Below are 57,671 nucleotides of genomic sequence, written 5' to 3'. Positions count from 1 at the left end.
TATTGATTACCAATTTGCAACGTATAATAATGAAGCTGAACCTAAGCAAGAACGTTTAAACATTGTTGTCGGTGGTGGTGGCTTCACCGGAATTGAGTTTGTTGGGGAATTAGCAAACCGTATTCCGGAATTATGTGAAGAATATGATATTGACCGTAGTAAAGTTCGTCTAATGGTTGTAGAAGGAATGGACTCTATTATGCCTGGCTTTGATCCGGAATTAATTGAATATGCCATGAATTCTCTTGAAGCTCGAGGTGTTGAATTCAAACTAGGTGCCATGTTGAAAGAAGTTCGTGCAGATGGGATTACGATCGAGCAAAACGGTGAAAAAGAAGATATTCCAACCATGACAACTGTCTGGGCAGCTGGAGTTCGTGCAAATCACCTAGTAGAAGAATCTGCATTAGAAGACAACCGTGGTAAAGTAGAAGTAACACCTGAATTACGTGCACCTTCACATGAAGATGTCTTCGTAGTTGGAGATTGTGCATTAGTCTGGAACAAAGAAATTGAACGTCCATACCCACCAACTGCTCAAATTGCTATGCAACAAGCAGAGGTATGTGCACACAATTTAATCGCACTTGTAAAAGGTGGCGAGTTAGAACCATTTGAATTTATTAACCGAGGAACTGTGTGTTCACTTGGTGACAAAGATGCAATGGGATCTATCTTCGGTGGCAAGAAGATCTTCGGTTGGACTGCTTCTTTCATGAAGAAAGTAATCGATAACCGTGCACTATTCAAAATCGGCGGTATAGGATTAGTGTTGAAAAAAGGTAAATTTAACATCTTTTAATATCACAAACCAAAGCAGAGGATTGGGTCCTCTGCTTTTTAAATGCAAGCTGTAGATGCCTACACGGACATTTAGTGCGTTATTTAACGCAATAACGCCTATTTATCGGTGTTAGCGGACATTTAATCTCTTATTCGGTTCCTTGCGGTGAAAATTAGCTTTATTTTCAATGAATAGCGGAATAGATGTCCGCTGGCACTCTAAAAATGCCTTTTTTGTCACAAATAACGGAACAAATGTCCACCACAGTCCTAAATGCTTTATTTATTACAAATAAATGAACTTTATTGCACAAGTTCCCATGGCAGTATAAAATAAGAAGAGTTATTGATTTTGATTACGGTGCTTAACGTGCCCCGATGATCATAGTCTCACTTTATATGAACGAAGAGGAGTATACGAATGATTCAACTTTTTATCTCTGTTCTTTTATTTTTTGTTTTATTTTTTGGGATTAGCTTTATTCTTAACATGATTTTACGTCAGACATGGCTAATGGCCTTCGTTTTTCCGATCATTGTTATATTCATTGTTGATACTTTTCCTTTTTCTACATACTTCACTGACCCAGGTCATGCATTTCCAACACTGTGGAATGAGTTAATTACCTTAAGTGTACAAGATGCGATTATATTATCATCTGGTTTTATTGGCACAATAGTTGCTGGGATCGTGATTAAGTTTCTTAGAAAAAACGGTTATCAAATGTTCTAATAGAACCAAATGTATATTTCTTGTTGTTAGTGGAAAAGATTACACCTAAGAGAGGTGTGATCTTTTTATGTTTATATGGAAAATTTTCAAAAGTCTATTGATGATTATTCTGTTGTTTGGGGCATTAATGTCTAGTTTCACTATAGTATCTAATGTATCAGCACAAGAAATGTTTAATAGCTTAACAGAGGAAACAAATGATTCACTTGATATAGGTTATCAGCAAGATCGAGAAATTCTAAACAAAAAGAAATACGTCAAACATCGTACCAATCGCGTCACATACATTTCAAGTGAAGAAATAACAGAGCCATCTACCCTGGAAGAAACGTTGGATTTAAGTCAATATGAGAAACATAATGTCGTAGCCACTGGGTATACAGCAGGTGTGGAATCTACTGGGAAAACGCCAGATCATCCCGCTTATGGTGTGACATATTCTGGGGTTAAAGTTACTAGAGATTTGTATTCTACAATTGCTGCGGATTTAGATGTTTATCCGATTGGTACGATATTGTATATTCCTGATTACGGCTATGGTATTGTAGCGGATAAGGGTGGTGCAATCAAAGGAAATAAGATTGATTTATATTATCCGACAGTGAATGATGTGTATGAAAAATGGGGCAAAAAAGAGGTAGATGTATATGTGATTGAATATGGAACTGGAGAATTAAACGAAGAAGTATTGGCATCGTTAAATAATACAGAATCATTACAAGTATTTAGACATCAATATAAGGCAGAATAAAAAAATGTAGGGGCTTACTAAATAAAGATTAATAGTATCATGACAAAAAACAGCCATTGCGGCTGTTTTTTTGTTAGTTATAAGCCTTTTTTTAAAATAGCGGGTAAAGTAAGAAAGCTAAAAGGATTCCAGTTACTCCACCGAAGAACACTTCAATAGGTTGATGTCCGAGTAGTTCTTTTAATTCTTTTTGTTTCTCATATTCCCCTTTTTTAGACCATCCTTTTGCTTCGGAGACAAAATGGTGAAAGTCTTTAACAAGTGTGTTTATCAAAATGGCCTGTTCTCCTGCTTGTCTGCGAATGCCTGTCGCATCAAACATTATAATAATAGCCAGTACACAAGATACCGCAAAAAGGCCGGATGATACGCCGTGTTCAATACCAATTCCGGTGGTAACTGCTGTAACAGCAGCTGAATGACTACTCGGCATTCCACCTGTACTAAATGTTAGGCCAGGTTTGAATTCTTTTGTAGCGATAAAATGTAGGGGAACTTTAATGATTTGGGCAAAAGTAATGGCAATGATAGCTGCCCAAAGTGGAAAGTTTTCGAAAAGCTCCAATTAGAACATCCTCTCTGTCTCTTAGGTGGATATAATGATTTCATGAGTAGTATACGACTTATGATATGTATCTACTGACCAATTTCTTTACATTATAGCATAGCTTTAACGTCTTTAGTATGGATTACACATCAATTAACAAGCTTTTAATATAAGAAAAGCTTAGTGCGCCTATTTAGAAACAAAGTGACTTCAGAAGCAACTGAGTTAGACAGGTACACAGATTTTAGCTATTTTTACCTATTAAAAAAGATGAGAACGAACTGAAGCTCTCATCTTTTTGGATCTTATTTAATTGCAGCATCCAAAGATACTTCAATCATGTCGTTAAATGTTGTTTGACGCGCTTCTGCGGTAGTTTCTTCACCAGTAATAATATGATCGGAAACGGTCAGTACAGATAAGGCATTACGGTTGTGTTTAGCTGCCAAGGTATACAATGCAGTTGTTTCCATTTCAATAGCTAATACATTATATTGATCAAGTAATTCCAGTAATTCCTTCATATTATCACGATAAAAACTATCGCTCGTGAACACATTCCCAACTCTGAGGGAAAGTCCTTTTTCCACACCTGTGTCATATGCTTTTTTCAGTAAATCAAAATCAGCGGTTGGCGCGTAATCAATACCACCAAATACCATTCTGTTCATTTGCGAATCTGTGGAAGATGTACTTGCTAGTATAACATCTCTTACTTGTACATCTTTTTGAACGGCTCCGCATGTACCGACACGGATTAAATTTTGCACATCATAACTTTGAATTAATTCATTCACATAGATGGAAATAGACGGTACGCCCATTCCTGTACCTTGAACAGAGATGTCTTTTCCCTTATATGTACCCGTATAGCCGTACATCCCACGAACTTCATTATAACAAGTGACATTCTCTAAGAAATTTTCTGCTATATATTTAGCACGCAATGGATCTCCAGGAAGTAAGATTGTATCTGCAATATCACCTTTTTTTGCTCCAATATGTACACTCATGAATAAGCCCTCCTTCTAGGCAAGATGTTATACTTAGAAAATATCATAATAAAAATCGAAATACAAATGGGACCCTTCCGGTATAAAATGGTATCCCTTTCATGGATTAAGGAAATTTTTCTTTTTTAGTTTCTTAATTTGCTTTTATCGTATATAATAGTTTTAGTTAGTTATTTCACAAGTTTGGGCAATTAGTTGACTCTTGAAAGATGAACGAGTGATGAGGAGGAGTTATGGTTATGAAAGAACAATCATTTAGTATTCAAAGTGACACGGGTATTCACGCAAGACCAGCTACTTTATTAGTAAATAAAGCTGGGCAATATGAATCACATGTGGAATTACATTATAATGGTAAGACAGTAAATTTAAAATCCATCATGGGTGTTATGTCACTAGGTGTACCTAAAGGAGCAGAAATTCGTATTACAGTTGATGGTAATGATGAAGATCAGGCTCTAGAAGGAATTGCAGAAACTATTGAAGAACATTTAGGAAAATAAAGTAAAAAAAGCTAGTTAAATAACTAGCTTTTTTTATGTTATAATAAGATCTTAATTAGTAATTCTTTATAAAAGGGAAGTGATGTACGATGATGGAATTTCTTTATTTCCCAGAAGATAAATCGTTATATATTCCAGCTGTCATTAGTTTACTGGTATTTGTAATCGGTGCTTTTGTTGCGATGCATTTCATTAAGAAAGCATCTCGAAAAGAAGAAGAGAAATGGAAACAAAAATATGACGATTTAAAAGATTGATTAAGTTTACTTCTCGTTGTCCATAATAGTTAGTGGATAAGTAAAGAGGAGTAGATGATATGAAAAGGTATGTACTTTGTTTCTGTTTAGCTGTGCTCCTGTTCCTTGCAAGCTGTCAGGCAGAAGATCGCTCTCCGTTAGAAGTCCGGCTGTATAATGCGGATAATGATGCTGTGGGAACTGCTACGTTCAAAGAACAGGAAGATATGGTATCTGTACAAATTAAGGTGGAAGGCTTGGAACAAGGGCTACATGGCGTACATATTCACGAATATGCTAAATGTGAAGGCCCGGATTTTCAATCTGCCGGCAATCATTTTAATCCAGAAGGAAAGGAACATGGACTCATGCATCCGGATGGTGCTCACCTAGGTGATATGCCTAATCTAGAAGTAGAGGCAGACGGAACGGCAGATGTAGAACTGGAGCTTCCAAGCGCAACATTAATGGACGGAGATAAGTCCTTATTAAGAGAAGATGGTACATCCATTATCATTCATGAGGGACAGGATGATGGCGTTTCACAACCTGCAGGTGATGCAGGTGACCGCATTGTTTGTGGTGTGATCTCACTAGAAGAAGCGACCGATGATGAGCAACCGACTGATCCAACTGAATCTAATAAAGAAGAAGAGGAGTAAGCATTCAATCGCTTACTCTTCTTTGACATTTTCTAAGCATGATCCAATGCATTTTTAATTCTGGTAGTACCTTCTTTTACTATATCTAGAGGACATGCGATATTCATTCGCATAAAACCTGTACCTTCTTCGCCAAATGAGGCTCCGTCGTTTAAACCAACTTGAGCTTCTTTTTGTAAGAACTCTTTAAGCTCATCTTGTGAAAGCTCAAGTTTACTGAAATCAAGCCATATTAAATATGTACCCTCTGGACGGAATACATTCACTTTAGGGTGATTGGCAAAGGTGTTAGCTACATAATCAATATTGGTTTGTAATTGTTCGAGTAATTGCTCGAGCCATTCTCGACCATTATTATAGGCCGCATCTAAAGCAGTAATTCCCATTGTATTTAAGATATGCATTCCTTGTTTATGAAAGGTCTTTTCTAATGCATCTCTTTTTTGTTTATCAGCTACGATTGCATAAGAGACTTGCAGACCTGCCAAATTAAATGTTTTGGTTGGTGACATGCAAGTGATGATCTGCTCTTCCATTTCCTGATCGATATTAGCGATAGGTATATGTTTATTTGGTTGATAAACAAGGTCAGCGTGGATTTCGTCGGCAAAAATCATCACATCATATTTTTTACATAGTGCAACGATTTTTTCTAATTCTGCTTGCGTCCACACACGCCCAACCGGATTATGCGGATTGCAGAGAATAAAAACTGTTACCCCTTGTTGTAATTTCGTTTCAAAGTCTTCGAAATCAATTTCATATCTATCTTCCTGAACCATCAGTGGATTTGTCACTAATTCACGGTCATGATTTTTTACAATATCATAAAAAGGAGGATATACAGGTGTTTGAATTAACACTTTATCCCCTTTGTTTGTGAAGGTTTGAATAGCCATATATAAAGTGGCAATCACACCTGGGCTGTACAAGATCGAAGCACTTTTTACTTTCCAATCGTGTTTGTACTCGAGCCAATCGGTAATCGTATTTTGTAGCGCATTATCTGTATAGGTATAGCCGAATACACCGTGTTGTGCGCGCTCGGTTAATGCGTCTTTAACAGCAGGTGGAACTTCAAAGTCCATATCTGCTACCCACATTGGTAAGACATCTTCTGATCCATAAAGGGATTTGACCAGATCCCACTTAACCGCTCTTGTATTTCGTCTCTCAATTTTTTTATCAAAAGAAAATGTCATAATGTTTTTAGCACTCCCTTAATAACGTTTCTAGTTATTCCACTTCAATCATACCGTCCACCCAAAGAAAAGTCTAATACTCGATTTGTGAATTTGCCTGTCTAACCATTTTTGCAATATGGTGAGCACTTTCTTCCGGGAGAAGGTGACCGGTTTTGTCTAAAGTTGTTAATGTTGCGTTTGGGAGATATTTTATAAGCTCATATCCAATTTCGTATGGGATTATTTCATCGTTTTTTCCCCATATAATATTAGTAGGGCTCTCAATAGTTGTGAGTTCTTCTTCAGATAAATCCCCTTGGTGATCGTTTAAGATTTTGATAATACATGGATATATTTTTTTGTCTAGAAAAGGTTTTTTATAGTGTTCCAGCATTTCATCTGTGATGATATGATCCTGATAAATCGAATGTCTGAGCATTTCATAAACTCCTTTTCGTTTTAATAATCTTCTGGCAATAAAAGGAGAAAACGGATTATGACAGATTGCTTTAGCAAACAATGGGGAATGCCTCATAAAACTACAAGGTGCTAACAAATATAATCGGTCGATATGATCAGGATACTTGTAAGCAAATCGTAAAGAAATTTGTCCACCCATTGAATGACCGAGAAAAATCGCTTTATCAATGGATTGGTCTTTCATTATGTATTGGACCGCATCTGCCATATGGTCATAGGAAAATAAACATGCGTTGGACTTTTCGCTTTCTCCGAAGGGAGGGATGTCGATGGACATAATTTGAAAGTTTTCTTGTAACAATGGAATTAATTTTCGAAAGGAATATGTTGAAGCTAAGAAACCATGCAGCATGATAATAGTTGGCTTTAGCGAATGTTTATAAAAAGTGAAGCTGATAATGTGACCTTTATACGGGATAGTACTTCTCATATGATGTAACCTCACTTAAACATGATTAAGTAAACACAATCTTTCATATCCAATAACTACTGTGAATTGGTAAATCTTTGTTTGGGTTTATGTTTCTGCCATTATAATTTGAAGTAGGTGCTATTATTCCGCTCCGACAAAATACTGTGCTTGTATTATATGTACGAGAAACGATAACATTTGACATGTAATCCCTTATTCGGTTGCTTTCGGTATAAATTTAGCGGCGTTTTCGATGAATAGTGAATAGGTGTCCTTCGGGCTAAAAAACGCCACTTTTGTCACAAATAGTGGAACAAATGTCTGAGTATCAAAGCCCTCATTACAATACGTTATTTTGTATGTGTTTTTCCTTTTATATAAAAAATAAGCAAAGCGACGGATCGCTTTGCTATCCAGGGGGAATACGAGAAAGTCTTACATATATATAAATTGCCCATTTCTATATTTATTAAACCTTTTTTATGAAAAAAAATCATTTTTTCCCCAGTTTTTAGCTCAACTGATTAAGCTTTCTTTTGCTATTTTTATTCTAAGTATGCTAACATTACTTATTGTTTATAGAGTCATTAATTGGTAAGAAAATGCTTAGAGGAGTTGGAAGTATGTCAGATAACTATCAAATAGGAGACGTGGTGGAAGGAGTAATCACAGGTGTTCAACCTTATGGGGCATTCGTTTCTCTTGATGAGGACGTACAAGGTTTAGTTCATATATCTGAAGTCACAAATGGATTTGTCAAAGATATTACAGATCATGTCAAAGAAGGAGATAAGGTAACTGTTAAAATAATTGAAGTTGATGAAGCGGAGAATAAGTATGCATTATCAATCCGTGCACTTCAGCCGGATAGACAAGGGGATCGCAATGCAAATTCAATTGCTGAAAAAGAAGGAGAACACGGATTTAATACACTGAAGGACAAGCTAAAAGAATGGATCAAACAATCCGAATAAGTTTTTGCCCGCTTTTAGAAAAGAAGCGGGTATTTTACATTCAGTAGCTTGAATGTTCTAAGCCTATCAGAAATTTTTCCTAAATTCAGAACCTTTTATTAATTCTCTTGTTTCATTGCTTGATTTAGTAAGCAGGATTCGGTACATTTAAATAGTGAGAATAATTATTGGAGGTTACAAAAACATGACACATGTACGCTTTGATTACGAGAAAGCACTAGCCTTTTTCGGGGAACACGAATTAGAATATCTGAAAGAACCGGTAAAATTAGCACATGAAATGGTACATAACAAGACAGGTGCAGGGAATGACTTTCTGGGTTGGGTAGATCTTCCAACTGACTATGATAAAGAAGAATTTTCCCGTATTAAGAAAGCAGCTGAAAAAATCAAATCAGATTCTGATGTGCTATTAGTTGTAGGTATTGGAGGTTCTTACTTAGGTGCACGTGCAGCAATCGAAATGCTGAATCATTCTTTCTATAATGAATTAGCGAAAGAACAACGTAAGACTCCACAAGTTTTCTTTGTTGGTAATAGCATTAGCGCTCCTTATATCAATGATTTATTTGATGTGTTAAAGGATAAAGATGTATCTGTCAATGTTATTTCCAAAAGTGGAACAACGACAGAACCAGCAATCGCCTTCCGCATTTTCCGTAAGTTCCTTGAGGGGAAATACGGTGTAGAAGAAGCGAAAAAACGTATTTATGCTACAACGGATAAAGCAAAAGGTGCCCTAAAAACACTAGCGAATGAAGAAGGATACGAAAGCTTCGTTATTCCAGATGATGTTGGTGGACGTTACTCTGTTCTTACAGCAGTAGGGTTATTACCAATTGCGGTAAGTGGAGTAGATATTGATGAAATGATGCAAGGTGCGCAAAAAGCTCAAGAAGAATTAAGTGAAGCAGACCTAGCGAAAAACCCTGCTTATCAATATGCAGCCGTTCGTAATGTCCTTTACAATAAAGGGAAAACAATTGAAATGCTTATTAATTACGAGCCAGCACTTCAATACTTCTCTGAATGGTGGAAACAGCTTTATGGTGAAAGTGAAGGGAAAGATTTCAAAGGAATTTATCCATCTTCTGCTAACTTCTCGACAGACCTTCACTCCTTAGGTCAGTATGTACAAGAAGGTCGCCGTGACATTTTTGAAACAGTACTTCATGTAGAAGAACCAAAATCAAATATCACGATTGAAAAAGAAGATCAAGATTTAGATGGATTAAACTATTTGGCTGGTGAAACACTGGACTTTGTTAATGAAAAAGCATTTCAGGGTACACTACTGGCACATACGGATGGTGAAGTACCAAACTTACTTGTGCATCTACCTAAATTAGATGCGTACACATTTGGATATGTAGTTTATTTCTTCGAAAAAGCATGTGCAATTAGTGGATACTTACTAGGAGTGAATCCATTTGATCAGCCCGGTGTAGAAGCGTATAAGAAAAATATGTTTGCCTTACTGGGTAAGCCAGGTTTTGAAGAAGAAAAAGCAAAATTAGAAAAACGCCTTTAAGTAAAAAAGGTCTGACCTAAGATAAATAGGACAGGCCTTTTTAAATGCAAAAAACTTGAACTTTACTCGGTTAGATCTGAGCAACAAACATGCTTTACATATTTTGCTATGATGAGGGGCACCCTAATCGAAAAAGGGGTGAATGTGTTGTACGAATTAGATTCAAAAATTGAGAATAATGTGTATTCCTATCAGCAAGTAAAAGCAATCCTTGAAAAAGAAGGATATGCATTAGGTGGGGCCTGGGATTATGATCATGGCTATTTTGATTATAAATTAGCTAATGATGGCGGTTATCATTTTTTACGTATTCCCTTTCAATCTGAAAGAGGAGAGATCGAACAGGATGCGGCTGTAATTAGAATGGGGAAGCCGTATATATTAACACATCGTTACCAGGATGATGTGGACGCCTATGCAGAGAGTAGTGTGATACAAGCTGCTTTTAATCAATTTCAAGCTCCGACAGAAAAAGACGGCGATATTCCATCCAATTATATTGAAAAAGGGAAAGTCGTATTGCAAAACTTGGAAGTGTTACTCGCGCAAATTTCGGATTGAAAATGATCGACAATCTACTTAGCCCATTTCGAAAAAGAAGAAATGGGTTTTTTATTATCAGACAAGAAAGTATAAAATCAGTGCAATGACTGCGTTAAGCCAAGTAGTTATTTTGAAATGTTTGATGTATATTGGCAACGCTCCGACTAATTACTTCGCTTTCCGCGGGCACGGCCACAACTAACTTTGCAAAGAAGAACACTTTGCAAAGTGGATTTTCGGCTCGCGCTATTCCCGCAGGAGTCTTCGTAATTAGTCTCCGCTATGAGAAGGTGCAACCATTCTTGTCATAAGTAATAGGTTGACTTTTTTTTAATGGACCGCTATCTGTGAGTATAAAAGCAGCTATGTTACTTCATGCTAGCGTTGTAGAACCTGATAATAGCGAAGGCCGCCCACTTCAACTCCTGTTGGAATTGTTTGACCTGAAGATCCACTTTTTTGAGTGGGTTTTTGCTCAAAAAAAGTTAGCTGAAGGACAAACCCGACGGAAAGGGAAGTGGGCAGCCGGAGTGGTGGTTAAGCTGTTCAATTATTTGATAATGGATACTAGAGAAATGGTAAATCCTTAGCTTTTAGTCATAAGGGCTGAGCGTTTTTTGCTCAGTTTTTGGTATTATTCAACTTGTTTTCGGTTTTGTTCTAATGGCTTTAAAAATATGAGAGAATCCCCTTTTTTTGTACGTAAGGAAAAGGCAGGATGCAAGATCATTTCCTCTTCTCTAAATAGGCCAATCAACCATTTTCTATCTGTTAAAAAATGTTGGGCACAGAAATAAAAATCTTTATCAATCAAATCTTCGTCAACTAATTCTGAGCAAAATTGTTGTTCTTCCAAAGTTTTTGCTATAATTTCTGTAACTTGAGGATCGGTTTGGAAAAGTGATTGATAAAATAAGGAACTCATGAAATTATTTGAACGGACTATTACATCAGCACCTGCCCGAATTGCATTTTTCCGCTGCATTTCGGTTAAAATTTCGGAAATGATACGAATGGAAGCATTATTGCCACGTGCTGCGATAATACTTAAAATCGTTTGCCGGTCAGCTTGTTCTTCCGTTAAATTAGGATCTGAGGTAATAACAATATATTTTGCTTGTTCAATATTAGCTTTTTGTAATATTTTATCTGAAGTAGGCTCACCTTTGATATAATGTATGTGGTGATCCTGATAAGATAGCTTATTTAAAGAATGGTCAATCAACACCGCTTCTGTATCAAGATTATGAGCTTCAAACATGTCAATTAATTGTTTAGTCCGCTCATTCCAACCTATAATAATGGTGTGGTTTGTACCTTTATAAGCAGTTTTTCCTTCTGATAAATCTTGTTCGAATTTGATTGTCCCTGCAGACAAGGTAGCCATGTAAAAGGTAACGAAACCACCCCCAGCTAAGATTAGCAGGATGGCTATGATTTTACCGACTGTACTAAGTGGTACATAATCGCCATATCCAACTGTTGATCCTGTGACTATCGCCCACCAAATTCCGTCAAACAAGGAAGGGAAGTGATCAGGTTCGATTAAATGGATAAGCGATCCGAACATTATCATTAGAATCGATATACTTAATAATAGCCTTACAATAATGGGAAGATGGAAGTAAAATTGTACACATTTATGCCAAAACATGTGATCACCTTTTTTAAATATAGTCTAAACAAGTTTAAGTACCTTATTCTTACTTAGGAGGAATGTTTATAATGGAAAAAGAAAGAATAACCTTTTTACAAGAGTTATTACACACACCATCTCCGTCCAGTATGGAAATGGAGATTCAGAAAAAATGGATGAAATACGTGGAGCCTTTTGTTGATGAAATACGTACTGACCATGCTGGTAATGTTATTGCGGTAAGGAATGAAGATGTAGATTTTCATTTGCTTTTAGCTGGTCATTGTGACGAGATTGCCTTTGTTGTTAACCGAATTGATGAAAATGGATTTGTCTTTGTTGATAAAATGGGTGGTATTAATCCAAAGGCAGCAATTGGCATGAAAGTGGAAATTATCGGAGAAGTAAACCATGTACCAGGCGTGATTGGTGTAAATGCTCAACACCACGGAGGAATAAAAGGTGATTTTGATGTAGATGAGCTATTTATCGATTGTGGAGCAATGGATAAATCGGAAATCGAAGCAGATATTCAAATAGGGGATTTGGTCGTATACCGACGTCAATCAGAAATATTAAAAAACCGCTATGTTTCGGGGAGAGGTCTTGATAATCGTACAGGAGCTTTTATTGTGGCTGAAGTGATGAGAAGACTAGCGGATAAAGATATTAATATAGGGGTTTATGGTGTGAGTACAGTGAATGAAGAAACAAACATGGGCGGTGCGTATTTTGCAGCAGCTGGCCTTGAACCTGATGCTGCCTTAGCAATTGATGTAACCTTCGCTACGGACTATCCATCTGTTGATAAACGAAAGCATGGTGATATTCGCTTAGATGGTGGCCCTGTATTGGCAAAAGGAGCACCTATCAATCGTAAATTAAATCAATTGTTAGAAAAAAATGCGAAAACATTAGATATCGATGTGCAATATGAATTAACACCAAGACATACTGGAACAGATGCTGATAAGATGCGTTTAACTGGTAAAGGTGTACCGATCAGTTTAGTTTCGCTTCCATTACGGTATATGCATTCACCTGTCGAGATGGCGAGTATTAAGGATATCGAGGAAGAAATATCTTTACTGGTAGAAATGATCGCTAATATGACAGGAAAGGAAAGTTTAAATCCGCTGGATAATTAAAAATTGTTGACACAATTTGTTTAAACCCATAGGATTAAATTATTATGTTGATGGGGGGCAAACATTGTGAATTCATCATCTGCCCAAACAAGTAATCTCTATCGTTTAATCGTGATTTCGATTATGGGTACGATTTCGGTATTATTAATGTTTTTGAATTTCCCTTTACCATTTCCTTTCATTCCAGCCTATTTGCGAATAGATGTAAGTGATATTCCAGCGTTAATTGCAGGGATTATTTTTTCACCAGTTGCTGCAGTAGTGGTTGTAGCCATCAAAAATATACTGTATGTACTTGTAACGGCTATTTCTGATCCTATTGGTGCACTGGCCAATTTCTTTGCCGGAATGTTTTATGTGGTACCGGTTAGTTTTATGTATATGAAATACCGTTCGATGAAAAGCGTGCTAATCGGTTTAGGAATCGGCACATTGCTGATGACCATTGGTTTAAGCCTTTTAAACTACTTCTTATTTATTCCGGCATACAGTTGGTTTATGGGGTGGGAAGAAATGTCCGAAAGTGTAAAGCGAAACACAGTACTAGTTGGTATCTTACCATTTAACCTGATAAAAGGGATAATAGTAGGAGCCGCTTTTGCATTAATCTTCACCAAACTTCAAAACTGGATAAAGAAGAAATGAAAAATCGAGCGCAGTGGCTCGATTTTTTTCTACTTATTATTAATAACTCCTAACGTACAACGCGAAATTGCAATTAATTCCTCGTTTTCATCCATCACCTGGATATTCCATACCATTGTACGTTTACCTATATGAATTGGAGTTGCTTTTGCCATAATAACGCCGGCTTTTTTCGCTCTTAAATGGTTGCAATTAATTTCAATACCAACAATCGCTTGAGAATTAGTATCAACATGCTCCATGCCACCGATACTTGCTGCTGTTTCTGCCAAAGCAACGGTTGCACCTCCGTGTAGAAAGCCCATGGGTTGCTTGACACTTCCAGTAATCGGCATCTCAACAGCAACAAGATTTTTTGATTGTTCTTTAATTTCCATTTGTAATGCTTCCATTAAGGTGTTGTTATGCATCAGTATACCCCCAAGTTACAATGGCAGTGGCATCAGAATTTGTAATAATAAGGATATTCCGATCAATGCCCCATATATTGTATTGGTTTGAGCTGTAGCGACCATGGCGGGTATCATTCCAACATTTGTTGTATTCGCTTGGAATGTACGGACAGCTTTTCTTGCTTTTGCTATACTTAATAAACTAATAATACTATAAATAGGTAGTAGTCCGGAGATAATATAAGCGGCTGTCAATGCATAACTAAGCAACATTAAACTAGATAAGAGAAAAATTGCACGATTCCTGCCGATCAATATAGCAATCGTTTTTCGACCATTCTCTTTGTCACCATCCAAGTCACGAATATTGTTGGCTAGCAGAATACAGCCAATAAAAATAGCGATCGGGATAGAAATAACGATTACTTGCCATGTGATAGTTAATGTTTGAATAAAATAGCTAATTCCGATAATCACTGTACCCATTAACAATCCAGAAAAAACCTCTCCGAATGGTGTATAGGCAATTGGCATCGGTCCGCCCGTATATAGATACCCGACTAGCATACATAAGCTACCGATTAGTGCGATCCACCAGCTCGATGTCAAACAAATGTATACCCCTAATAAGATGGATACTCCGAAAAAGATAAAAGCTAATCTTTTTACGACAATCGGTTTTATACCGTCTCTGACGATGGTTCCGCCTATACCGACAGAGTTTTCGTTGTCCAAGCCTCTTACAAAATCATAATACTCGTTAAACATGTTAGTTGCTGCTTGGATCAACATGGCTGCTATTAACATGGCCATAAATAACAGTGGTCGGAAACTATTATCTAATACCGCTAACATCGTTCCGACAAACACAGGGATGAAAGAAGCGGTCAATGTATGTGGTCTCAGTAATCTCCACCATATATGAAATCCAGGCTTCTCATTTAAATGGTTTGCTTTTGTTTCCATTGTAAGAAATCTCCTTGATAAAAATTAAGTAACATTATAAGTTTAGTGAATACTTATATATGTGTCAAACTATTGTCATAAACAATTTCCATCACCAATGTTAAGTTTTTTGTTATACTATTAAAGGGTATATAAGCTAAAGAAGACATTATTATCTTTAAAAATAGTGCAAATTATACTATAATAAATAGCGTTTATGAAAAAATGCCCTATTATATTGGAGGGTTTATCCATGATCGAAACAAAGGAAATAAAGATAGATGGTGTTTTACACTCAGCACAAAAACAATCTATAGATAAATCAGCACCAACCTTTGTTAGTATTACAGAACGAATAGAAGGACTCGATCCTATTGATTTCTTTCAAACTGGAAAATCGGTGGGGGAAGATCGAGTTTTTTGGCAGAGTGCAGACCAAAAAACTACATTTGTTGGAGTTGGCGAGGCATTGCTTTTTCATGATCAAGATGTTTCTTATCAAGAATTGAAAGACAATTGGAAACAAGTATTGCAAAACAGTTGGATTGTTAATCCTTTTGATCAATATAAGACAGGCCCAATTGTTTTTGGCGGTTTTCCGTTTGATACGGATGAAAAGGCTGAAGAATTATGGAAATCGTTCAATGGCAGTCAATTTCGGGTACCTACCTTTTTACTAACGATTGACAATGAGCAATCATTTTTGACGACAACAGCTTATGTAGAGCAAGGAAGTAATGTTGATCAATTAGCAGCAGAACTAATAACGAGAAAGAATCAGTTATTATATGCGACAAAACCAACATTCCAGGAGAACGACATCGTATTAAAGCATGAAGTAGATCCTGTTCACTGGAAAAAGCTTGTAAAACAAGCAACCACTACTATTGATTCAAAAAATGTAGACAAAATTGTTTTAGCAAGAGAATTGCAAATTGAATTTGGTGATTCGTGTGATATTGGACAAGTGGTTGATCGATTACGAAAAACGCAGGAGAACAGTTTTATTTTTGTTTGGGAAAAAGAGTCTGTATGTTTTATTGGTGCAACACCTGAGCGTTTAGTTAAGGTAGATCAGCAACAACTGTTTTCTACATGTCTTGCTGGAACTGCACCAAGAGGTAAAACGAAAGATGAAGATAATCAATTGGGACAGCAATTATTACATGACCAGAAAAACCGTAATGAGCACAAAATTGTAGTAGATATGATTAAGGATGCGGTTTGTTCTTTTGCTAAATATGTGGAAATACCTGATCAACCAATTTTGTATCCCCTAAAAAATCTACAGCATTTATTTACGCCTGTTAAAGCGGAATTAGATCAAGGCTATACATTATTGGATGTAGTTGAAAAACTTCACCCAACACCGGCATTATGTGGTTTTCCAAGAGAAGGCTCGTTAGACTTTATTCGTAAATTTGAACAGTTGGAACGTGGCTGGTATGGTGCTCCAATTGGTTGGTTTGATCAGTATTTTGATGGAGAATTTGCAGTGGCAATTCGATCTGCACTTGTTTCTGGAGACAAAGCTTCGTTATTTGCCGGTTGTGGAGTTGTCCAAGATTCAGACCCAGACATAGAGTATCAGGAAACAAATATTAAATTTACTCCAATGTTACAGGCGTTGGGAGGATAATGATGAGTCATATGGAATCTTTAACAACATATGTTGGTCATTTCGTTGACCAGCTTTACCAAAGTGGTGTGCGTAATATTGTTATTTCTCCGGGATCACGCTCAACACCGTTATCTCTCACCTTTGCAGAGTACAATCTATTTAATATTTGGGTCGATATAGATGAACGTTCTGCAGGATTTTTTGCAACAGGGATTGCTAAGCAAACTAAGAAAGCTGTCGTACTAGTTTGTTCTTCTGGTACGGCTGCTGCTAATTATTATCCGGCCATTATTGAAGCTGCATATAGTCGCATTCCTTTAATTGTTCTGACAGCGGATCGCCCACATGAATTACGTGATGTTGGTGCACCACAAGCAATAGATCAAATTAAGCTCTACGGAGACTATGTGAAATGGTTTCACGAAATGGCTTTGCCAGAAGCAACTGCTAACATGCTTCAGTATGCACGAAATCATGCTGATCGAGCAGTACATACTTCGCAATATCAAGTGAAAGGACCCGTTCATTTAAATTTTCCTTTCCGTGAACCATTAATTCCTGATTTCAGTTTAGATAATGTCTGGGGGGATGGAGCTGTCATTACGCAGCATTTTCCATTTGAAGAGACGCAGATGTCTGTCTCTGTGTTAAAGGACATCGAGCGGCAGTTACAAGGGAGAAAACGTGGAATCATTATTTGCGGTCCACATGACTATCCTGATCTAGCGGATAAAGTATTAGACTTAGCGAAAAAATGGCAATTACCTGTATTTGCTGATCCACTTTCATCTTTAAGGCATTTGGATGGGGGAAATGTTGTAGTAGAAAGCTATGACAGTATCTTGAAATCGAAAAAAATAAGGGAATTCATTCATGTAGATTTTATCGTTCGTTTTGGTGCAATGCCTGTTTCGAAACCTGTTTTACAACTTTTGCAGGAAAATGATATCGAGCAATTTATTATCGATGAAGATGTAACATTTCGCAATCCATCGATCAAGAGTGCACATTATATATATGGACAACCAGCAGATATTGCGAAACAACTAACAAGTCTTTCACTATCATTTGATCGTGAGTGGTTATTAATATGGCAACAATTAAATGAGTCAGCAAAAAAAGTACTGATTCAAGAGCAACAAACTTTAACTGAAGGTTTGGCAGTTCGTGGCATCCAAACGGTTATCCCTGATGAAAGTATCTTATTTGTCGGTAATAGTATGCCAATTCGAGATGTGGACACATTTTGGTTGGCAACAGATAAAATGATAAACATTCAGGCGAACCGTGGTGCCAACGGTATCGATGGCATTCTATCAACGGCACTTGGCATGGCGACTAGTGGAAAGCGTGTTACGTTATTGATCGGTGATATTTCCTTTTTGCATAGCATGAATGGTTTATTACTGACGAAACATTACTCTCTCGATTTGACCATTGTGTTAATCAACAATCAAGGTGGAGGCATCTTTTCTTTCTTACCACAAGCGAAAGAAGGAAGTCCTCATTATGAAATGTTATTTGGTACACCACAGACCGTTGAATTCGAAAAGATAGCAGCACTTTATAATCTTAATATTACGGCAGTCGATGAATGGCCAGCTTATCTACATGCCCTAGAAGCAAGCTATAAACAGAAGGGTGTATCGCTAATCGAAGTGAAAACAGATCGAAATGAAAATGTAATCTGGCACCAACGAAAATGGCAAGAGATTGAAAAGCTTACGATCGCTATTTTAGAGGAACATCGCGATGTATATTGATAACTATTGGGTAGAACGCTATGGTGACGGTCAGCCTGTCGTGTTATTACACGGTTTTACAGGTTCTTCACAAACATGGCAATCACTGCGTCCTATTTTTCCTAACCAACAGTTGATCGTCATTGATTTGCCTGGGCATGGTCGTTCAACCGCTACAGTGGAGTCAATGGATGACTGTTGTAAGGACCTTTATCGTGTTTTTAGTGAAATGGGTCTCGAGCTGTTTGACCTTGTTGGGTATTCTATGGGAGGGAGGACAGCTTTATCATTTGCCTGTCAATATCCTGAAATGGTAAGAACATTAACGTTGGAAAGTGCTTCACCGGGATTAGCTACAAAAAAAGAGCGTGAAGCAAGACAACAAAAAGATCAAGAGCTTGCTGACTATATTGCCAGTCACTCACTCGAAGCATTTGTGAATAAATGGGAGAATACCCCGCTATTCGCTTCCCAAAAACAATTATCTTTTGAATTACGAGAAAGAATTCGCGCTGAGCGATTATCACAAGCAAAAGAAGGCTTAGTACATTCGTTATTGACGATGGGGACAGGTATGATGCCCCCGCTATGGAATCAACTTGATCAACTGAGAATGCCAGTACTCTTAATAGTGGGAGAATGGGATCAGAAGTTTGTTGAGATCAATAAAAAGATGGGGAAATGGATTCCGAATAGTCGCTTGAAAATTATGGAGCAGGCTGGACATGCAATTCATGTGGAACAATCCAAAATTTTTGGTACAATAATAAAGGAATTTATTTTAGAGGAGGGTCATTCAAATGATAGTAGAATGGATAAGTGAACGTGCCTATGAAGATATTTTATATGAAACATATAATGGTATTGCCAAAATAACGATTAACCGCCCGGAGGTACGAAACGCATTTCGTCCGCAGACGGTGAACGAATTAATTGATGCTTTTACATATGCGCGTGATGATTCCAATGTAGGGGTAATCGTGCTAGCAGGAGCAGGAGACAAAGCATTCTGTTCCGGAGGAGACCAAAAAGTTCGTGGGCATGGCGGTTATGTTGGTGAAGACGAGATTCCACGTCTTAATGTTTTAGACTTACAACGTTTAATCCGTGTTATTCCAAAACCGGTTGTCGCAATGGTTTCAGGTTATGCAATTGGTGGCGGTCATGTATTACATGTTGTCTGTGACTTAACAATTGCTGCAGATAACGCGATTTTTGGACAAACAGGACCAAAAGTAGGAAGCTTTGATGCGGGTTATGGAGCAGGATTATTGGCACGTATTGTTGGTCATAAGAAAGCTCGCGAAATTTGGTATCTATGCCGTCAATATAATGCACAAGAAGCATTGGATATGGGCTTAGTTAATACGGTAGTACCACTTGAAAAATTAGAAGAAGAAACCATTCAATGGTGTGAAGAAATGTTGGAGAAATCACCAACTGCCCTTCGTTTCCTAAAAGCATCGTTCAACGCAGACACAGATGGACTAGCTGGTCTACAACAAATGGGCGGAGATGCAACATTGCTTTATTATACAACAGAGGAAGCAAAAGAAGGCCGCGATGCGTTCAAAGAAAAACGTAAACCGGACTTCAAACAATTCCCACGTTTCCCATAAGAACAAAAATGGCCAATACATAACGTGTTGGCCTGTTCTTTTTTTGCATGAATATAGATTTGAATGGCGCGTGCGGACATTTGTTCCGCTATTTGTGACAAAATTGCTGTTTTTTTGATGTTGGCGGACATCTATTCCGCTATTTATCTAAAATAACTCTGATGTATAATAAAAGTAAGCGAATAAGGGATTCAATGTCCACGAACATCGCAATAAGGGTGTTTTCCTATCAAATAATGAACTAAATGTCCGCTTCTCAAACGTTAAAGCATTATATACTAGTGTCGTCTATCCGCAGAATTTATTGCGAAGCTTGCTTAGAGTAAAAGTGTAGTGGAATCCCAGCTTTCTTTATAGAAAATAGGTTTACTCCAGAAATTTTCATTAGTTCGCAGTAGTTATCTAATAGGAATCAGATCAGTTCATGTGGTGTGGTTTTAGAAATGAAGAAGGAGGTGTGAGGTGATGGAACATTGGTTGACGAAACGGGCTTATTTAACACCGGACAACATTGCGATCGAGTTTAGTAACGGAGAGGCGCTAACGTTTGCTCAATTATATGAGAGAGCGCGTGAGTTGGCTTCCAAAATATATACGGTTCATTCAAACGGCCATATCGCTATGTTATCAAACAATTCCATCGATATGGTGGTAGCTTTTTGGGCGTGTACATATTTGAATGTTCCAGTAGTTTTTCTTAATACACGATTAACTACTAGAGAATGGGAGGTACAATGTGAAGATGCTGATGTTAAGACTATTATTTGCGATGATCAGTACAGAGAGAGCGCTCAGTCGTTAACTTTACCGGCATACCTTTTTTCTGACATTCACGCTTTTCAATCTGCAGAGTGTACATTGACGACCGATATCGATCTAGATTTAATTTGTTCCATGATGTTTACTTCAGGAACAACAGGTAGAGCAAAACCTGTGATTCACACTTATCATAACCATTGGTCTAGTGCAGTAGCATCTGCCTTAAATCTAGGATTGATGCCAAATGATAAATGGCTCGCATGTCTTCCTTTATTCCATATCGGAGGCTTATCGATTTTATTCAAAAGTGTGATATATGGTATGCCAATTTATTTATTAAAGCGATTTGATGAAGAAAAAGTACACGAAGCGATAATGAAGCATAATGTTACTGTTGTCTCCGTTGTAGCTATGACTTGTTCCCGATTGTTAAAAAGGTTAGCGGATGGCTATTATCCAAGCTCGTTTCGCTGTATGTTGTTAGGTGGTGGACCGGCACCTAAGCCGTTATTAGAAAAGGCAAAAGAAAAATATGTGCCGATTGTGCAAACATATGGCATGACTGAGACATGTTCACAAATTGTGACTTTGAACGAAGCTGATGCTTTACGAAAATTAGGTTCTGCTGGAAAACCGCTTTTTTCTGCCTCCTTGCAAATCCAAGCTGACAATACGACAGCTGAGCCAAACCAAGTTGGTGAAATTGTAGTAAAGGGACCAATGGTGACACCAGGTTATTATCATCGAGAAACAGCTAATAAAGAAGCTTTTCGAGATGGATGGTTTCACACAGGTGACTTAGGTTATTTAGATGAAGAAGGTTTCTTGTTTGTGGTCGATCGTCGAAGTGATTTAATCATTTCCGGCGGTGAAAATATCTATCCTGCTGAGGTAGAAGAGGTACTCTTATCATTTGAAGGTGTGCAAGAAGCCGGAGTGACGGCGATAGAAGATAGTAAATGGGGACAAGTACCTGTTGCTTATGTAGTGGCAAACGAGGACGTAACAGCCGAGCAATTGTTAGTACATTGCCGAGCAAGACTCGCTTCATTTAAAGTACCAAAGCAAATCTATTTCCGTAATCACCTGCCACGCAATGCCACAAAGAAACTGCAGCGTCATTTATTGAATAGTTGATAGTAAAACTCAAAAGTTGATAGAAAACAGCCCGAAGTTGATAGTAACAAAAATGGACAGCATTGCTTCAACTGCTGTCCTTTTTTCTATGCGTAATGTCCACCAATTTTCTTGCTACGCTCTCGGGTAATACCAGCTTCGGTATAGCTTGTTGCACGTAAAATAGCTGTTGATCCATATTTGGCGCGAATGGCATCCATCACATAACCGACATCTTTCTTTTTTGGTTGATTTTCAAATAAATCCAACTGTGTTTCTATATCATCATACAAGTTGTTCAGCGAAACAGTGACACGGCGAATTTTACTATGATGATTATAAAATTCGTGAAATAATTGTAAACATACATGATAAATATCCATCGTCACATTGGTGGGTAAGTGAAGGGAACGTGAGCGATGAAAACCTCCACTGTTATCGGCATAGCCAATTCCTAAATGAATCGTTCTTCCTGCCCTTTGGTGTGTACGGGCACGTCTGCATACTTCCTCACACAAGTCGAGCATACATGTTAATGTCTCTTCTGCAGTATAATCGCGTAGTAAGGTAATACCGTGTCCAAAACCTTTTTGTTCTTCTTTTTTTCCGAATGTATCATAAACAGGACTTAAATCAATTCCCCATGCATGCCAATATAATTGCTCTCCAATGACACCGAATCGTTTTTGTAGTAGATCTAAGCGATAATTAGCCAATTGTCCTAAATAAACAATTCCCATCCGATTCAGATGTGCTGTTAGTTGTTTTCCAATTCCCCATATTTTTTCAATCGGAACTGGCCATAGTAAACGCTCGACATCGTGATAGTGACATGTAGCAATACCGGTCTTTTTTGCATAGAGATCCATGACTACTTTCGCCAAAAATTTATTATCGCCAATTCCGATTGCACAGGTCAATCCCATCGTGTCATGTATTTCGTCCTTAATCATCTGCGCAACATGGTGAGCATCCCCGTATAAATCCTCTAATCCATCGACGGTAATCCACATTTCATCAACGGAATAGGGATGGATTGCTTCTTTGGGAACATAATGATGTAACAATTTGGTGATTTGCATTGACATATTAACGTAATCGCCCATTTTTGCCTCGACCACATAGATAGCGGGATCTTTAGGCAATTCAAAATAACGACTTACATTTTTAACCCCATGTCGTTGTTTTAATGCAGGAGAAGCAGCAAGAATAATACTGCCAGATCGATTTTTATCACCGACAACAGCAAGCATGGTTGTCATCGGATCCAACCCGCGTTTGACACATTCAATACTTGCGTAAAAAGATCGCATATCGATACAAAGCACATTATGTTTTGGGAAAGAGCTATAATCCATCGTCCAACACCTCTTCACAGCGAACGCTCGTTCTGGATGTTAGTATAGCCTATGTATTTAGAAAATAATAGTGTTAAAATATAGTAATTCACTAGTGCTTCATATAAATATAATATTCGGAAGGTCCTCAATTCCACCTAGCATTTTTATGAAAATTAGAACGACGGATCTATAGGGAAAAAACGGGAATCTTGCATTTTAATCATTGCTTCACTTCATATAACGTAATTTTTCAATTCCTTACCACCATTTAATACAGGATTACAACTTCTAGATAAACATAAGCCATTCGACGAATTGATTGAAGATTATCAAGAATTAAGACAAAAGGAACTTTCATTGTCGGAAATACAAGATGATGGAGTCAAACGTTATTTCTCTCAGTGTATGATTTAGATGAAAACTAAATAGGTATCATCCAAGCTCATCGATAGTAGTGTAGTCTTTTTACAATGTGATGATTTTATAAATTTTTGATCAAATTAGAGAAAATATTGAAAACGATTCTCAAACTCATTGACTTCCGTGCCAAATGCTAATAAACTAGAGACAGAATAAAAGTTTGAATCGAAGACATTAAAAAGCCCGAACAGTGTGAATAAGGGAGAGGTTCAGCATGGAAACATTAGTAACAAAAGATTTGACGCTTGGATATGGCGATGAAATTATTATAGATGAATTGGATATTACCATTCCTAAAGGGGAAATAACCGTCTTTATTGGTGGTAATGGTTGTGGCAAATCAACATTATTACGTTCATTAGCTCGGTTATTAAAGCCGAAACAAGGTGATGTAGTTTTAAATGGAGAAGATATTGCAAAAGTTCCAACAAAGGAAGTTGCGAAACAGTTAGCTATTTTGCCACAAAGTCCTATCAGTCCAGAAGGATTAACAGTAGAAGATCTAGTCAAACAGGGAAGACATCCATATAAAACGATGTTTAAACGTTGGTCTGAGGAAGATGAAAAGGCTGTAGCAGAGGCATTAGATGCGACCAATATGACAGACTTAAAGGACCGTGCTGTTGATTCCTTATCAGGTGGTCAGCGTCAGCGTGCATGGATTGCGATGACACTTGCTCAAGGAACAGATACCATATTATTAGATGAGCCCACTACTTATTTAGATATGACACATCAAATCGAGATACTTGATTTGCTCTTTGAATTAAATGAGCGCCGGGAGAGCACGATTGTCATGGTATTACATGACTTGAACTTGGCTTGTCGTTATGCGCATCACGTTGTTGCCATTAAAGATAAGCAAGTATATGCGCAAGGAAAACCAGAAGAAATCGTTAACTGTAGTCTAGTTCATGATGTATTTCAAATGAAAGCTGATGTAATGTATGACCCAATGTTTGGTACACCAATGTGTATTCCACATGGTCGTGGACGCTGTCTTATTAAAGAGGTTGTCGAAGAATCCAAACAACAACAAATGCAATCTGTAGGTAATTAAGTAAAAGTCCTGTGTTCTAACGAGAATGCAGGGCTTTTTTCTGTCTCTATGTATGTTTAGTTTTGCTCCGCATGTTTCTGATAATTTTACATACAATACCTGTGAAGAGGTGAATCAACATGGAAAAGAAAACATACTACGTCAATATAGCTTCACAGGAAATCTCCCAAATCCCATATGGTAACAACGCGGAATACACTATCCAGGCAACAGATGAGGAAGTCTTTCTGCTCAGAGAAAAATTTAATGAAATACACGAAGATGATATCGGGACTTTCGTTCGTGCGCATATTCCTTTTGTCCAGTATCATCAAGACCCTGAAAATGATGATTATGATACGGATTTACAAGACGTTATGCAAATGATCTATCAATTAGCAACACCAGAAACAAAACAAGCAATGGACGAGTCAGGAATCAGTCCGAAAAATGAAAATAATTGAAACAAATCAGTAGGTCCATACGTCTAATTATATAAATAGATGTTTACAATAAACAATAAGAGGAATAGTTAAATAAAAGGACGCTAGGAGGGAGAAAACATGAAAAAAATCACCACGATGATAACATTTGTAGTCCTTTTTGCATTTGCCATTATCACGATCAATCAACCAGATACTGAACAAATGTATGCAAAGCAGAATCACGAATACGTACACAAAAGCGCCGGCCTCAAACAAGTACAAGTTGACAATATCAAGCAAGCAGCTGAGACGAAGGACATAACACATGAAGAAATAGTGAAGCTGACAGATACATTTATGGATCTATTAGTACAGGAAATTGATGATCATTATAAAGTAGTACGCTTCGATACAAAAGAGGAGCTGTTAAATGCTTTTGAGCCTTATGTTGTAAAAGATGCCGTAAAACCTTATATTGATTACTATTACGAAGAGAAAGAAGACGGATTATATATTGTACCTACAGAAACCCCGCCATGGTTTGAAAAGGACGAAGACTACGAAAAAGAATCAAAAGATAACAAAGTAATCATTACACAATCCAACGAAAACGAGTTATATGGACCATACACGATTGAAATTGTATTTGAAAAAATAGATGGTACATGGAAAATAGCAAACATTAGCCATGAGTAAAAATAAAAGGTAGTATAGAGGTATGAAAACTTTTTATGATTACTATAATAACAAAATACAATTATCATTCGAAGATCAGCCGTTTGATTCAAAACCGAAGCATGTATGGGTGATTTGCCGTTTCGAAAAGAAGTGGCTGTTAACGAAGCATAAAAATCGCGGTCTGGAATTCCCAGGTGGCAAAGTAGAACAAAATGAAACGCCAAAACAAGCAGCAATAAGAGAAGTACTAGAGGAGACTGGAGGCGAAGTGGATCAAATTAAGTATATTGGACAATATTTTGTATCTGGAAAAAGAGAAAAGCTGGCAAAAAATATCTACTTTGCAATGGTAAAGAAATTGAGAGAACAAGATTCTTACTATGAAACAGAAGGACCAGTTTTATTAGAAAAGCTTCCTGAAAATATTAAATCCAATGAAAACTATAGTTTTATTATGAAGGACGATGTTTTATCACATAGTTTGAACCATATCGAAAAAATAATTGAACTGACGTATAGCTGACTGCTAGCTATACGTTGTTTTGTAAGAGTAGAAAATCGATAAAAATGTTGCTAATTGGTTGACTTCATTATCTAAATTGGATACGATATATGCTACAATTATGAAGAAAAGATAACTCTAGACTTACACCAACAAAGTCTAGAGTCATATATTGGTTTTTAACCAAGTATTTTTATAGGATTAATAAGTTAATTTTATCGATTTTATAATTAACTTGCCTCGTGCATTTTTAAAGGAAAAGTTGTATAGTTGAAGATGTAGATTTTTTATCATATACATTCTTTAATTAGACTTTTATCACGGCGCTAACCGTCCGTGAAGCACAGTGGGTGATAACGGACGCTAACTCCCTGATAAGTTTCGCTAACCATCAGTGGGGATGAAGAAACCCGGCTAATGGAAGTCCAACTTTATATAAAAGTGATGATGAAAGTCTTGGTGTAAACTAAGAAGGAGGAAACAAAAAATATGGCGAAAAATAGACGCTTATTTACGTCAGAATCGGTTACAGAAGGTCACCCGGATAAAATTTGTGACCAGATCTCTGATGCAATTTTAGATGAGATTTTAGCAAAGGATCCAAATGCAAGGGTAGCTTGCGAAACAACAGTAACAACGGGATTGATATTAGTTTCTGGTGAAATTACTACATCCACGTATGTAGATATTCCGAAAATTGTTCGTAATACAATTAAAGAAATAGGATATACAAGAGCGAAGTATGGCTTTGATGCGGAGACGTGTGGTGTATTAACTGCTATCGATGAACAATCAGCTGATATTGCTGGTGGTGTTGATCAGGCACTGGAAGCACGTGAAGGTCAAATGACAGATAATGAAATTGAGGCAATTGGTGCTGGAGATCAAGGTCTTATGTTTGGTTATGCCAATAATGAGACACCGGAATTAATGCCGCTGCCAATCAGCTTGGCACACCGTCTAGCTAAACAGTTGTCAGATGTTCGGAAAAATAAAACGCTAGATTATCTGCGACCTGATGGAAAAACACAAGTAACAGTGGAATACGATGAAAATGACAAACCTCAACGTATTGATACCATTGTTATTTCAACACAACATCATCAAGATATTACGCTAGAACAAATTCAAAAGGATATAAAAGAACATGTCATCAATCCTGTCGTGTCTGCTGAATTATTAGATGAGGATACGAAATATTTTATTAACCCAACTGGTCGTTTTGTTATTGGTGGTCCACAAGGTGATGCTGGTTTAACAGGTCGGAAAATCATTGTTGATACGTATGGTGGATACGCTCGTCACGGGGGCGGAGCTTTCAGTGGTAAAGATGCAACAAAAGTAGATCGATCTGCTGCATATGCTGCTCGTTATGTGGCAAAAAATATCGTGGCTGCAGGATTAGCAGAAAATTGCGAAGTACAATTGGCATATGCGATCGGTGTAGCACAGCCAGTATCTATTTCAATCAATACATTTGGTACTGGAAAACACACAGAAGAAGAATTGGTGGCAGCGGTACGTGAAAACTTCGATCTTCGACCAGCCGGTATTATTAAAATGCTAGACCTAAGAAGACCGATTTACCGTAATACAGCTGCTTATGGTCACTTTGGACGTACAGATGGAGATTTCCCGTGGGAAAATACAGACAAAGTGGACGTATTAAAATCATTTCTAAAAATATAGATAATCTATTAAAGGTCAAGTACATGAATTGTACTTGACCTTTTTGATGTGGAAAGAAAGTATAAAATCAGTGCAATGACCGTGTTAAACGAAGTAGTTATATTGAAATGTTTTATGTTATATTTGCAACGCTACGACTAATTACTTCGCTTTCCGCGGGTACGGTCTCAACTAACTTTGCAAAGAAATCCACTTTGTAAAGTTAGTTGAGGCTCGAGCTATTCCCGCAGGAGTCTCCGTAATTAGTCTCCGCTATGAGGAGGTGCAACAATTCTTGTCAGAAGTAATAGGTTGCCTTTTTACAATGGACAAGTTGAAAATCGCTATTTGTGAGTAAAAACAACCGTGTTACCTCATGCTAGCGTAGTAGGGCATGATAATAGCGAAGACCGCCCACTTCCACTCCTGTGGGAAAAGTTAGCTGAAGGGCAAACCTCATAGAAAGGGAAGGGGGCAGCCGGAGCGGTGGTTAAGCTGTTCAAGTATTTCATAATGGATGCTAGAGAAATGGTACATCTTTAGCTTTTAGTCATAAGGACTGAGCGTTTTTTTCAGTTTTTCTTATTGAAATTTAAAAAAGTGTAATACTAATAAATAATTATCGTCAAATAAGTGATTGAAAATTTATTAGGAAAGAAGGAAACAGGATGTGCGGGTTTATCGGACTATTAAAAGCAGAAACAAAATGGTTAGATGAATCAGAACGAAAAGAATTTGAAAACCGTAATAATCTTATTCATCATCGAGGTCCTGATGATGATGGTTATTATGAAGATGAGCATATTATATTTGGTTTTAGAAGGTTAAGTATTATAGATGTTCAAAGTGGACAACAACCATTCACTTATCATGACGATCGCTATTGCATGGTATTCAATGGCGAAATATATAATTACTTGGAATTGAAAGCAGCACTAGAGAAACAAGGAATGACTTTTTCGACAGATTCTGATACAGAAGTGATTATTGCCATGTTTTCCCAAAAAGGTGTTGATACATTTCGTGAACTCCGAGGCATGTTTGCGTTATTAATTTGGGATAAAGAAGAGCAATGTCTATATGGAGCCAGAGATATGTTCGGCATCAAACCGTTTTATTATAAAGAGTCGGAAGAGGGGGTATATTTTGCTTCCGAAAAGAAAAGTTTACTTACAGAATCAGAGCAAATAGATCAAGAAGCATTCCAACATTATTTCACCTATCAATATGTACCTGAGCCAATATCAATGAATGAAGATATTAGTAAGTTAGAGTCGGGGAGTTATTTTATAAAAGCCAAAGATAGGCAATTAGTAAGCTATCGTTATTTTCAACCAGATTTTAAAGTGAAGCATTATGAAAATAAGGATTGGATAGAACGTATCCAGACTGCTTTAGATCAATCTGTTGCGATGCATATGCGTAGTGATGTTCCGGTAGGTTCTTTTTTGTCTGGTGGTATCGATTCTTCATTTATCGTTGCCTTAGCAAAAAGATACCATCCGAATATAAAAACCTTTTCGGTTGGATTTGAACAAAATGGTTATTCTGAAATCGATGTTGCACAAGAGACAGCGGATCGATTAGGAGTAGAAAACTATGCTTACATGATTTCACCAGAGGAGTATGTAGCGAAATTACCTAAGATTATTTGGCATTTGGATGATCCATTGGCAGATCCGGCTTGTGTCCCTTTATATTTTGTTGCTAGAGAAGCAAAGAAACATGTAACAGTAGTGTTATCAGGGGAAGGAGCGGACGAATTATTTGGCGGTTACAATATATATCGCGAACCTGAATCATTACGAGTTTTTGAATCGATTCCAGCACCAGCTAAAGATTTATTAGCACGCGTTGCCGATGTGCTGCCAGAAGGTGTTAAAGGAAAAAGCTTTTTAGCAAGAGGTACAACTCCCATAAGGCAACGGTATATTGGAAATGCCAAAATGTTTGAAGAGGAAGAGAAGCAGAGTATGTTAAGGAATTATCGAAAAGAATACTATTACCAAAAGGTAACAGCGCCGCTTTATGATCAAATTGACCATGAGCATTCAGTACATCAAATGCAATATATTGATATGCAAACCTGGTTAAAAGGTGATATTTTGCTTAAAGCAGATAAAATGACAATGGCACATGGATTGGAATTACGCGTTCCATTTTTAGATAAAGAAGTATTTAACGTAGCCAGAGAGATACCAGTATCCAAGAAAATAGCAAATGGTACCACGAAACATATCTTACGAGAAGCCGCAAGTGGCATAGTACCTGATCATGTATTGAATCGTAAGAAGCTAGGTTTCCCTGTTCCAATTCGCCACTGGTTAAAAAATGAATTATATGAATGGGCAAAAAATCTTATCCAAGAGAGTGCAACAGATCATTTGTTAGAAAAACATGTCATTTTCAACTTGCTTGAGGAACACTGTAAAGGTAAAAAAGATAATAGTAGAAAACTTTGGACTGTTTTAATGTTTATGTTATGGCACCAGATTTATATCGAGAAAAGATTTGATATTTCAGAATTACAGGGAGAGGACAGAACAGAAAGCAAGCTTGTTCATATTTAATGAGCAAGCTTACGTTTTCTTTATCACAGCTCTAAATCTGATGGCTGAGTCTTTTTATAGATTTGGCCCTTTTTCACATAATCTTCTTGAATACGTTCCATTTCTTCAATGTCTGCTTTCGTTAATTCCCGAACTACTTTAGCAGGACTTCCAAAAGCAAGCGTACGTGGTGGTATTTTTTTACCGGGAGGGACTAGGCTACCTGCACCAATAAATGCACCTTCACCAATTTCTGCTCCATCTAAAATAATCGATCCCATACCGACTAACGCATTTTTACGAATAACAGCAGAGTGTAAAGTAACTTGATGTCCAACTGTAACTTGATCTTCTACGATCAAAGGCAAGTCCGGACTTTGATGTAGTAAGGATAAATCTTGAATATTGGAATAGGACCCGATTTTAACTGGTGCGACATCACCGCGAATCACTGTTTTAAACCAAATACTTGCGTATGCCCCAATTTCAACATCACCTGTAATGACACAGTCTGGTGCAATGTAAGCAGTTTGATCAATCGAAGGTGTTTTTCCTTTATAATTATACATCATTTGTGATAACCTCCTATTATCTAGTTAAATATATGATATCATATTCATATAGAAGCAATAACAGTAAAGTGAGGGAGAAAAGTTGTCTACAAACGTCCCAACAAACGCACCTATTTTAATGAAAAATGTCTATCAAAAAATATTTCCACAAGTAAAAAGTGAATTGAATTATTGGTCCAGACGTGCCAAACAAATACCTAACGAAGAACTTCGTACGCAAGCCTTAGCTAGTATTAAGGATAAAAAATTCCACTGTCAGGGTGGGAGTGTATACAGCTTATTAGCTGGAGATATGTGGCGCGATGCAATTCGATTTATTGTTGCCTATCAAACGATTAGTGATTATTTAGATAATTTATGTGACAGGAGCACGTCACTTGACCCAACCGATTTCCGCATGCTTCACCAATCCATGGAGGATGCATTATCACCGGAAAATGAAATCAAAAACTATTATCAATATCGCGAGGAACAAGCAGATGGTGATTATTTAGTTGATCTGGTCCAAACATGTCAACAAGTACTACTTAAAATTCGTAATTATTCCATTTTTCAATCCCACATGGTTCAACTTGAATCTCTATACAGTGACTTGCAAGTACATAAACATGTGATTCCTGATGAGCGTATTCCACGGTTAGAAAGATGGTTCCAGCAACACCAGCAAAAATGGCCGATGTTAAGTTGGTATGAATTTTCTGCTTGTACAGGTTCTACACTGGGGATTTTTTGTATGGTTTCATATGGGCTGAATGATCAAATGACAGTAGAATTAGCAGGAAAAATATTTAATAGTTATTTTCCTTTCTTACAAGGCTTACATATTATGCTTGATTATTTTATTGATCAGCAGGAAGATGAGGAGGAAGGAGACTTAAACTTCTGTAACTACTATCAAACGCCACAGGAATTGGAACAACGTCTTGTCTATTTTGTAGAACAGACCAATCATCATGTCCAAACTTTGCCGGACCGCCCTTTTCACGAAATGATCCAGCACGGGTTAGTCGGTCTTTATTTAGCGGATCCCAAAGTGAAAAAGATGAAACAGTTTGAAACGATAGTCAAACGATTAATTCGGGTAAGCGGGCGTAAGTCTCAATTCTTCCATTGGAATATAAAAGTATACAATCGATTGGCAGGAAAATATTAAGAAAAGCAAATCCGATCGATATGATCGGATTTGTCGTTACTTCATAATACGTTTAAGTAATTTCAATCCATTTTTTACATTTGGGTAACGGAGTGGGACATCAAAGGTTGTTGTTTGTTTCAATACACTTTTTTGATGGGAAAAGGTAAGAAAAGTGTCCTTGCCGTGATATGCACCAATGCCACTATTACCAATTCCTCCAAATGGTAAATAAGGCGAAGCTACATGATACATGGTGTCATTAATACAACCACCACCAAACGAGACTTTGTCAATCATGTCTTCTGCTAAGGAGTCATTTTCTGAGAAAAAATAAAAGGCAAGTGGATCGGGATGATGTTGAATACCATCGATTACATCACCTAATTCTCGATATTCCATGATTGGTAAGACAGGACCAAAGATCTCATCCCGCATCACGGCATCGTCCCAGTTAATATCTGTTAGTAAAGTTGGTTCGATTTTTAATCGTTCACGATCACTCTTTCCACCAAGAATGGTCGTTCCATTGGTTAAAAAGCTTTGAAGACGATCAAAATGTTTTTCATGGGCAACCCTGACAAAATTTTGATTTTCTAAAGGATATTCACCGTACATGGTTTGAATGGCGTGTTTAAGCTCGGATAAGAAGGATTGCTTTATTTCTTGATGCACATACAAGTAATCTGGAGCGACACATGTTTGACCAGCATTCGTGAATTTACCCCAAGCGACACGTTTTGCTGCAACTTGAAGATTGGCATCTTTGTGAATAATAGCTGGACTTTTTCCTCCTAATTCTAACGTAACCGGAGTTAAGCTTTTAGAAGCTGCTTCCATCACTACTCGACCTACAGGAACACTGCCAGTAAAAAAGATATAATCGAAATTTTCTTCAAGTAACGCTTTGCTTGTATCAACAGCACCTTCGACAACAGTTAGAAATGCTCCGGAAAAATTCGCGGTGATAAGCTCTTTGATAACGTAGGAAGTTTCCGGTGTATATTCGGATGGTTTTATCACAGCACAATTGCCTGCAGCAATAGCACCAATTAACGGTGCAATAGCCAGTTGAAAAGGGTAGTTCCAAGGTGCAATAATAAGAGCAATGCCATAAGGTTGTTGGTAAATATAGCTTTTGGAGCCTGTATGGGTAATCGGTGTTTTCGCCTTTTTTCGTTTCACCCACTTCGGGAGTTCTTTCATCGTATGGTCAATTTCACTATAAAGAATACCGATTTCTGTCAGATAAGATTCATAATCAGACTTGTTAAGGTCTTTCTTGAGAGCAGCTATGATCTTGTCTTCATATTCCTTAATTCCTGCTTTTAAGGTATGTAGAGCATCGATACGAAATCGTACATCCTTTGTTTGATTGCTTTCAAAAAAATCTTTTTGCATTGAAAAAATAGATTGATAATCAGACATTTGTATCACTCCTGCCTAAACTTTGTCTTAAGCATATCACTAGTCCTCCATGAAACCAATTAATTTAATGTGTAACCTTTTAGTTTAGAAAACGACTTATTATATAAAGTGGACTATGATCAGTGGGGGCAACCCCCCTACTGACCATTAGCGAAACTTATCAGGGTGTTAGCGTCTGTTATCCCCCACATTTAGCTTTCCTGTGTTACTTGAAATGGGGGCTTAAAGACGTTTAACACCGTGATAAAGGATTGGAGGACAGCTAATGAGGTTAACATTATTTATCGCCGGTTCCATTTCATTCCTCATCGTTACACTGCTAATTTCGGCAAATTCTTCTTCAACTAACAATCCAAATGCCCGAAATATCTTAAGCGAAAATCCTGATGCTGATATTATCCAATGGGGTGGAGTGGTTTATCAAAATGTATCAGATAGAGATTGGTTGCCGACAGGTTATCAGACCGGCGAAGCGATCGGTGAAATAATCAAAAAAACAGATCGCAAATGGTTTTATCGTGATTGCTTTGCTACAAAATTAGCAAAAGGTACGATCCTTTATGCCAATGAGGGTAGTGATTATCAAAGTAGCGAGTTTTTATCTACAATACTAGTTGAAAAAGGTGGTGAATTACTTGTTTACCAAGTACTGGTGGAAGGTTGATAAGATGAAGAAATACTTGTTTGTTTTTATTATTTTAGTTTTAATCATGTTTGGACTATTTGTAGGGAAACAGCAACAAGAACAAAGCGCTTTTATGGATGATCTTTTACTGCATCAGCCCATAGATATAGAAGCGGTTGAGGGAATGTATATAAATCAAAAGGAAATCGATATAAATCATAACATTATTAAAGCTTTTAACGAGTACCCAGCAACTCAAATTGCAGAGAAAAATATCGACAAGACCAAGGGAGAATTAATGATGGTGTTTCAGGGAAACATCGTAATTAAACTCTTGTATTCGGATAGCAATCTATGGGTGAAGCGAAATGATGTTGGTGAAGGAGAAATAGTTTATCAACTAAAAGAAACCGTGGAGCCGGTTGAAGCGCTTTTTTTGGAATGATAGTATGCATTTTTGGAAAAGCAACATTCTTCCTTGAATAAAGGCAGATATCCAAGGAAGAGAACCAGTTATCAATGAACAACGGTAATCACAGTAGATTTATTATGTTTTTTCCCACATCAGCCTTTTTACCTTTTTTCAGCTGAGATAATTAAAAACATGGGTCTGCGTAGTTCATCCTGCATGTCAGGTAGCGTCTCCTCGGATGGAGTGGATTCCTTGACTGCTTTAATGCTAAAACCTGCTGCTATTAAGCCATTAATATATGTTGAAATGGTCCGATGATATTTGATGACATTATCAGCTAGGAATGAGGTTTGCCGTATTCCTTCTGTATGATAATGGTCAACTGGCCAATGCAACCGCTGTCCGTCTTGATCATAATACCAGTCCTGTTCTTCTCTTGCTGTGAAAATCGGATGTTCAACAGAGAAAAGAAAAGCGCCACCAGGTTTTAGATAATCAAATATTTTGTTACAGATTACTTGATAATCTTTTACATAATGTAGAGCTAATGAACTGAATACAACATCAAATGAAACATTATTAAAGCGGATGTCTTCAATCGGTTGTTCGATATAAGATATTGCGGAATCATTGGTCATCTCTTTTGCTTTTTGCAACATTTTTTCTGAAATGTCTACACCGATGACCGAATTTGCCTTTTGCTCACGAGCATACCGACCATGCCATCCGAAACCACAACCTAAGTCGAGAACATCTTTATTTTGTAGGTCAGGGATTAACTCTTTAACAATATGCCATTCTCCCGCTGCTTCAAGACCAATAGTTGACCTTGGCATACTTTTATATGCAGAAAAAAACTGATCATTGTCATATTTATTTTGCTTCATCAACTTTCAGCCCCTTACATTATTTAAGCTTTTCAATCGCAATTACAAACGGTGGATTATTTATCTGGTTAATGAAATGATATTGCATGACTTGATATTGTTTTTGGTCTAATTCTGTGCAAAAGCTTAATACATGATTTTTTTCTGTAGTACCACCTTTATGTCCATGGTAAATTACCAATACAATTCGTCCTTGAGTGGTTAATAAAGGAAAAATTGAGCGGATCGCTTGGATCGTTGTATCTGGTGTCGTAATAATCGAATGGTCTCCTTTAGGTAAATAACCTAAATTAAATATTGCAGCTGAAATCATCTGTTCTTTTACATAAGAAGCTACGTGCTCATGACCATCATGAATGAGATCGACATTTTTAATTTGGTGATCTGATAACAAGCCTTTTGTTTGTTCAATAGCCTCTTTCTGAATATCAAATGCGTATACTTTTCCTGTGTCACCAACGAGCTTACTTAGCATTAAGGTATCATTACCGTTTCCACAAGTTGCATCAATAACACTGTCTCCTTCTCTGATAGTCTCTTCTAATAATTGATGAGAAAAAGGGATGATTGCTTTCATGTTGATTACTCCTCTGAAAAAAGTGTTCTGTGTTCTTCTGTATTTTAGCAAACAATTTTTGAAAAGTGTATGATATTTAGCAATTGTCATACAATAAATTTGAGGTGATCACGATGGCAACAAGAGATTCGATTGAAAATTTACTTATTGAAGGACAACATATTATTCAACAAGCGGAAGAGCAGTTAGATATGTCTAATCGTAATCAGTTTTTATTAAACGAAGATTATACAAACGCACATTTGGAATTAGAGAAATTATCACAGAGCATTGATCGCGTAATGGCAAGTGCTAATGCGCAACAACGGGAGCAACTTCATCGTTTTCAGTTAGTCGTAAATGAAAAGCTAAATGATATGATATTGGATGAAATGGATGTTACAAGATATGAATAAAGTTGCATGAGGTACAATCTTTTCTAGATTGGTACCTCTTTTTTGACTCTCCTTATTGTACAATAAATGGGAGAGGTGATAATAAATGACATTAACTATTCGAAACATGGAGCATAGAGATAGTAAGCAGGTACAGATGATTGCGAGAACAAGTTGGCATGCTACATATCAAGGCATTATTCCAAGTGAGATCCGAGAGAAGTTTTTAGCTTCAGCTATTAAAAACAGTACGAATGGTATTAGTGCTGTAAAACGCTCGGTGAAAACCGAGCGTTTTTAAATTGCATCCTTCCTTGTATTAGTGTACTATTTAAATAGTACACTAATACAAGGAGCGATGGAAGTGAGTATTTACAAAGGTTTATGGAAAAAAGAAATGGCGATGATGCGAGGATTTCATGTTTTCATGCTGTTAGTCTTTATTGTGTTGACTTGCTCGATAATCTATCAAAGACAATCTGCATTAGATGAAAATTCATTATTAGGATTATCGATGATGGGGATGATTCTTTTGCCAGCTACCCTATTGTTCAGTCTTAATATGGAGGTTCATCAAATGTCCATGTTTCTTTTTTTAAAGCAACAAATCTCCAAACAAATTCATATTAAATTTTTACATGGAGTATTTTTGACTGGACTATATTTATTAGTAATGGTTGCGATGGCAATAATATTAAAACTTTATGAGATGACTAACTATTCATTTATTCAGCTTTTTAAATTATTATTGACCGCTTTTTTGTTTAACTTATTTATTGCGATACTGATAACTGTTTCGGTTTATGCTGCATGGGTGATGCACCAGTGGATGAAAGAAAATGTTGGTTTTCTAATTAGTATGTTCGCATTATTTTTGGTGTTTTTCTTAGTTATTAAAAGTTTCGAATGGATTTTATCCTTCCTGTCTTTTTTAGCGGATTGGTGGTTAATTGAAATAGAAGCGATTGCTGATATTCCTCTTACTCTTTTTATAGTCGATAATCAATTATCCCTTAGCTTAGTTATTGCTTTTGGATTGGTGTTATTTGGCTTCTATCGATTCTTTACTTGGGTGCTTGTAAAAAGAGTGGAGGTGTAGACAATGCCTCAGCAATTTCAACGGGATAAGCCGATCTATTTACAGATGGTTGATACGATTATTCAAGAGATAGTGAGTGGAATAAGGCAATCTGGAGAAAAATTGCCGTCAGTTCGTGAGTATGCAATCGAAGTAGGAGTTAACCCGAATACGATTCAAAGAGTTTATCGAGAATTGGATCAGCGTCAGATCACGGTCACTAAAAGAGGTCAAGGCACATTTGTTACTGAGGATAAACAGTTAATTACTCAGGTTCGGGAAGAGTTGAAAAAGCAATATGTTGATCAATTTGTGGAGGATATGGGTGCACTAGGGTTTAGTAAAAAGGAAATCATCTTAAGTCTGAAAGAGGGGGAGCACGATGCTTAAAGTACAGCATATCAGTAAAAGAAGGAAGTTTCGTAAGGTGTTGAAAGATTGTTCATTTGTGATTGAGACTGGCAAAATCATTGGGATAATCGGTGAAAATGGTAGTGGGAAAACAACCCTTTTAAAAGTATTAGCTGGTATATTACATGCCAATCAAGGGACTATAAACCTTGAATTTGACCGAAGTCAACAAATTTCTTATAGTCCTGATCAATCTTATTTTTATGATTATTTTTCCATAGAGCAGTTAATCGAATTTTATCAGTCACAATATGCAGATTTTAACCAGGAACGCGCAAATGAATTGGTTGATTTTTTTGAGTTAAATCGAAAAGAAAAGATCAAATATCTTTCTAAAGGGCAAGTAGGCAGAGTCAAAATTGTAGTGACAATAGCAAGAGGAGCCCCTTTCTTAGTATTAGATGAACCATTGGCAGGTCTTGATCCGCTAGTAAAAGAAAAAATAATTAAAGGTATTATTCAATTTATCGATTTAGAATCACAGTCATTAATTATAACTACTCATGAGTTATTGGAGGTAGAGCCAATTCTAGATGAAGTAATCGTTATGAAGAATGGAACTATTATGGAACAAAAGCAAGTGGAACAAATTAGGGAGGAGACGACGATTCAAGATTGGCTTGAGAAAATATATTAAATGCAGTATTTTTACACCCTCTGACATGTGTTATAATCTGATTTATTCCATATTGTGTATAATTTAGTATTTTCCGGAGGGTGTATATATGAAGCTTTTTGCTAGTTTGATCATGGTATTTGGAATTGGTTTTGCTGGAGCGGTTTTGTGGTTCGCTTCTTTTTCGACAAAGAGTCAAGCGTTTTATGGAAGATTTATACCAATTGTGACAATTGGCTTAATCATTATTTCTATTCTACTTATTTATGAAAAATGGAAAAAGCGTGCTGTGAAAATAATTAGCATTGCTTTTTTATTGTTAGCTGGTATTGCTGTTGGAAGTTATGAGGGTTATCAATATTATTTAAGAAGTCTAGAAATTGTCAGTACACAAGATGTTGACCTTGGCGATTATCAACCATTTGCAGAGAATACGCAAGCAGTTACACTTGGGGAAGAGTCAACTTTACAAATAGAAGAGAATTTGCCTCGATTAGATGGAGCTACAGCACTATACCCCGTTTATGCTGCGTTTGCACAAGCAGTTTATCCGGATAAAGAGTATCTTGTAAGCAATAGTGAAGTGATATCCAGTCAAACTTCTGGCGCTTTCGATAATCTAATAGACGGAGCGATAGATATTGCATTTCTTGCCGAACCATCAGAAGAACAATATCAACAAGCAGAAAGAAAAAACGTAGACTTGTCAACCACACCAATTGGCAGAGAAGCATTTGTCTTTTTTGTTCATCATGATAATCCGGTCGAATCATTAACAGTGGAAGAAATTCAAGGAATCTATGCTGGCGATATTACCAACTGGAAAGAGCTAGGGGGGGATGACGAGGAAATTCTCGCATTTCAACGTCCGGAGGGAAGTGGTAGTCAGTCTGCCTTAATTCGCTTTATGGATGGAAAATCGCTAATGGATCCACCAGCTGATGAGATTGTAACTGGTATGGCTGGCATTATCCGCGAAACGTTGGACTATCGAAATAAGGGAAATGCGATCGGTTATTCATTCCGTTATTTTTCACAAGAAATGGTAGAGAATGGGGATATAAAACATGTTCCCGTTAATGATGTAGCACCAACAAAAGAAAATATCCAAAACCATACCTATCCAGTCGTTGCAGAATTTTATGCGATAACTGCGGGAAGTGATAATCCGAATGTATCACCATTTATTGAATGGATGCAGTCACCACAAGGTCAATCTCTTGTCGAACAAACTGGGTATGCTCCATTACCGTAGGAGGTGTGTCGATGATTACTGTACACATAGTCGAGTTTCTATCCTTTATTCCCGTATGGCTAGTGATTGTATTAGGGGCTATTTATTTTTATCGCAAGAATGAGGAAGTGATGGCGATTTGGAAAGTTGCCTTCCTTATTTTTGTTGGAATGTTTACGTTTGATTTTCATTGGAATATAGAAAATGAATGGAGAATTCCTGTTTTACCTTTAGGTGTTTGGATTGTCTACTTTTTTATGCGTAAAGATTCAGCGCGTTGGCAGCGTGCACGTACATTTGTCTGGTGGGGTTTTTGGACTAGTTATTTATTTCTCTTGTCAGGACTAGTAGCGTTATTATTACAATCCGTGCTCTATCCAGATGATGAAGTGCAAACCTTTTTGGCCAATGTTGAAAATGCAGAGGTAAAGACAATTCATTCTTCAGGCGAATATAATATCTCATTGGACCCAGATACATTTTCTGAAGCATTGGATACAGCTACAAGAAAAGAATTAGACTTTAACCAATGGCGTGATGAAGAAATGAATGTGGAGCAAGAGCATGCTGAAGAATTCCCTTATTTGGTAGAAGGTGTCAAATCTAAGTGGGGAGCGGTTATATTCCTGTTGTATATGTAAGTAAAGATGGTTATCATCTGCTTATTTCTACTACAGAAAATCAATATTATTTTGAGACAGAAGAAAGGCTGTGGGAGTGACTAACGGATTAACCATAAAAAACTCGTCCTCATTCTTAGTAGTTTATTTTTCTTGTGGCAGCATGTGACATTGGCTTCAGGAAGTAAAATCATTGTTTTTCGTCCAACAGCAAATGAGTTATAATAAAAAATTTGAAACTTTCCCTTCTTTCGTTCGTATTAATTAATAGTAACAAGAGGAGGAATTTAGAATGATAGGTGTGTTAATTGCAACTGTTATTGCAATGCTTTTATATGTAGTAGGCTTGATCATTACCGTAAGTATTTCTTCTATAAATGCTTCACGGATTATGAAACATGGTCTGATTATTTTCGTAATTGGTTATGTGATTACAGGTGCCATTTTCTATTTTATGATGCCGGCGATTACTGTACCAAACATGTTGATCGCTAATTTAATCGTAGCAGTAGTGTTATTGCCATTATTATTATATGTGATTCAATCAGGAGAAAAAATAGAAACAAAGGTATTAAGTCCTCTTATTATCTTTTTTGGAGTTGGGTTAATAGGGGTAATTGTTGTAATTATCTTAGGATTTACGACACTAGATGAAGCACATCAAAGTATTACCGTTCAAGAAGAAGAAGAGGCAAAACCGTTAACTAAAGATGAAACACCAATCACAGTAGCACCAGAATTTGCGCGAAATAAAATCCAGAAAGCAATGAGTGTTGTACCGAATCCGCAATTTTATGATCTAGGAAAGCTTCAAGTTCAAAAAGTTAATGAAGAGATTGTTTATGTGGCACCTGTGGAATTTGCAGGCTTTTGGAAGTATCTTAGAGGAAAAGAAACAGCAGGTTATTTTACAATTTCAGCAACGAATGTAAATGCCCAACCAGCGTTTCAAGATAGTTCCATGCAATATACAAACTCAAGTTACTTCAATAAATATGTCCAACGGGTCATATATAATAAGTATCCACATTATATTCAGAGTGGTGAAGCACAGATTGAGGTAGATGATGATGGAAAACCTTGGTATGTGCAAACCGTATATCGCCCGATGCATGTAACGAACAAACCGAATTTGGAAGAATTGAAAGTAGTGGTGATCGATCCTACTTCTGGGGATATGCAGATGTTTGATACAAATGAAGCACCAGACTTTATAGAAGGCTCTGTTAGCTCGGAAATCGCTACTTTAGAGAATAATTACTTTGGTAAATATATTCATGGCTGGTTAAATAGTGTATTTGGTAAAAGAGATGTTAAGATTCCGAATGAATCTGGTTCAGAATCTGGAGTAACACCTATATTTGATGAGAATGGTGACATGTTCTACTTTACTGATATGACATCACCGAAGGAAAATATCGATTCAGCTTTAGGCTATACGTTAGTAGATGCCAGAACGGGAGAGCTCATCTATTATGGTGGGGAAAAGAACAATGGAATTATGGACAGCGAAGGTGCGAAACAAATAGTGAATAAAGAATTTCCTGAGAAAAAATGGGAAGGCTATATGCCAGTTCTTTATAATGTTGATGGTAACCCGACATGGGTGGTCAACGTCTTAGATCCAAATGGATTGCATAAGCAATACGCTTATATTAAGGCGAATGATTCTGATTTTGTTGTCTTTGGTGATACTGCCAATGAAACACTAGATGCCTATCGAATGGCCTTGTTACAAGCTCCTGGCAATGTTGGCGCAACAGATGAAACTGCCACAGAGCGAGTAACAGGTGAAGTGGATCGCGTATTAGTTACATCATCTGAACAAGGACAAATCGTACAATTTTTATTAACAGACGATACGACCATTTATACAGTAAATGCGAGTAAAGCACCACTAGCCATTTTCTTGGAAAAAGGCGACAACATTGAAGCTGAAGTTCAAATACTAGACAATGGAACAGCAACAGTCGAAGAATTAGTAATTAATGAGTTAACTCAATAATAAAAAACAATTGCTATCAAGCAATAGCAATGTAAAGAATTCTTTAAAAAAGACTATGCAAGAAAGGTGACTCCTGTGCTATACAGGGGTCACCTTTTTTATGTCATCAAAACTCTTTACCTTTGAATTCAACTGGTTGCAAAGGAGTGCTATTTTGCAATATTTATATGGGCGCAACAGTACTTTTTCTACCTTTATGAGCTAATACTGTTGGTAAGATTAGAAGATATTCCGGGAAACAACACCGTCTATCTCACCTGCAGTAAACAAGCTCTCAACAAGTAGTCTGAATCCTTAAAGAAACAGATCTCATGAAAAAACCACTTTATAAGACATTTCCTTCTTTTTTCAATCTTCTATATATCTCTATCGTTGCAAGTCCACATAGTATCGCAGTCATAGCGATAAAGATATAGCCTGCTTGCATTCCAATTTTGTTACTCTCTGCAAATGTAGTACCGAAAGAGAGAATTGTTACCCATTCGATAATATATCCAATGATTAAATTGGTTATAACACCACCGATTCCAATAAGAACAACTGTAAACGTAATAGCTGTATCAGTTCCTTTTGTATATTTTCTTGCTAAGAGTGCCATCATTGTTGGATAAATAGGACCAATTCCAAAGCCAGCAATTGCAAAGAGAATAGCAAGACTATCTCCAGTAAAAATAGGGATTAAACTTAGCACACCTGCCAAAAATGAAAAAACAATAATCGATATCGCATAACCAAATTTATCGGTTACAGGGCCGAGTAAAAGTCTTGCTAACATAAAGGAAAAGAAGAAAACGGATAACATGCCTGAAGCATCTGCAATTGTCCATTCACTAACTTTGACTAAATAGTTGACAAGCCATGCTGCGATCCCTAATTCAGCTGTAACTCCCATTGTTAATGCAAATACAATCAACCAAGCGATAGGATCTTTCGTTAATTTTTTGATAGATGTTCGGTCTTCTTCATCATCACCTTCCTCTTTGGGAAAACGACTTAACACAACTGGAATAATGGGTAAAACTGATAAGGAAAGCATGATTAAATACATACCTCGCCATCCGATAACAGTGGCATTGATTTCCCACCCCATCATTTGTGCAGCAACAATTGGTGCAACTGTTGATCCAAGTCCGTAAAAGAAATGCGATAAATTCAGCATTGTTCCAGTATGTTTGGTAAATAATCGAGCAGCAATGATCGCAAGACTAATTTCAAGCATACCATTTCCGATATATAGTAAGAAATAAGCACCTACTAAAGAAGCGAAATTAGTAGAAAAATAGATAAACAGTCCAGAAATCGCCATTAATGCAAAGGTTAATATACTTGTAGTTTTCGCTCCGATTTTTGAAATCAGCCAAGAAGTATATGTACAGGCAAGTAAAAAACCAAAAGCGTTGATTGCTAATAAAGCACCCAATGTTCCATCAGATAATGATAATTCCTGTTGCATTTCAGGAATTGCCGGTCCTTTTATGTTTTCCGACACACCAAAAATTAAAAAACCTCCGAAAATAACAAAAAGTAATAGGTGAAAATTAGTTTTTTTATTTAACTGCATTTAGATATATCCCCTTATGTAAGCGTTAAAATAAATCTTACAATAAAAAATGTGATTTGTAATCTATTATGAATTGTGTGATTGGTTTCCTGATAGAATAGGTTTACAGATAATTAATGATTTATTAATATAACATTTTCCATCTATCAAGTGAAAATATGTTATGATGACCATATAATCATTGCGTTAGTTATGGTTTTAAGAATCAGGAGGAAGATTATGATCGACTTTACTATGAGACAAAAAGAAATAATGAATATTCTTGCAAAACATGAGCCTATAACTGCAGAACAAATTGCTGAAATGCTTGGTGTAAGTAAAGGCACACTTCGTTCTGATTTAGCTGTGCTAGTGATGACAGGTCATATTGAAGCAAAACCGAAAGTAGGCTATTTTCTATCCAATAATTTCAATCAGTCGAATCAGCAAGATGTTTGGAAACAGACGCTTGTAAAAGATATTCAAGGTGTTGCCGTTACAGTACAAGGGACTACCACGGTAAATGATGCAGTGATATCCCTGTTTTTAGAGGATGTTGGTTCATTAATTGTTGTCGATGAAAATAACAACTTGGAAGGAATCGTATCTCGGAAGGACCTATTAAAAGTAACCTTAGGTAACCCTCAAGCTGCATCGATGCCTGTACAACTTGTAATGACTAGGCAGCCGAAAGTCTATTCGATTGAACCAGATGAAAGTGTTTATGATGCAGCAAAAATGATGGTGTATTATGAAGTAGATAGTTTACCAGTGGTGAAAATAACAGATAATAGCCAAGTTAGAAAGGTAATTGGTAGGATTACTAAAACGAATATTGTAAAAGCATTAACTGATATGGGATCTGAAGCACAGCATAAAGGGGAGTCTTAAAATGCGAGATAATCAGTCGTTTATTTTTGTGTGTTCTGATGCAGTTGGGGAAACTGCAGAAGCGGTGGTAAGAGCAACAGTTAGACAATTTACTAGTAGAGATGTGCAATTAAAAAGATACAGTCATATCCAAACAGAAGAAGAAATTGAAGCAATTGTTCAAGAAGTAAGGTCAAACGATAGTTTTATTGCATATACACTCGTTCAACCTGAGTTGAGAGCTAAAATGCAACAAGATGCCATTCGTTATGATATACGAGCAGTTGATGTAATGGGTCCCATGATGCAAGCGTACATTGACACCTTCAATGGTAATCCGAAACCAGAACCCGGCCAGCGTCAAGTGTTAGATGAAGAGTATTTTAAAAGAATAGAAGCAGTAGAATTCGCGGTCAAATATGATGATGGAAAAGATGTAAAGGGTTTATTACTAGCTGATGTAGTATTAATTGGAGTTTCAAGAACTTCTAAAACACCATTAAGCATATTTCTAGCACATAAAGGAATTAAAACAGCCAACCTTCCTATTTTACCAGATATGGAAGCACCAGAAGAGTTATTTCAACCAGCAGATCGCATGATTGTCGGGTTGACCATTGATCCAGATCACTTATTAAAAATCAGATCTGAAAGACTAAAAACGTTAGGATTACCTGCACAGTCCAAGTATGCTTCCATGGATCAAATTAAGCGAGAATTAAAAACTGCTAATGAGTTGATGAAAAAACTAGATTGTCCTGTCATTAACGTTTCTGATAAATCAATTGAAGAAACAGCAGGTGTCATCATGAAAATGCGTGCGGAAGGCTAAAGAGGTATATATAGATAAGCACCATGCATACTTGGAAGAATAGTTTATGCAAAATACATCACCTGTTAAGTAAAGTGATCCCCGGGTGAATATGAGATGCGGACATTTGTTCCGTTATATGTAACAAAAGTGCTGTTTTTAGAGTGGTCGCGGACATCTATTCCGCTATTCATCGAAAATAGAGCTCATTTAAGCCAAAATAAACCAAATAAGGGATTCAATGTCCGCTAACATCGAAAAACGGGTGATTTTTAGTCAAATAACGTACACAATGTCCGCTCAATAAATGTTTGCACCAAAACAAATTTTCACGAGTTCGTAGTAGTATATATCTATTTTGAATATGCGACAGGTAGGACCGGGCGAGAAGTTTGCCTGGTTTTGTTTATATGCGCATTTTTCGATTATTCAAACAGTTCGTGATATTATAAGATTAACCTGGTAAATTAAGGAGGTACATATGCGAAAAAGAGTATTAGTTACCGAACCAATTCCCAATACAGTAAAGAATTATCTACAAGAACATGTAGAATTAACAACATGGGATAGTATAGAACAAATGCCCAGAGAAGAACTATTAAATACGATTGGCAGTTTTCATGGATTGATCACAGCGAAAGACCGCATTGATGATGAGTTACTAGTACAAGCAGGTCAACTGGAAGTTGTGAGTAATATTTCTGTTGGTTATGACAATTTTGATGTGGATGCGTTAAAGCGTTCAGAAATCATAGCGACACACACACCATATGTATTAGATGAAACAGTGGCAGACCTTATTTTTGGTTTAATTCTTAGCAGTGCAAGAAGAATTACCGAATTAGATCAATATGTCAAGCAAGGTAAATGGGACAAAGCAGTCGATGACCCATTATTTGGTCACAATGTCCATCATAAGAAACTAGGTATTATAGGAATGGGCAGAATTGGAGAGAAAGTAGCTAGAAGAGCAAAACTAGGCTTTGAAATGGAGGTTACATACTATAACCGATCTCGTAAAGATAAAGTGGAAAAAGAGTTAGAGGTAATATATCAAGATCTGGATCTTTTGTTGCGAGAGTCTGATTTTATATTACTGATGACTCCATTAACAAAAGAAACATTGCATTTAATTAATGCAGATGCATTTGAAAAAATGAAAGACTCTAGCTTCTTTATTAATGCATCAAGAGGTAAAGTAGTCGATGAAACAGCGCTAATTAAAGCTTTAGAAGAAAAGAAAATTGCTGGAGCAGGGCTGGATGTGTTTGAACAAGAACCTGTAGATCCGAATAATCCATTGCTTAAAATGGACAATGTCGTTACATTGCCACATATAGGCTCAGCTACTACAGAAACACGGGAAGAAATGAAATTTTTCGCAGCCAAAAATATGCTGCAAGGACTAAATGGTGAACAACCTGAAGCTGTAATTAAAGAATTACAATAATCATGGAGGGTTTACAATGGCGAATGTGCAGTTGGGTAAAACAGATTTAACTATTAATCCAATCGGTTTAGGAACAAATGCAGTTGGTGGACATAATTTGTATCCTAATTTAAATGAAGAGACGGGAAAAGACTTAATACGTACGGCAATGAATGAAGGGATCAATTTTTTAGATACTGCCTATATATATGGACCAGGAAGATCTGAAGAGTTGATAGGTGAAGTGTTAACTGAAACCGGGAAAAGAAAGGAAATGATCATTGCGACAAAAGGTGCTCATCGCCCAAAAGATAATGATATGATTATAGACAATTCACCAGCTTTTCTAAAGCAGACGGTAGAAGAGAGTCTGAACCGGTTACAGACAGATTATATTGATTTGTTTTATATTCATTTTCCTGATGAGGAAACACCTAAAGATGAATCGATTGGCGCGTTATTTGATTTAAAAGAGCAAGGTAAAATAAGATCAATCGGTGTATCGAATTTTTCACTAGAACAGCTAAAAGAAGCTAATAAAGATGGATATGTTGATGTCTTCCAAGGGGAATATAACCTAATTAACCGTCAGGCAGAAGAAGAACTTTTCCCTTATTTGAAGGAACATGGAATTTCATTTGTCCCTTATTTTCCGCTCGCTGCCGGTTTATTAGCAGGTAAATATAAAAAAGGTGATCAGTTCCAAGATTTACGTCAAAATATGGAGCATTTTAAAGGTGAGCGGTTTGAACGAGAGCTAGATCGTTTGGAAGAAGTAAAACAAATCGCAGCTGCCAAAGGGGAAGATACTGCTCATGTGGTGCTAGCTTGGTATTTAAAAAATCCAGTCATTGATGCGATCATTCCAGGTGCTAAACGACCAAGTCAAGTTTCCGATAATTTGAAAACACTAGATGTTCAGTTAACAGACGAGGAATATAATAAAATAGATCAAATTTATCGTTAAGCTGCATGAAAAATAAATGAAATTGAAGTAATAAAACCCGTTTCACTATAGTGAAACGGGTTTTAAACTATTTAAGAGGTATTTTGTTTTTAGCTTATTCATTTGCACGGTTCGCTTGTTCCATTACACGATTCGTTTCTTCTACAGCCTGATCTAAAGCTTCTTGTGGATCAGTGCCTTGTAATACATTTTCCATGGCAGTTACGACTTGTTGTCTAGCTTCAGGGAAAACGGAAATTAAAGCACCTTGTGTTGCATACGAAGGTTTTGTTTCTTGTAATTGCTCAACTGTAACTTTCAGTTGCGGAACTTCTTCCCATCTTTCTTGTACCATTTCTTCATCATATGCAGCAGGGTTAATAGAAAAGTAGCCTGTATCAATGTGCCATTTTGCTTGGCTTTCTGGTGACTGTAAGTATTTCATAAACTCCCATGCTGCTTGTTGTTTTGCTTCATCAATTCCATTTGACATCCACAAAGAGGCGCCACCGATAATAACACCATTACGTTCAGCTTCTTCAGAATATGGAATATAGGCAACACCTACTTCAAACGGTGCATTTTCCACTGTGCCAGCAACACCTGCTGAAGAGTCTAAGTACATAGCAGTATTTTCAGTTTGGAAAGCTGCACGGATATCATCCCAATTAGATCCAAAGTTACCGTATGTACCAGCTTGATTCATTTCATCGATTAATTGGAATACACGTAATCCTTCTTCGCCATTGAATACTGCTTCCGTTGCTTCGTCACTACGACCATTATCATTGTTTACAAATAATCCGCCTTGAGTAGCGATTAATTCCTCAATAAACCAGCCATAGTTTAAAATGGAGAAACCATATCTTTCGGTGTTATCACCGTCTTTAACTGTCAGTTGCTCAGCTGCTTCTTTGATTTCTTCAAAGGTTTGCGGTGGATCTTCAGGATCTAAACCAGCTTCTTCAAATGCATCTTTATTATATAACATGACTGGAGTAGAAGAGTTAAAAGGCATCGAATATAGTTGATCATCGACGGTGTAGTAATTCAAAATGTTTTCTTCTAGCTGATTAATATCATAACCTTCTTCATCAATAAAAGATTGCACTGGTTCAATAAAACCACTATCAATCATATATTTAGTACCGACTTCAAAGGTCTGGATTATTGCCGGGGCATCTTCTGTTCCACCAACACTGCGGAATTTGGTCAATGCTTCTTCATAAGAGCCTTGAAATTCTGGGATAATCGTATATTGGTCTTGAGATTGATTGAAATTATCGACAATTGCTTCAATTGACTCTTGTCCGCTACCAGACATCGCATGCCAAAAAACAGCTTCTACTTTTTCGTCCATTGCTTCTTCTTCATTTGTCTCTTCATTTTCGGTGCTTTCGTCAGCTTGTTGCTCTTCATCGGCAGTATCTTCCTCAGGTTCTTCTCCTTCTGCATCATTAGAGCATGCAGTGATAAATATTAGTAAACTTAACGTTAAAAAAAACAATAGTAATAACTTTTTCATTTGAATAATTCCCCCTTATTATTTAAGTGCACCTTGGGCAAGCCCTTTTTGCAATTGCTTTTGTCCTAAAAATAACAAGATTAAAGTTGGAATAATGACGATAATTACTCCTGCCATAACCACCCCCCATTCTGATGCCATTTCCTGTGTTTGTAATTGCTTTAAACCAATTTGAACGGTTCTTACTTGATCATTGTTCGTCACAAGTAGTGGCCATAAATACATATTCCAAGTTGTCAAGAATCCATAAGCTCCCAATGTTACAAAAGATGTACGGCAGTATGGAATGACAACTTTCCAGAAAAATTTAAAAGAGCGTAATCCAGCGATATCGCTTGCTTCTTTTAGTTCTTTAGGTATCGTAAGGAAGTGTTGTCTTAAAAGGAACGTTCCGAACGCAATAGCAAAGAAAGGTATCGTTAAACTTTGGTAATTATTAATCCAGTCTAGTTGCTGAATCGTGAGGAAGTTGGGAATCATGGTAGCTTCCCATGGAATCATCATCGTAGAGATAAAGATAAAAAAGACAATGTTTCTACCTTTAAAAGGAATGAAAACAAAGGCATAAGCAGCTAACGCACTTACTATTAATTGTCCTAGCATCACGACAGTTGAAACAAAAAAGCTATTCCATAAATAGTGGGCTAGGGGTAATCGTTCGAAAGCCTTCTGATAATTTTCTAGATGAAAGCTTTCCGGTATGAACTTTCCTTGTAATAGTTCCGCACCACTCATAAAGCTGATCAAGAACGCATATACTACCGGAAAAAAGACGATTACAGCTGTCATAATTAACAGCAGATATGTAATGGTAGGGCGAAGTATTTTCATTGATAGTGCACCTTCCTTTCTCCAAATTTGAATTGTAAAATAGTTACAATTAAAATACATATAAAAAGAAAGATTGATTGTGCACTTGCTGTTCCAAACTGGTAATTAACAAAGGCTTCACGATAGATAGAATAAACGATCAAATTAGTAGATTCAGATGGACCACCTTGTGTTAGAATGTCAACTTGACCAAACGTTTGGAACGCATTAATCAATGAAACTGTAATAACAAAAAATAAAGTAGGTGATAACATAGGAATCGTAATTCTCCTCAGTTGGTAAAAATAACTTGCACCTGAAATTCTGGCGCTTTCATAAAGATGATCATCGATATTTTGTAAACCTCCTAATATAATGAGAAAAGAAAAACCAATATTCATCCAAATTGTTGTGACAGAAACAGATACTAAAGCCCAGTTTGGATGTAGCAACCAATCGATTGAAGTTCCACCTATGGAAGTAATGAGCTGGTTTAAAATCCCCATACTTGGGTGGAATATAAATAGCCACACTACAGCAGAAGCTGCGACAGATATACCCATTGTCGAGGAATAAATGGTTCGAAAAATGCCGACACCTTTAATTTTTTCATTTGCAAGTAAAGCCAAGAATAACGAAATAATAACACCAGTCGGTACGGTGTAAAGAACAAACAAAATAGTTGCTTTAATACTTTTATGGAAACTCTCCGCTTGAAGAATATATTGATAATTCTCTAAGCCAACAAAAACATTTGCATTTCCTTGCTGATCAGTTAAAAAGAAACTTAAGTATAATGTTTTGCCGAGTGGATAAAATAAAAAGACACTAAAAAGAATAATAGATGGTAATAAATATAAGATGGCTGACCTCCAATATATAAATCTCCACTTTGTATCTATTTTAGTGACGGATTTCTCTTGTAATTCTGCTGTGCTTTTCATATAATTCCCTCACGCACGTTCTGATGTTGAATATTTTGGGGACCTTGAAGTAATTTTTCTGTTTTCCCATCATAGATACAAAGTGAATCAGGATCAAGTGTCAATCTCATTGTCTGACCAACTCGAATATCCCATTGTCCATACCACTTGGCATACCAAACCGACTTATCGTTCCATTTGAATTTCAGCAAGGTTTCCGTCCCTAATATTTCTACATGATCGATGGTTACTTCAAAAGTCAGATCCAGGTTAGATGATTCTTCTTGAAACTTTATGTTCTCAGGACGAATACCAACAAGGACTTGGTCACTGTTTCCATCGTTCACAATTAAGCGATCAACAGGTATCGAGATTCCGTCCCTAATTGTTATTTTAGAAGAACTCTTATCTACCAATCCAGTTGTCAAATTCATCGGCGGTGAACCAATAAATTTTGCCACAAATGGATTCGCTGGTGTGTTATAAACGTCGATAGGTTTTCCTACTTGTTGAATCACGCCTTCATTTAATACCATAATGCGATCGCCCATTGTCATTGCTTCCACCTGATCATGTGTAACATAAATTAAGGTAATACCTAGTTTTCTCTGCAATTCACGAATTTCTGAACGCATATGTGCTCTTAATTTGGCATCTAAATTAGATAAAGGTTCATCCATCAAACAAATAGGGGAGTTAGTAATAATAGCTCTCGCTAAAGCAACGCGTTGTCTTTGACCACCTGATAAATGACGGGGCTTTCTTTTTAAATAATCTGTTAAACCTAGCATTGTCGCAATTTCATAACACTTTTCTTTCTTTTCTTTTTTGCGCATTTTTTTTACATCAAGACCAAAAGTAATGTTATCTTCAACAGTCATATGAGGATATAGCGCATAATTTTGAAAAACCATGGATAGTTCACGTTTACTGGGTGGGAGATGATCAGCTGTTTTGCCATCAATTAATAACGAACCCGAAGTAATGTCTTCTAATCCCGCTATCATTCGTAACAGTGTACTTTTTCCGCATCCTGAAGGTCCAACAAGTACAAAGAACTCTCCAGGTTCAATGATTACGCTGACATTTTTGACAACAAGTTGTTCCTTGTCGTAGCTTTTATCGACTTGTTTTAGTTCGACAGAATACATAATAGATTCTCCTTTAATAGATTAGCTTGTATGTCATTACCGATTATAGAGAAGTTTTATGAACGGGGTATTAATATAGTGTAAAAATATATATACAAAAATTAACAAATTTCATCATTAATTAATAAGAATCGAGGAAAAATACTTCCATAATAGACAGAATATTGTATGATAGTATTGGTGAAGAAAATTATAGATGAAATATGTTTATTGTTGTAATGAGGTGTAAATGTGGACATTATAAGAGAAGTAATGGCTTTGCCTGTAGATAATTTTTTAGGAATGCTGATATATGCTGTGATTTTTATGTTTGTGGCAGGGCTTGTGTTTAGTTTAGCGTTAAAATTTATTCCCAATCGTTTACCATATGCCGTGAAAAGTTTAATCATTTTTATCGCTATTATTATTAGTTTAATTATTTGGTGGCAAATGATTGTGGAACCAGGGTTGAACCTATGATAAATAGCCAGCTACTATAGCTGGCTATTACTAGTTTTGCACTTAATGACGTTTAAAAAGATACAACATTTTCTGTTTTTGGTTTCTTTGCCTTTTCAGTTACCTCTTCCGTGTCTGGTTCCTCAAGGAAGAACATGCATAGGAAACAAACAACAGCTGATAGACCAATCAAGATAAAGAATACGGAAGGACTGACCATTGTAAAGATTGTAAGAAAAATAACAGATCCGATATTACCGTATGCACCGACCATCCCAGAAATTTGACCAGTAACCGGTTTTTTTATCATCGGAACCATAGCATATACTGCACCTTCACCAGCTTGCACAAAGAAAGAACAGCACATGGTAATGATAACAGCTAACCAGATTGGCCAGCTAGACCCGATTAGTGCCATACCGATGTAACCAAAAGCTAATCCAGCCGTAAAAATCATGAGAGTTTTTTTACGGCCAAATTTATCGCTAAGCAACCCTCCACTAGGTCTAGACATCAAATTCATAAAAGCAAAACTGCTGGCAATTAGTCCAGCTTGAGCTACTCCGAGTGAGAAAGTTTCTTCAAAAAACTGGGGCAGCATCGATACAACAGCCAACTCGGATCCGAAAGTACAAAAGTAAGCAAAATTTAAAATAGCAACTTGTTTGAAAGAATACTTTTCCTTTTCAGGTACACCTTTTCGAAGGTGGTCTTTATTTACATTCCAAATCTTTTGTAAATTATATAAAAATAAGGCGATTAACATAACCAATATGATAACGAAAACATAAAAACTGATAAAATTTAAATTCCATAACCGGAAGCTCTGAAAGATAAGGATTCCAAAGACGGGGATACTCATCAGCATTAATCCTATTAAATCACGATAACTGGTAACTTCCAGTGCCCCACTTTTCTTAGGTTTTTTATAAGTAACTCCTTCCGGTGTATCCTTAACTAATCGCAAGAAAATAATTCCATAAATCAAACTGATAATTCCGGTTAAACCAACTGCATAACGCCATCCATCTTCTCCTCCAAAAAGGATTGCTAGTGTTGGAAGTGTCATGGCAGCTGCAGCAGAACCAAAATTCCCCCAGCCACCATAAACGCCTTCAGCAAAGCCGACATTTTTTTCGGTGAACCATTCCGATACTAATCGAATTCCTATTACAAATCCAGCACCTATAAGTGCTAGGAAGATACGGGAAATCATCAATTGTGTAAACGAGTTGGATAAAGCAAAAGTGAAACAAGGAATACTTAATATAATTAACAAGCCGGAATATACTCTTCTTGGTCCAAATCTATCTACTAGCATTCCGATTAATACCCGGGCAGGAATGGTCAATGTCACGTTTGCAACTGCAAGTAAAGCAACCTCGTCATTTGATAATCCAAATTGACTTTTTAACGTTGTCATAAATGGAGCCATGTTAAACCATACAACAAACGTAATAAAAAAAGCTAAGGTAGTAAATCCTAGTGTTCTAATATTTCCTTGATAACCTGAATTCATTCCATAAACCTCCTGTAGTGATGTTATGTATTCATTATAGGAGGTTAGCGATAATAAACAATTAAGTGGTAAAATTCTCTAACAAGGAAAAAAAATACACCACCATTTGTTGTCAAATGGTGGTTCTTTTAGATTGCTTTCTCTTTTAATTTAGTTCTTTGCAACGCTTGCTTCGACTGGTTAACATTCAGTTGAGTTGTTGCCAAGAAACATAATAATAACATAATAGATATAGCTATAAAAAAGGTAACAGGAAAAAATAAGTTTAACACTGCTAGAAAACAGAGGGAGCCAATATTGCCGTAAGCGCCGACCATTCCAGCTATTTGTCCCGTTCGATTTTTTTTCACGAGCGATACCATTGAGAAAATTGCTCCTGAAGCTGCTTGACTTATTAACGAACAGCATATAGTCAGTAATAGAGCCAGATAAATTGGCCAGCTACTATTAACAAAAGCCATCATCATATATAAAAGAGACAGGCTAGCCAAAAGCAGCAACGTTATTTTTTTTCGCCCAAAACGGTCACTAAGCCAACCACCAGCCGGACGCGCAATCAAGTTTGTAAATGCAAAGCTGCTGGCAATAGCGGCTGCAAAAACTGCATGAATAGTAAATGTGTTTTGGAAGAACATTGGCAGCATCGAAATAATCGCAAGTTCGGATCCAAAAGTTGCAAAATATCCAAAGCTTAAAATGGCTACATTTTTCATCGAAAATCTTTCTTTATCTGGTATTTGATTCTGTAAATAGCTTCGATTTGCCTTCCATCTTTTTACCATATTGAATGCATAGAACAAAACAATAGTACTATAGAGAAGTGTAGCTGTTAAATTAGATAATATACCAGTTTCTTGTAATGTCCATACTAATATCGCCATTCCACCATAAATAGGAATTGTAAGCACAAGTAGTATAATAAAATCGCTATGGCTGGATGCTTTCATAGGGTTGGCAGTTTTAGTATACTGAAAGGTTTTCCAAGCAGGTGTATTTTTTGCTTTGAAAAAGAATATAACACCATACAATAATACTAAAACACCTGTTAAACACATAGCGTAACGCCAGCCGTTTTCCCCTCCGAATAGGACTGCCAGTGTTGGCAGAGTCAAGGCAGCAAAAGCAGATCCGAAATTACCCCAGCCAGCATAGATTCCTTGTGCAAAACCTGCTTGTTTTGTTGGGAACCATTCTGTTACCATTCTAATTCCAATTACAAAGCTGGCACCAATTGTTCCTAATATTAGTCTCGAGATGAGTAGTTGCATATACGTGGTGCCAAAAGCAAAAACAAAACAAGGGATACTCATCGTAATAAGTAAAATGGAAAATACATATCGTGGACCATAACGGTCAACTAATCGACCGATTACAATACGTCCGGGAATACTTAAAGCAAGGTTTACAATCATTAATGCACCGATTTCATCACTAGACAGTGCCAATTGTTCCTGAATCGTTGATTGAAAAGGTGCCATATTGAACCAAACCATTACACTTATAAAAAAACCAAGTGTCGAGATTATTAGCATTTGTTTCTGTCCAGCATAGTCATGTTTACGTGTAGTCATCGTATAACTCCTTGTAAATGTAATCTATAATTTGCTAAATTTAGGCCCTATTCACATACTTTGACAACGCTTTTTTCATAAACTGCAAAGTAACGTGGACTCCCAAGTACATCTGGATTGAACGCGGACATTTGTTCCGCTAATTGTGACAAAAATGCCGTTTTTAGTGTGGTTGCGGACATCTTGGACTTCTGTCAAGAAAGTGGACACCTAAATAACGAATACATGTCAGATTACCGTAGCCTTTTCTTCACTTTTCAAATGATAGATGATACCGCGGAGGCATCAAGCCCAAACCACTTGACCCCTCCACGGAATCATCTGGCTAGTCGCTAAGTGATGAAAAGGCAACTTACTGCTTCGATAAGTGCTCTTTCTTTTATGCCGCATGCTGCCTATCGTATTTTTGCTTGAACGCTACCGGAGATATAAAACCAATGGATCCATGTATTCTTTTTCGATTATAGAAAAGCTCTATATAACGATAAATCTCCGCGTAAGCTTGCTCCTTCGTTTGAAATCGTTGACCTCTCATTAATTCTTTTTTGATTAGGCTGAAGAACGATTCTGCACAAGCATTATCATAACAATTTCCTGTACGACTCATGCTTGCCTCCATACCAAATTCTTTCAGTTTGTCCCGGTACTCCGTAGAAGCGTATTGTGTACCACGGTCGGAGTGGTGAAGCAAGCCTTTTTCTGGGTTTCTTAACGTATAAGCATCTTCTAGTGCTTGAAGAACTAATGACGTTTCCATATGTCCATCTAAGCGCCAACCAACTATTTCACGAGTATATAAGTCCAGAATCGCAGCTAAATATAAGCGCCCTTGTCGACAAGGGATATAGGTGATATCAGCTACCCATATCTTGTTTGGTTCTGGTGCTGTAAAGTGTTGATTTAACCTATTAGGTGCTACAGGATCATCATGATTTGAATGCGTTGTAGATACTTTATATGGCTTAGATACACAAGATCGTAAGTTTAGTTCTTTCATGTACACACTAACGGTTCTTTCTGTTACTTGATATCCTTCTTGGACTAATAGCTTTGTGATTTTGGGACTACCATATATACTGTCAGCATCGTAATAATGGTATTTAATTCGTTTCTTTATGGCTTCCCTACGTATTTCTTGTGGACTCGGCTTATGCTTTCTCCATTTGAAATAACCGCTCGTAGACACCTCTAATACTTTACACATCTTCTCCACTGAAAACACCGAGCGATTGTCTTCAATGAATAGAAACTTCATTTTTTTGGTCTGCTGAAGATGTGCACCGCCTTTTTTACGATAGCCAATTCTTCCTCGGTCTCCGCTATTTTCTTGTCTTTTGCCTTTAGTTCCCGTTCTTTTTCCTTTAGTTCTCGCTCCAGTTTCTTTAAACGTTCTTCCACCACCACCGGTTCGTTTTCAAATTCGCGATATTTACTCATCCATTCATGCAGACAACTTAGTGGAACCTTGATATCTTCCGCAATCTCTGTCATGGTTTTCTTTTGCTTTTGCTCTTGCGCAAACTTTACCGTTTCTCTTTTAAACTCTTCACTGTATCTTTGCCGATGTTCTC

The 57,671-nt window shown here is 36.9% G+C and carries 59 protein-coding genes (1 of these 59 running past the window's edge); 38 read left to right on the top strand and 21 right to left on the bottom strand.

The window, feature by feature from the left end:
* From J5J03_RS04340 to J5J03_RS04330, 3 genes are all read left to right on the top strand, one after another.
* Positions 1 to 802 carry the 3' portion of an NAD(P)/FAD-dependent oxidoreductase gene (locus tag J5J03_RS04340; protein ID WP_208586414.1) on the top strand. It extends 416 nt beyond the left edge of the window, so 802 of the gene's 1,218 nt are visible here — the last part of the coding sequence; its start codon lies off the left edge, out of view; the stop codon is at positions 800 to 802.
* Between the two features lie 402 nt (positions 803 to 1,204).
* On the top strand, positions 1,205 to 1,516 hold the full coding sequence (locus tag J5J03_RS04335) for a YuiB family protein (RefSeq protein ID WP_208586411.1): 312 nt from the start codon (positions 1,205 to 1,207) through the stop codon (positions 1,514 to 1,516).
* A gap of 67 nt (positions 1,517 to 1,583) precedes the next feature.
* A complete protein-coding gene (locus J5J03_RS04330; RefSeq protein WP_208586409.1) occupies positions 1,584 to 2,267 on the top strand; it encodes a 3D domain-containing protein in 684 nt (227 codons plus the stop codon).
* A 91-nt stretch (positions 2,268 to 2,358) separates the two neighbouring features.
* Here the strand turns inward: J5J03_RS04330 and J5J03_RS04325 are convergent, their stop codons facing one another.
* Both J5J03_RS04325 and deoD read right to left on the bottom strand, forming a co-directional pair.
* The gene (locus J5J03_RS04325; RefSeq protein ID WP_208586407.1) at positions 2,359 to 2,832 is read right to left on the bottom strand and encodes a divergent PAP2 family protein; all 474 of its coding nucleotides are present in this window, start codon (positions 2,830 to 2,832) and stop codon (positions 2,359 to 2,361) included.
* A 287-nt stretch (positions 2,833 to 3,119) separates the two neighbouring features.
* A complete protein-coding gene (deoD, locus tag J5J03_RS04320) occupies positions 3,120 to 3,827 on the bottom strand; it encodes a purine-nucleoside phosphorylase (RefSeq protein WP_208586405.1) in 708 nt (235 codons plus the stop codon).
* Between the two features lie 239 nt (positions 3,828 to 4,066).
* On the opposite strand from deoD, the gene J5J03_RS04315 reads away from it, so the two are divergent.
* The 3 genes from J5J03_RS04315 (at position 4,067) to J5J03_RS04305 (ending at position 5,228) form a co-directional block, all read left to right on the top strand.
* Positions 4,067 to 4,330, top strand: coding sequence for a phosphocarrier protein HPr (locus tag J5J03_RS04315; protein ID WP_208586439.1), 264 nt, complete (start codon positions 4,067 to 4,069; stop codon positions 4,328 to 4,330).
* A gap of 89 nt (positions 4,331 to 4,419) precedes the next feature.
* On the top strand, positions 4,420 to 4,587 hold the full coding sequence (locus J5J03_RS04310; protein WP_208586403.1) for a hypothetical protein: 168 nt from the start codon (positions 4,420 to 4,422) through the stop codon (positions 4,585 to 4,587).
* Between the two features lie 59 nt (positions 4,588 to 4,646).
* Positions 4,647 to 5,228, top strand: coding sequence for a superoxide dismutase family protein (locus tag J5J03_RS04305; protein ID WP_208586401.1), 582 nt, complete (start codon positions 4,647 to 4,649; stop codon positions 5,226 to 5,228).
* A 32-nt stretch (positions 5,229 to 5,260) separates the two neighbouring features.
* Here J5J03_RS04305 and J5J03_RS04300 read toward each other — a convergent pair whose 3' ends face one another.
* On the bottom strand, positions 5,261 to 6,430 hold the full coding sequence (locus J5J03_RS04300) for a MalY/PatB family protein (RefSeq protein WP_208586399.1): 1,170 nt from the start codon (positions 6,428 to 6,430) through the stop codon (positions 5,261 to 5,263).
* Between the two features lie 73 nt (positions 6,431 to 6,503).
* Positions 6,504 to 7,322 carry an alpha/beta fold hydrolase gene (locus J5J03_RS04295; protein WP_208586397.1) on the bottom strand — a complete coding sequence of 273 codons (819 nt, stop codon included), beginning with the start codon at positions 7,320 to 7,322 and terminating at the stop codon, positions 6,504 to 6,506.
* Between the two features lie 605 nt (positions 7,323 to 7,927).
* Here J5J03_RS04295 and yugI point away from each other — a divergent pair.
* The 3 genes from yugI to J5J03_RS04280 all read left to right on the top strand — a co-directional run bounded on the left by yugI (position 7,928) and on the right by J5J03_RS04280 (position 10,370).
* Entirely contained in the window at positions 7,928 to 8,278 is a 351-nt protein-coding gene (gene yugI, locus J5J03_RS04290; RefSeq protein ID WP_208586395.1) for a S1 domain-containing post-transcriptional regulator GSP13, read from the top strand.
* A gap of 184 nt (positions 8,279 to 8,462) precedes the next feature.
* Positions 8,463 to 9,809 carry a glucose-6-phosphate isomerase gene (locus J5J03_RS04285; RefSeq protein ID WP_208586393.1) on the top strand — a complete coding sequence of 449 codons (1,347 nt, stop codon included), beginning with the start codon at positions 8,463 to 8,465 and terminating at the stop codon, positions 9,807 to 9,809.
* Positions 9,810 to 9,956: 147 nt separating this feature from the next.
* Entirely contained in the window at positions 9,957 to 10,370 is a 414-nt protein-coding gene (locus J5J03_RS04280) for a YugN family protein (protein WP_208586391.1), read from the top strand.
* A gap of 616 nt (positions 10,371 to 10,986) precedes the next feature.
* Here the strand turns inward: J5J03_RS04280 and J5J03_RS04275 are convergent.
* Complete coding sequence (locus J5J03_RS04275) at positions 10,987 to 12,006, bottom strand: potassium channel family protein (protein WP_208586389.1); 1,020 nt, start codon at positions 12,004 to 12,006, stop codon at positions 10,987 to 10,989.
* A 71-nt stretch (positions 12,007 to 12,077) separates the two neighbouring features.
* Here J5J03_RS04275 and J5J03_RS04270 point away from each other — a divergent pair, with 71 nt between their 5' ends.
* Both J5J03_RS04270 and J5J03_RS04265 read left to right on the top strand, forming a co-directional pair.
* Positions 12,078 to 13,136: a M20/M25/M40 family metallo-hydrolase gene (locus J5J03_RS04270; protein WP_208586386.1), complete on the top strand. Its 1,059-nt coding sequence runs from the start codon at positions 12,078 to 12,080 to the stop codon at positions 13,134 to 13,136.
* Between the two features lie 66 nt (positions 13,137 to 13,202).
* Positions 13,203 to 13,781 (top strand): ECF transporter S component, encoded by a 579-nt coding sequence (locus J5J03_RS04265; RefSeq protein WP_208586384.1) that lies wholly within the window; start codon positions 13,203 to 13,205, stop codon positions 13,779 to 13,781.
* Positions 13,782 to 13,810: 29 nt separating this feature from the next.
* Here J5J03_RS04265 and J5J03_RS04260 read toward each other — a convergent pair whose 3' ends face one another.
* Both J5J03_RS04260 and J5J03_RS04255 read right to left on the bottom strand, forming a co-directional pair.
* Positions 13,811 to 14,191 carry a PaaI family thioesterase gene (locus J5J03_RS04260; protein WP_208586374.1) on the bottom strand — a complete coding sequence of 127 codons (381 nt, stop codon included), beginning with the start codon at positions 14,189 to 14,191 and terminating at the stop codon, positions 13,811 to 13,813.
* A gap of 15 nt (positions 14,192 to 14,206) precedes the next feature.
* A complete protein-coding gene (locus tag J5J03_RS04255; protein WP_208586372.1) occupies positions 14,207 to 15,139 on the bottom strand; it encodes a 1,4-dihydroxy-2-naphthoate polyprenyltransferase in 933 nt (310 codons plus the stop codon).
* Between the two features lie 232 nt (positions 15,140 to 15,371).
* Here J5J03_RS04255 and J5J03_RS04250 point away from each other — a divergent pair, with 232 nt between their 5' ends.
* From J5J03_RS04250 to J5J03_RS04230, 5 genes are all read left to right on the top strand, one after another.
* Positions 15,372 to 16,757: an isochorismate synthase gene (locus J5J03_RS04250; RefSeq protein ID WP_208586370.1), complete on the top strand. Its 1,386-nt coding sequence runs from the start codon at positions 15,372 to 15,374 to the stop codon at positions 16,755 to 16,757.
* Between the two features lie 2 nt (positions 16,758 to 16,759).
* Positions 16,760 to 18,502, top strand: a complete 1,743-nt coding sequence (gene menD / locus J5J03_RS04245; RefSeq protein ID WP_208586368.1) for a 2-succinyl-5-enolpyruvyl-6-hydroxy-3-cyclohexene-1-carboxylic-acid synthase — start codon at positions 16,760 to 16,762, stop codon at positions 18,500 to 18,502.
* Complete coding sequence (gene menH / locus J5J03_RS04240; RefSeq protein ID WP_208586366.1) at positions 18,492 to 19,304, top strand: 2-succinyl-6-hydroxy-2,4-cyclohexadiene-1-carboxylate synthase; 813 nt, start codon at positions 18,492 to 18,494, stop codon at positions 19,302 to 19,304. Before menD ends, menH begins: the two co-directional genes overlap by 11 nt.
* On the top strand, positions 19,282 to 20,100 hold the full coding sequence (gene menB, locus J5J03_RS04235; protein ID WP_231710598.1) for a 1,4-dihydroxy-2-naphthoyl-CoA synthase: 819 nt from the start codon (positions 19,282 to 19,284) through the stop codon (positions 20,098 to 20,100). Before menH ends, menB begins: the two co-directional genes overlap by 23 nt.
* Positions 20,101 to 20,565: 465 nt before the next feature.
* Positions 20,566 to 21,996, top strand: a complete 1,431-nt coding sequence (locus J5J03_RS04230; protein ID WP_208586363.1) for an o-succinylbenzoate--CoA ligase — start codon at positions 20,566 to 20,568, stop codon at positions 21,994 to 21,996.
* 86 nt (positions 21,997 to 22,082) lie between these two features.
* Here J5J03_RS04230 and J5J03_RS04225 read toward each other — a convergent pair whose 3' ends face one another.
* Complete coding sequence (locus J5J03_RS04225) at positions 22,083 to 23,333, bottom strand: DNA polymerase IV (RefSeq protein WP_208586360.1); 1,251 nt, start codon at positions 23,331 to 23,333, stop codon at positions 22,083 to 22,085.
* Positions 23,334 to 23,949: 616 nt separating this feature from the next.
* On the opposite strand from J5J03_RS04225, the gene J5J03_RS04220 reads away from it, so the two are divergent.
* The 6 genes from J5J03_RS04220 to asnB all read left to right on the top strand — a co-directional run bounded on the left by J5J03_RS04220 (position 23,950) and on the right by asnB (position 30,617).
* The gene (locus J5J03_RS04220) at positions 23,950 to 24,795 is read left to right on the top strand and encodes an ABC transporter ATP-binding protein (RefSeq protein ID WP_208586358.1); all 846 of its coding nucleotides are present in this window, start codon (positions 23,950 to 23,952) and stop codon (positions 24,793 to 24,795) included.
* 119 nt (positions 24,796 to 24,914) lie between these two features.
* On the top strand, positions 24,915 to 25,238 hold the full coding sequence (locus J5J03_RS04215) for a hydrolase (protein ID WP_153834455.1): 324 nt from the start codon (positions 24,915 to 24,917) through the stop codon (positions 25,236 to 25,238).
* A gap of 99 nt (positions 25,239 to 25,337) precedes the next feature.
* Entirely contained in the window at positions 25,338 to 25,895 is a 558-nt protein-coding gene (locus J5J03_RS04210; protein ID WP_208586356.1) for a hypothetical protein, read from the top strand.
* Positions 25,896 to 25,917: 22 nt separating this feature from the next.
* Positions 25,918 to 26,400, top strand: a complete 483-nt coding sequence (gene ytkD, locus J5J03_RS04205) for an RNA deprotection pyrophosphohydrolase (RefSeq protein WP_208586354.1) — start codon at positions 25,918 to 25,920, stop codon at positions 26,398 to 26,400.
* A 468-nt stretch (positions 26,401 to 26,868) separates the two neighbouring features.
* Positions 26,869 to 28,068, top strand: a complete 1,200-nt coding sequence (gene metK / locus J5J03_RS04200; RefSeq protein WP_208586352.1) for a methionine adenosyltransferase — start codon at positions 26,869 to 26,871, stop codon at positions 28,066 to 28,068.
* Positions 28,069 to 28,715: 647 nt separating this feature from the next.
* The gene (gene asnB, locus J5J03_RS04195) at positions 28,716 to 30,617 is read left to right on the top strand and encodes an asparagine synthase (glutamine-hydrolyzing) (RefSeq protein ID WP_208586350.1); all 1,902 of its coding nucleotides are present in this window, start codon (positions 28,716 to 28,718) and stop codon (positions 30,615 to 30,617) included.
* A gap of 23 nt (positions 30,618 to 30,640) precedes the next feature.
* On the opposite strand, the gene J5J03_RS04190 is transcribed toward asnB, so the two are convergent.
* Positions 30,641 to 31,168 carry a gamma carbonic anhydrase gene (locus J5J03_RS04190; protein WP_208586348.1) on the bottom strand — a complete coding sequence of 176 codons (528 nt, stop codon included), beginning with the start codon at positions 31,166 to 31,168 and terminating at the stop codon, positions 30,641 to 30,643.
* Positions 31,169 to 31,250: 82 nt separating this feature from the next.
* On the opposite strand from J5J03_RS04190, the gene J5J03_RS04185 reads away from it, so the two are divergent.
* Positions 31,251 to 32,321, top strand: coding sequence for a tetraprenyl-beta-curcumene synthase family protein (locus J5J03_RS04185; RefSeq protein WP_269435781.1), 1,071 nt, complete (start codon positions 31,251 to 31,253; stop codon positions 32,319 to 32,321).
* Between the two features lie 36 nt (positions 32,322 to 32,357).
* Here J5J03_RS04185 and J5J03_RS04180 read toward each other — a convergent pair whose 3' ends face one another.
* Entirely contained in the window at positions 32,358 to 33,728 is a 1,371-nt protein-coding gene (locus tag J5J03_RS04180; protein WP_208586346.1) for an aldehyde dehydrogenase, read from the bottom strand.
* A 265-nt stretch (positions 33,729 to 33,993) separates the two neighbouring features.
* Here J5J03_RS04180 and J5J03_RS04175 point away from each other — a divergent pair, with 265 nt between their 5' ends.
* Both J5J03_RS04175 and J5J03_RS04170 read left to right on the top strand, forming a co-directional pair.
* Positions 33,994 to 34,392: a hypothetical protein gene (locus J5J03_RS04175; protein WP_208586344.1), complete on the top strand. Its 399-nt coding sequence runs from the start codon at positions 33,994 to 33,996 to the stop codon at positions 34,390 to 34,392.
* A gap of 4 nt (positions 34,393 to 34,396) precedes the next feature.
* The gene (locus J5J03_RS04170) at positions 34,397 to 34,798 is read left to right on the top strand and encodes a hypothetical protein (RefSeq protein WP_208586342.1); all 402 of its coding nucleotides are present in this window, start codon (positions 34,397 to 34,399) and stop codon (positions 34,796 to 34,798) included.
* A gap of 128 nt (positions 34,799 to 34,926) precedes the next feature.
* On the opposite strand, the gene J5J03_RS04165 is transcribed toward J5J03_RS04170, so the two are convergent.
* Entirely contained in the window at positions 34,927 to 35,652 is a 726-nt protein-coding gene (locus J5J03_RS04165; RefSeq protein WP_208586340.1) for a class I SAM-dependent methyltransferase, read from the bottom strand.
* Positions 35,653 to 35,671: 19 nt separating this feature from the next.
* Positions 35,672 to 36,229 (bottom strand): class I SAM-dependent methyltransferase, encoded by a 558-nt coding sequence (locus tag J5J03_RS04160; protein ID WP_208586338.1) that lies wholly within the window; start codon positions 36,227 to 36,229, stop codon positions 35,672 to 35,674.
* 113 nt (positions 36,230 to 36,342) lie between these two features.
* Here J5J03_RS04160 and J5J03_RS04155 point away from each other — a divergent pair, with 113 nt between their 5' ends.
* The 8 genes from J5J03_RS04155 (at position 36,343) to J5J03_RS04120 (ending at position 42,567) form a co-directional block, all read left to right on the top strand.
* Entirely contained in the window at positions 36,343 to 36,624 is a 282-nt protein-coding gene (locus J5J03_RS04155) for a DUF2524 family protein (RefSeq protein WP_208586336.1), read from the top strand.
* 85 nt (positions 36,625 to 36,709) lie between these two features.
* Entirely contained in the window at positions 36,710 to 36,904 is a 195-nt protein-coding gene (locus J5J03_RS04150; RefSeq protein ID WP_208586334.1) for a hypothetical protein, read from the top strand.
* A 63-nt stretch (positions 36,905 to 36,967) separates the two neighbouring features.
* Entirely contained in the window at positions 36,968 to 37,702 is a 735-nt protein-coding gene (locus tag J5J03_RS04145; protein WP_208586332.1) for a hypothetical protein, read from the top strand.
* A gap of 3 nt (positions 37,703 to 37,705) precedes the next feature.
* Positions 37,706 to 38,071: a GntR family transcriptional regulator gene (locus J5J03_RS04140; RefSeq protein ID WP_208586330.1), complete on the top strand. Its 366-nt coding sequence runs from the start codon at positions 37,706 to 37,708 to the stop codon at positions 38,069 to 38,071.
* Positions 38,064 to 38,729, top strand: coding sequence for an ATP-binding cassette domain-containing protein (locus J5J03_RS04135; protein ID WP_208586327.1), 666 nt, complete (start codon positions 38,064 to 38,066; stop codon positions 38,727 to 38,729). The genes J5J03_RS04140 and J5J03_RS04135 overlap by 8 nt, the downstream gene beginning before the upstream one ends.
* An 88-nt stretch (positions 38,730 to 38,817) precedes the next feature.
* Positions 38,818 to 39,963 carry a PstS family phosphate ABC transporter substrate-binding protein gene (locus J5J03_RS04130; protein WP_208586325.1) on the top strand — a complete coding sequence of 382 codons (1,146 nt, stop codon included), beginning with the start codon at positions 38,818 to 38,820 and terminating at the stop codon, positions 39,961 to 39,963.
* Between the two features lie 11 nt (positions 39,964 to 39,974).
* On the top strand, positions 39,975 to 40,583 hold the full coding sequence (locus J5J03_RS04125; protein ID WP_208586323.1) for a hypothetical protein: 609 nt from the start codon (positions 39,975 to 39,977) through the stop codon (positions 40,581 to 40,583).
* Between the two features lie 271 nt (positions 40,584 to 40,854).
* Complete coding sequence (locus J5J03_RS04120) at positions 40,855 to 42,567, top strand: DNA-binding protein (RefSeq protein WP_208586321.1); 1,713 nt, start codon at positions 40,855 to 40,857, stop codon at positions 42,565 to 42,567.
* A gap of 325 nt (positions 42,568 to 42,892) precedes the next feature.
* On the opposite strand, the gene J5J03_RS04115 is transcribed toward J5J03_RS04120, so the two are convergent.
* On the bottom strand, positions 42,893 to 44,128 hold the full coding sequence (locus J5J03_RS04115; RefSeq protein WP_208586318.1) for an MFS transporter: 1,236 nt from the start codon (positions 44,126 to 44,128) through the stop codon (positions 42,893 to 42,895).
* A gap of 219 nt (positions 44,129 to 44,347) precedes the next feature.
* Between J5J03_RS04115 and J5J03_RS04110 the strand changes: the two genes are divergently transcribed.
* The 4 genes from J5J03_RS04110 to J5J03_RS04095 all read left to right on the top strand — a co-directional run bounded on the left by J5J03_RS04110 (position 44,348) and on the right by J5J03_RS04095 (position 48,184).
* Entirely contained in the window at positions 44,348 to 44,998 is a 651-nt protein-coding gene (locus J5J03_RS04110) for a helix-turn-helix transcriptional regulator (RefSeq protein ID WP_208586316.1), read from the top strand.
* 1 nt (position 44,999) lies between these two features.
* Positions 45,000 to 45,809 (top strand): pyruvate, water dikinase regulatory protein, encoded by an 810-nt coding sequence (locus tag J5J03_RS04105; protein WP_208586314.1) that lies wholly within the window; start codon positions 45,000 to 45,002, stop codon positions 45,807 to 45,809.
* 460 nt (positions 45,810 to 46,269) lie between these two features.
* Positions 46,270 to 47,238, top strand: coding sequence for a 2-hydroxyacid dehydrogenase (locus tag J5J03_RS04100; protein ID WP_208586312.1), 969 nt, complete (start codon positions 46,270 to 46,272; stop codon positions 47,236 to 47,238).
* Positions 47,239 to 47,254: 16 nt separating this feature from the next.
* Complete coding sequence (locus J5J03_RS04095; protein WP_208586310.1) at positions 47,255 to 48,184, top strand: aldo/keto reductase; 930 nt, start codon at positions 47,255 to 47,257, stop codon at positions 48,182 to 48,184.
* A gap of 94 nt (positions 48,185 to 48,278) precedes the next feature.
* On the opposite strand, the gene J5J03_RS04090 is transcribed toward J5J03_RS04095, so the two are convergent.
* The 4 genes from J5J03_RS04090 to J5J03_RS04075 are packed head-to-tail and all read right to left on the bottom strand — an operon-like array spanning position 48,279 to position 52,572.
* Positions 48,279 to 49,688 (bottom strand): ABC transporter substrate-binding protein, encoded by a 1,410-nt coding sequence (locus tag J5J03_RS04090; protein WP_208586308.1) that lies wholly within the window; start codon positions 49,686 to 49,688, stop codon positions 48,279 to 48,281.
* 18 nt (positions 49,689 to 49,706) lie between these two features.
* Positions 49,707 to 50,519, bottom strand: a complete 813-nt coding sequence (locus J5J03_RS04085) for a carbohydrate ABC transporter permease (protein WP_208586306.1) — start codon at positions 50,517 to 50,519, stop codon at positions 49,707 to 49,709.
* The gene (locus tag J5J03_RS04080; protein WP_208586304.1) at positions 50,516 to 51,442 is read right to left on the bottom strand and encodes a carbohydrate ABC transporter permease; all 927 of its coding nucleotides are present in this window, start codon (positions 51,440 to 51,442) and stop codon (positions 50,516 to 50,518) included. The genes J5J03_RS04085 and J5J03_RS04080 overlap by 4 nt, the downstream gene beginning before the upstream one ends.
* Entirely contained in the window at positions 51,439 to 52,572 is a 1,134-nt protein-coding gene (locus tag J5J03_RS04075; RefSeq protein ID WP_208586302.1) for an ABC transporter ATP-binding protein, read from the bottom strand. The genes J5J03_RS04080 and J5J03_RS04075 overlap by 4 nt, the downstream gene beginning before the upstream one ends.
* Positions 52,573 to 52,803: 231 nt before the next feature.
* Between J5J03_RS04075 and J5J03_RS04070 the strand changes: the two genes are divergently transcribed.
* Positions 52,804 to 53,031, top strand: coding sequence for a hypothetical protein (locus J5J03_RS04070; protein WP_208586300.1), 228 nt, complete (start codon positions 52,804 to 52,806; stop codon positions 53,029 to 53,031).
* 52 nt (positions 53,032 to 53,083) lie between these two features.
* Here the strand turns inward: J5J03_RS04070 and J5J03_RS04065 are convergent, their stop codons facing one another.
* The 4 genes from J5J03_RS04065 to J5J03_RS04050 form a co-directional block, all read right to left on the bottom strand.
* Positions 53,084 to 54,529: a NarK family nitrate/nitrite MFS transporter gene (locus J5J03_RS04065; protein ID WP_208586297.1), complete on the bottom strand. Its 1,446-nt coding sequence runs from the start codon at positions 54,527 to 54,529 to the stop codon at positions 53,084 to 53,086.
* A gap of 128 nt (positions 54,530 to 54,657) precedes the next feature.
* Positions 54,658 to 56,100, bottom strand: coding sequence for an MFS transporter (locus tag J5J03_RS04060; protein WP_208586295.1), 1,443 nt, complete (start codon positions 56,098 to 56,100; stop codon positions 54,658 to 54,660).
* A gap of 379 nt (positions 56,101 to 56,479) precedes the next feature.
* Positions 56,480 to 57,355: an IS3 family transposase gene (locus J5J03_RS04055; RefSeq protein ID WP_208585884.1), complete on the bottom strand. Its 876-nt coding sequence runs from the start codon at positions 57,353 to 57,355 to the stop codon at positions 56,480 to 56,482.
* On the bottom strand, positions 57,352 to 57,671 hold a 320-nt coding region (locus J5J03_RS04050; protein WP_208586293.1), incomplete at its 5' end, for a transposase. The genes J5J03_RS04050 and J5J03_RS04055, both read right to left, overlap by 4 nt.

Origin of the sequence: Gracilibacillus suaedae (genome assembly GCF_017599345.1) — a bacterium.
In the GTDB taxonomy this organism is placed as follows: domain Bacteria; phylum Bacillota; class Bacilli; order Bacillales; family Amphibacillaceae; genus Gracilibacillus; species Gracilibacillus suaedae.
The sequence above is the reverse complement of the archived record's forward strand: the minus strand, read 5'-3'. Positions and strand labels throughout refer to the sequence as shown.

Excerpts from the sequence above, each read along its gene's own strand:
- J5J03_RS04335 (WP_208586411.1), top strand. The coding sequence starts at position 1,205 with ATGATTCAACTTTTTATCTCTGTTCTTTTATTTTTTGTTTTATTTTTT.
- J5J03_RS04330 (WP_208586409.1), top strand. The coding sequence starts at position 1,584 with ATGTTTATATGGAAAATTTTCAAAAGTCTATTGATGATTATTCTGTTG.
- deoD (WP_208586405.1), bottom strand. The coding sequence starts at position 3,827 with ATGAGTGTACATATTGGAGCAAAAAAAGGTGATATTGCAGATACAATC.
- J5J03_RS04315 (WP_208586439.1), top strand. The coding sequence starts at position 4,067 with ATGAAAGAACAATCATTTAGTATTCAAAGTGACACGGGTATTCACGCA.
- J5J03_RS04310 (WP_208586403.1), top strand. The coding sequence starts at position 4,420 with ATGATGGAATTTCTTTATTTCCCAGAAGATAAATCGTTATATATTCCA.
- J5J03_RS04305 (WP_208586401.1), top strand. The coding sequence starts at position 4,647 with ATGAAAAGGTATGTACTTTGTTTCTGTTTAGCTGTGCTCCTGTTCCTT.
- J5J03_RS04300 (WP_208586399.1), bottom strand. The coding sequence starts at position 6,430 with ATGACATTTTCTTTTGATAAAAAAATTGAGAGACGAAATACAAGAGCG.
- J5J03_RS04295 (WP_208586397.1), bottom strand. The coding sequence starts at position 7,322 with ATGAGAAGTACTATCCCGTATAAAGGTCACATTATCAGCTTCACTTTT.
- yugI (WP_208586395.1), top strand. The coding sequence starts at position 7,928 with ATGTCAGATAACTATCAAATAGGAGACGTGGTGGAAGGAGTAATCACA.
- J5J03_RS04285 (WP_208586393.1), top strand. The coding sequence starts at position 8,463 with ATGACACATGTACGCTTTGATTACGAGAAAGCACTAGCCTTTTTCGGG.
- J5J03_RS04275 (WP_208586389.1), bottom strand. The coding sequence starts at position 12,006 with ATGTTTTGGCATAAATGTGTACAATTTTACTTCCATCTTCCCATTATT.
- J5J03_RS04270 (WP_208586386.1), top strand. The coding sequence starts at position 12,078 with ATGGAAAAAGAAAGAATAACCTTTTTACAAGAGTTATTACACACACCA.
- J5J03_RS04260 (WP_208586374.1), bottom strand. The coding sequence starts at position 14,191 with ATGCATAACAACACCTTAATGGAAGCATTACAAATGGAAATTAAAGAA.
- J5J03_RS04255 (WP_208586372.1), bottom strand. The coding sequence starts at position 15,139 with ATGGAAACAAAAGCAAACCATTTAAATGAGAAGCCTGGATTTCATATA.
- J5J03_RS04250 (WP_208586370.1), top strand. The coding sequence starts at position 15,372 with ATGATCGAAACAAAGGAAATAAAGATAGATGGTGTTTTACACTCAGCA.
- menD (WP_208586368.1), top strand. The coding sequence starts at position 16,760 with ATGAGTCATATGGAATCTTTAACAACATATGTTGGTCATTTCGTTGAC.
- menH (WP_208586366.1), top strand. The coding sequence starts at position 18,492 with ATGTATATTGATAACTATTGGGTAGAACGCTATGGTGACGGTCAGCCT.
- menB (WP_231710598.1), top strand. The coding sequence starts at position 19,282 with ATGATAGTAGAATGGATAAGTGAACGTGCCTATGAAGATATTTTATAT.
- J5J03_RS04230 (WP_208586363.1), top strand. The coding sequence starts at position 20,566 with ATGGAACATTGGTTGACGAAACGGGCTTATTTAACACCGGACAACATT.
- J5J03_RS04225 (WP_208586360.1), bottom strand. The coding sequence starts at position 23,333 with ATGGATTATAGCTCTTTCCCAAAACATAATGTGCTTTGTATCGATATG.
- J5J03_RS04220 (WP_208586358.1), top strand. The coding sequence starts at position 23,950 with ATGGAAACATTAGTAACAAAAGATTTGACGCTTGGATATGGCGATGAA.
- J5J03_RS04215 (WP_153834455.1), top strand. The coding sequence starts at position 24,915 with ATGGAAAAGAAAACATACTACGTCAATATAGCTTCACAGGAAATCTCC.
- J5J03_RS04210 (WP_208586356.1), top strand. The coding sequence starts at position 25,338 with ATGAAAAAAATCACCACGATGATAACATTTGTAGTCCTTTTTGCATTT.
- ytkD (WP_208586354.1), top strand. The coding sequence starts at position 25,918 with ATGAAAACTTTTTATGATTACTATAATAACAAAATACAATTATCATTC.
- metK (WP_208586352.1), top strand. The coding sequence starts at position 26,869 with ATGGCGAAAAATAGACGCTTATTTACGTCAGAATCGGTTACAGAAGGT.
- asnB (WP_208586350.1), top strand. The coding sequence starts at position 28,716 with ATGTGCGGGTTTATCGGACTATTAAAAGCAGAAACAAAATGGTTAGAT.
- J5J03_RS04190 (WP_208586348.1), bottom strand. The coding sequence starts at position 31,168 with ATGATGTATAATTATAAAGGAAAAACACCTTCGATTGATCAAACTGCT.
- J5J03_RS04180 (WP_208586346.1), bottom strand. The coding sequence starts at position 33,728 with ATGTCTGATTATCAATCTATTTTTTCAATGCAAAAAGATTTTTTTGAA.
- J5J03_RS04175 (WP_208586344.1), top strand. The coding sequence starts at position 33,994 with ATGAGGTTAACATTATTTATCGCCGGTTCCATTTCATTCCTCATCGTT.
- J5J03_RS04170 (WP_208586342.1), top strand. The coding sequence starts at position 34,397 with ATGAAGAAATACTTGTTTGTTTTTATTATTTTAGTTTTAATCATGTTT.
- J5J03_RS04165 (WP_208586340.1), bottom strand. The coding sequence starts at position 35,652 with ATGAAGCAAAATAAATATGACAATGATCAGTTTTTTTCTGCATATAAA.
- J5J03_RS04160 (WP_208586338.1), bottom strand. The coding sequence starts at position 36,229 with ATGAAAGCAATCATCCCTTTTTCTCATCAATTATTAGAAGAGACTATC.
- J5J03_RS04155 (WP_208586336.1), top strand. The coding sequence starts at position 36,343 with ATGGCAACAAGAGATTCGATTGAAAATTTACTTATTGAAGGACAACAT.
- J5J03_RS04150 (WP_208586334.1), top strand. The coding sequence starts at position 36,710 with ATGACATTAACTATTCGAAACATGGAGCATAGAGATAGTAAGCAGGTA.
- J5J03_RS04140 (WP_208586330.1), top strand. The coding sequence starts at position 37,706 with ATGCCTCAGCAATTTCAACGGGATAAGCCGATCTATTTACAGATGGTT.
- J5J03_RS04135 (WP_208586327.1), top strand. The coding sequence starts at position 38,064 with ATGCTTAAAGTACAGCATATCAGTAAAAGAAGGAAGTTTCGTAAGGTG.
- J5J03_RS04130 (WP_208586325.1), top strand. The coding sequence starts at position 38,818 with ATGAAGCTTTTTGCTAGTTTGATCATGGTATTTGGAATTGGTTTTGCT.
- J5J03_RS04125 (WP_208586323.1), top strand. The coding sequence starts at position 39,975 with ATGATTACTGTACACATAGTCGAGTTTCTATCCTTTATTCCCGTATGG.
- J5J03_RS04120 (WP_208586321.1), top strand. The coding sequence starts at position 40,855 with ATGATAGGTGTGTTAATTGCAACTGTTATTGCAATGCTTTTATATGTA.
- J5J03_RS04115 (WP_208586318.1), bottom strand. The coding sequence starts at position 44,128 with ATGCAGTTAAATAAAAAAACTAATTTTCACCTATTACTTTTTGTTATT.
- J5J03_RS04110 (WP_208586316.1), top strand. The coding sequence starts at position 44,348 with ATGATCGACTTTACTATGAGACAAAAAGAAATAATGAATATTCTTGCA.
- J5J03_RS04105 (WP_208586314.1), top strand. The coding sequence starts at position 45,000 with ATGCGAGATAATCAGTCGTTTATTTTTGTGTGTTCTGATGCAGTTGGG.
- J5J03_RS04100 (WP_208586312.1), top strand. The coding sequence starts at position 46,270 with ATGCGAAAAAGAGTATTAGTTACCGAACCAATTCCCAATACAGTAAAG.
- J5J03_RS04095 (WP_208586310.1), top strand. The coding sequence starts at position 47,255 with ATGGCGAATGTGCAGTTGGGTAAAACAGATTTAACTATTAATCCAATC.
- J5J03_RS04090 (WP_208586308.1), bottom strand. The coding sequence starts at position 49,688 with ATGAAAAAGTTATTACTATTGTTTTTTTTAACGTTAAGTTTACTAATA.
- J5J03_RS04085 (WP_208586306.1), bottom strand. The coding sequence starts at position 50,519 with ATGAAAATACTTCGCCCTACCATTACATATCTGCTGTTAATTATGACA.
- J5J03_RS04080 (WP_208586304.1), bottom strand. The coding sequence starts at position 51,442 with ATGAAAAGCACAGCAGAATTACAAGAGAAATCCGTCACTAAAATAGAT.
- J5J03_RS04075 (WP_208586302.1), bottom strand. The coding sequence starts at position 52,572 with ATGTATTCTGTCGAACTAAAACAAGTCGATAAAAGCTACGACAAGGAA.
- J5J03_RS04065 (WP_208586297.1), bottom strand. The coding sequence starts at position 54,529 with ATGAATTCAGGTTATCAAGGAAATATTAGAACACTAGGATTTACTACC.
- J5J03_RS04060 (WP_208586295.1), bottom strand. The coding sequence starts at position 56,100 with ATGACTACACGTAAACATGACTATGCTGGACAGAAACAAATGCTAATA.
- J5J03_RS04055 (WP_208585884.1), bottom strand. The coding sequence starts at position 57,355 with ATGAAGTTTCTATTCATTGAAGACAATCGCTCGGTGTTTTCAGTGGAG.